Source organism: Roseateles sp. DB2, from assembly GCF_051857535.1.
Taxonomy (GTDB): domain Bacteria; phylum Pseudomonadota; class Gammaproteobacteria; order Burkholderiales; family Burkholderiaceae_C; genus Roseateles_B.
In genome coordinates this window covers 1-57,671 of the sequence record NZ_JBPZGY010000015.1, presented here as the reverse complement: position 1 = coordinate 57,671, position 57,671 = coordinate 1, and the positions used below count along the sequence as shown (strand labels likewise).

At 67.1% G+C, this 57,671-nt stretch carries 42 protein-coding genes and 1 pseudogene (1 of these 43 running past the window's edge); 18 read left to right on the top strand and 25 right to left on the bottom strand.

The window, feature by feature from the left end:
* Together ACS5PK_RS18980 and ACS5PK_RS18975 are read left to right on the top strand one after the other, a co-directional pair.
* On the top strand, positions 1 to 1,280 hold the 3' portion of the coding sequence (locus tag ACS5PK_RS18980) for a TldD/PmbA family protein (protein ID WP_439441834.1). It extends 157 nt beyond the left edge of the window; only the last 1,280 of its 1,437 coding nucleotides appear in the window; the start codon falls outside the window, past its left edge; it ends in the stop codon at positions 1,278 to 1,280.
* 77 nt (positions 1,281 to 1,357) lie between these two features.
* Positions 1,358 to 3,040 (top strand): hypothetical protein, encoded by a 1,683-nt coding sequence (locus tag ACS5PK_RS18975; RefSeq protein ID WP_439441833.1) that lies wholly within the window; start codon positions 1,358 to 1,360, stop codon positions 3,038 to 3,040.
* A gap of 77 nt (positions 3,041 to 3,117) precedes the next feature.
* Here the strand turns inward: ACS5PK_RS18975 and gap are convergent, their stop codons facing one another.
* Both gap and ACS5PK_RS18965 read right to left on the bottom strand, forming a co-directional pair.
* Positions 3,118 to 4,116, bottom strand: coding sequence for a type I glyceraldehyde-3-phosphate dehydrogenase (gene gap, locus ACS5PK_RS18970; RefSeq protein ID WP_439441832.1), 999 nt, complete (start codon positions 4,114 to 4,116; stop codon positions 3,118 to 3,120).
* 186 nt (positions 4,117 to 4,302) lie between these two features.
* Positions 4,303 to 5,328, bottom strand: coding sequence for a hypothetical protein (locus ACS5PK_RS18965; RefSeq protein WP_439441831.1), 1,026 nt, complete (start codon positions 5,326 to 5,328; stop codon positions 4,303 to 4,305).
* Between the two features lie 1,065 nt (positions 5,329 to 6,393).
* Between ACS5PK_RS18965 and ACS5PK_RS18960 the strand changes: the two genes are divergently transcribed.
* A complete protein-coding gene (locus ACS5PK_RS18960; protein ID WP_439441830.1) occupies positions 6,394 to 9,321 on the top strand; it encodes a COR domain-containing protein in 2,928 nt (975 codons plus the stop codon).
* A 128-nt stretch (positions 9,322 to 9,449) separates the two neighbouring features.
* On the opposite strand, the gene tkt is transcribed toward ACS5PK_RS18960, so the two are convergent.
* Complete coding sequence (gene tkt, locus ACS5PK_RS18955) at positions 9,450 to 11,492, bottom strand: transketolase (RefSeq protein WP_439441829.1); 2,043 nt, start codon at positions 11,490 to 11,492, stop codon at positions 9,450 to 9,452.
* A 209-nt stretch (positions 11,493 to 11,701) separates the two neighbouring features.
* Between tkt and ACS5PK_RS18950 the strand changes: the two genes are divergently transcribed.
* The 3 genes from ACS5PK_RS18950 (at position 11,702) to ACS5PK_RS18940 (ending at position 14,970) form a co-directional block, all read left to right on the top strand.
* Positions 11,702 to 12,322, top strand: coding sequence for a hemerythrin domain-containing protein (locus ACS5PK_RS18950; RefSeq protein WP_439441828.1), 621 nt, complete (start codon positions 11,702 to 11,704; stop codon positions 12,320 to 12,322).
* Between the two features lie 27 nt (positions 12,323 to 12,349).
* Complete coding sequence (gene murU, locus ACS5PK_RS18945) at positions 12,350 to 13,060, top strand: N-acetylmuramate alpha-1-phosphate uridylyltransferase MurU (protein WP_439441827.1); 711 nt, start codon at positions 12,350 to 12,352, stop codon at positions 13,058 to 13,060.
* Between the two features lie 290 nt (positions 13,061 to 13,350).
* Positions 13,351 to 14,970: a M20/M25/M40 family metallo-hydrolase gene (locus ACS5PK_RS18940; RefSeq protein WP_439441826.1), complete on the top strand. Its 1,620-nt coding sequence runs from the start codon at positions 13,351 to 13,353 to the stop codon at positions 14,968 to 14,970.
* Between the two features lie 55 nt (positions 14,971 to 15,025).
* Here the strand turns inward: ACS5PK_RS18940 and ACS5PK_RS18935 are convergent, their stop codons facing one another.
* Positions 15,026 to 18,220, bottom strand: a complete 3,195-nt coding sequence (locus ACS5PK_RS18935) for a two-component regulator propeller domain-containing protein (RefSeq protein ID WP_439441825.1) — start codon at positions 18,218 to 18,220, stop codon at positions 15,026 to 15,028.
* A gap of 89 nt (positions 18,221 to 18,309) precedes the next feature.
* A complete protein-coding gene (locus ACS5PK_RS18930; RefSeq protein WP_439441824.1) occupies positions 18,310 to 19,290 on the bottom strand; it encodes a potassium channel beta subunit family protein in 981 nt (326 codons plus the stop codon).
* Between the two features lie 188 nt (positions 19,291 to 19,478).
* On the opposite strand from ACS5PK_RS18930, the gene ACS5PK_RS18925 reads away from it, so the two are divergent.
* The gene (locus tag ACS5PK_RS18925; RefSeq protein ID WP_439441823.1) at positions 19,479 to 20,744 is read left to right on the top strand and encodes an FAD-dependent monooxygenase; all 1,266 of its coding nucleotides are present in this window, start codon (positions 19,479 to 19,481) and stop codon (positions 20,742 to 20,744) included.
* 81 nt (positions 20,745 to 20,825) lie between these two features.
* Here the strand turns inward: ACS5PK_RS18925 and ACS5PK_RS18920 are convergent, their stop codons facing one another.
* The 7 genes from ACS5PK_RS18920 to ACS5PK_RS18890 form a co-directional block, all read right to left on the bottom strand.
* Complete coding sequence (locus ACS5PK_RS18920; RefSeq protein ID WP_439441822.1) at positions 20,826 to 22,844, bottom strand: ABC transporter ATP-binding protein; 2,019 nt, start codon at positions 22,842 to 22,844, stop codon at positions 20,826 to 20,828.
* Complete coding sequence (locus tag ACS5PK_RS18915; protein WP_439441821.1) at positions 22,841 to 25,741, bottom strand: type 2 lanthipeptide synthetase LanM family protein; 2,901 nt, start codon at positions 25,739 to 25,741, stop codon at positions 22,841 to 22,843. Before ACS5PK_RS18915 ends, ACS5PK_RS18920 begins: the two co-directional genes overlap by 4 nt.
* A 121-nt stretch (positions 25,742 to 25,862) precedes the next feature.
* Entirely contained in the window at positions 25,863 to 26,051 is a 189-nt protein-coding gene (locus ACS5PK_RS18910; protein WP_439441820.1) for a DUF6229 family protein, read from the bottom strand.
* 397 nt (positions 26,052 to 26,448) lie between these two features.
* Positions 26,449 to 26,790, bottom strand: coding sequence for a divalent-cation tolerance protein CutA (gene cutA, locus ACS5PK_RS18905; protein ID WP_439441819.1), 342 nt, complete (start codon positions 26,788 to 26,790; stop codon positions 26,449 to 26,451).
* A gap of 53 nt (positions 26,791 to 26,843) precedes the next feature.
* A complete protein-coding gene (locus ACS5PK_RS18900) occupies positions 26,844 to 27,401 on the bottom strand; it encodes a hypothetical protein (RefSeq protein WP_439441818.1) in 558 nt (185 codons plus the stop codon).
* Between the two features lie 117 nt (positions 27,402 to 27,518).
* Entirely contained in the window at positions 27,519 to 28,373 is an 855-nt protein-coding gene (locus tag ACS5PK_RS18895) for a carbon-nitrogen hydrolase family protein (protein ID WP_439441817.1), read from the bottom strand.
* Between the two features lie 10 nt (positions 28,374 to 28,383).
* Positions 28,384 to 32,535: a YhdP family protein gene (locus ACS5PK_RS18890; protein WP_439441816.1), complete on the bottom strand. Its 4,152-nt coding sequence runs from the start codon at positions 32,533 to 32,535 to the stop codon at positions 28,384 to 28,386.
* A gap of 149 nt (positions 32,536 to 32,684) precedes the next feature.
* On the opposite strand from ACS5PK_RS18890, the gene glnE reads away from it, so the two are divergent.
* Both glnE and rrtA read left to right on the top strand, forming a co-directional pair.
* Positions 32,685 to 35,447, top strand: a complete 2,763-nt coding sequence (glnE, locus tag ACS5PK_RS18885) for a bifunctional [glutamate--ammonia ligase]-adenylyl-L-tyrosine phosphorylase/[glutamate--ammonia-ligase] adenylyltransferase (RefSeq protein WP_439441815.1) — start codon at positions 32,685 to 32,687, stop codon at positions 35,445 to 35,447.
* On the top strand, positions 35,447 to 36,019 hold the full coding sequence (gene rrtA / locus ACS5PK_RS18880; protein WP_439441814.1) for a rhombosortase: 573 nt from the start codon (positions 35,447 to 35,449) through the stop codon (positions 36,017 to 36,019). Before glnE ends, rrtA begins: the two co-directional genes overlap by 1 nt.
* Before the next feature lie 11 nt (positions 36,020 to 36,030).
* Here rrtA and ACS5PK_RS18875 read toward each other — a convergent pair whose 3' ends face one another.
* Positions 36,031 to 36,528, bottom strand: a complete 498-nt coding sequence (locus tag ACS5PK_RS18875) for a GNAT family N-acetyltransferase (RefSeq protein WP_439441813.1) — start codon at positions 36,526 to 36,528, stop codon at positions 36,031 to 36,033.
* 220 nt (positions 36,529 to 36,748) lie between these two features.
* Between ACS5PK_RS18875 and ACS5PK_RS18870 the strand changes: the two genes are divergently transcribed.
* From ACS5PK_RS18870 to ACS5PK_RS18850, 5 genes are all read left to right on the top strand, one after another.
* Positions 36,749 to 37,642: a DMT family transporter gene (locus ACS5PK_RS18870; protein WP_439441812.1), complete on the top strand. Its 894-nt coding sequence runs from the start codon at positions 36,749 to 36,751 to the stop codon at positions 37,640 to 37,642.
* A gap of 86 nt (positions 37,643 to 37,728) precedes the next feature.
* The gene (locus ACS5PK_RS18865; protein ID WP_439441811.1) at positions 37,729 to 38,394 is read left to right on the top strand and encodes a glutathione S-transferase; all 666 of its coding nucleotides are present in this window, start codon (positions 37,729 to 37,731) and stop codon (positions 38,392 to 38,394) included.
* A gap of 13 nt (positions 38,395 to 38,407) precedes the next feature.
* Positions 38,408 to 38,689, top strand: coding sequence for a cupin domain-containing protein (locus ACS5PK_RS18860; protein WP_439441810.1), 282 nt, complete (start codon positions 38,408 to 38,410; stop codon positions 38,687 to 38,689).
* Positions 38,690 to 38,842: 153 nt separating this feature from the next.
* Positions 38,843 to 39,205: a hypothetical protein gene (locus ACS5PK_RS18855; protein WP_439441809.1), complete on the top strand. Its 363-nt coding sequence runs from the start codon at positions 38,843 to 38,845 to the stop codon at positions 39,203 to 39,205.
* Complete coding sequence (locus tag ACS5PK_RS18850; protein WP_439441808.1) at positions 39,202 to 39,543, top strand: hypothetical protein; 342 nt, start codon at positions 39,202 to 39,204, stop codon at positions 39,541 to 39,543. Before ACS5PK_RS18855 ends, ACS5PK_RS18850 begins: the two co-directional genes overlap by 4 nt.
* Here ACS5PK_RS18850 and ACS5PK_RS18845 read toward each other — a convergent pair.
* The 3 genes from ACS5PK_RS18845 to ACS5PK_RS18835 are packed head-to-tail and all read right to left on the bottom strand — an operon-like array spanning position 39,524 to position 43,148.
* Positions 39,524 to 40,009, bottom strand: coding sequence for a hypothetical protein (locus tag ACS5PK_RS18845; RefSeq protein WP_439441807.1), 486 nt, complete (start codon positions 40,007 to 40,009; stop codon positions 39,524 to 39,526). The two genes, ACS5PK_RS18850 and ACS5PK_RS18845, sit on opposite strands and share 20 nt — an antisense overlap.
* Positions 40,006 to 41,046, bottom strand: coding sequence for an NAD-dependent epimerase/dehydratase family protein (locus tag ACS5PK_RS18840; RefSeq protein WP_439441806.1), 1,041 nt, complete (start codon positions 41,044 to 41,046; stop codon positions 40,006 to 40,008). Before ACS5PK_RS18840 ends, ACS5PK_RS18845 begins: the two co-directional genes overlap by 4 nt.
* Positions 41,043 to 43,148 (bottom strand): hypothetical protein, encoded by a 2,106-nt coding sequence (locus ACS5PK_RS18835; protein WP_439441805.1) that lies wholly within the window; start codon positions 43,146 to 43,148, stop codon positions 41,043 to 41,045. The genes ACS5PK_RS18840 and ACS5PK_RS18835 overlap by 4 nt, the downstream gene beginning before the upstream one ends.
* A 19-nt stretch (positions 43,149 to 43,167) precedes the next feature.
* On the opposite strand from ACS5PK_RS18835, the gene ACS5PK_RS18830 reads away from it, so the two are divergent.
* The gene (locus tag ACS5PK_RS18830; protein WP_439441804.1) at positions 43,168 to 44,376 is read left to right on the top strand and encodes a hypothetical protein; all 1,209 of its coding nucleotides are present in this window, start codon (positions 43,168 to 43,170) and stop codon (positions 44,374 to 44,376) included.
* A gap of 247 nt (positions 44,377 to 44,623) precedes the next feature.
* A complete protein-coding gene (locus ACS5PK_RS18825) occupies positions 44,624 to 45,748 on the top strand; it encodes a hypothetical protein (protein WP_439441803.1) in 1,125 nt (374 codons plus the stop codon).
* A 373-nt stretch (positions 45,749 to 46,121) separates the two neighbouring features.
* Here the strand turns inward: ACS5PK_RS18825 and ACS5PK_RS18820 are convergent, their stop codons facing one another.
* From ACS5PK_RS18820 to ACS5PK_RS18790, 7 genes are all read right to left on the bottom strand, one after another.
* Positions 46,122 to 47,021, bottom strand: coding sequence for an ATP-grasp domain-containing protein (locus tag ACS5PK_RS18820; protein ID WP_439441802.1), 900 nt, complete (start codon positions 47,019 to 47,021; stop codon positions 46,122 to 46,124).
* A 63-nt stretch (positions 47,022 to 47,084) separates the two neighbouring features.
* Complete coding sequence (locus ACS5PK_RS18815; RefSeq protein WP_439441801.1) at positions 47,085 to 47,804, bottom strand: SDR family oxidoreductase; 720 nt, start codon at positions 47,802 to 47,804, stop codon at positions 47,085 to 47,087.
* 39 nt (positions 47,805 to 47,843) lie between these two features.
* On the bottom strand, positions 47,844 to 49,004 hold the full coding sequence (metX, locus tag ACS5PK_RS18810) for a homoserine O-acetyltransferase MetX (RefSeq protein ID WP_439441800.1): 1,161 nt from the start codon (positions 49,002 to 49,004) through the stop codon (positions 47,844 to 47,846).
* 78 nt (positions 49,005 to 49,082) lie between these two features.
* Entirely contained in the window at positions 49,083 to 50,069 is a 987-nt protein-coding gene (gene cysK / locus ACS5PK_RS18805; RefSeq protein WP_439441799.1) for a cysteine synthase A, read from the bottom strand.
* Entirely contained in the window at positions 50,056 to 50,898 is an 843-nt protein-coding gene (gene dapF / locus ACS5PK_RS18800) for a diaminopimelate epimerase (protein WP_439441798.1), read from the bottom strand. The genes cysK and dapF overlap by 14 nt, the downstream gene beginning before the upstream one ends.
* Positions 50,895 to 51,746, bottom strand: coding sequence for an arginase family protein (locus ACS5PK_RS18795; protein ID WP_439441797.1), 852 nt, complete (start codon positions 51,744 to 51,746; stop codon positions 50,895 to 50,897). The genes dapF and ACS5PK_RS18795 overlap by 4 nt, the downstream gene beginning before the upstream one ends.
* A 93-nt stretch (positions 51,747 to 51,839) precedes the next feature.
* Complete coding sequence (locus ACS5PK_RS18790; protein ID WP_439441796.1) at positions 51,840 to 52,592, bottom strand: YqcI/YcgG family protein; 753 nt, start codon at positions 52,590 to 52,592, stop codon at positions 51,840 to 51,842.
* 721 nt (positions 52,593 to 53,313) lie between these two features.
* Here ACS5PK_RS18790 and ACS5PK_RS18785 point away from each other — a divergent pair.
* Positions 53,314 to 53,622 (top strand): annotated as a pseudogene (locus ACS5PK_RS18785) (DUF1153 domain-containing protein); the annotation flags it as partial.
* 524 nt (positions 53,623 to 54,146) lie between these two features.
* Here ACS5PK_RS18785 and ACS5PK_RS18780 read toward each other — a convergent pair.
* Together ACS5PK_RS18780 and ACS5PK_RS18775 are read right to left on the bottom strand one after the other, a co-directional pair.
* A complete protein-coding gene (locus ACS5PK_RS18780) occupies positions 54,147 to 54,764 on the bottom strand; it encodes a hypothetical protein (RefSeq protein ID WP_439441795.1) in 618 nt (205 codons plus the stop codon).
* Positions 54,765 to 54,788: 24 nt separating this feature from the next.
* Entirely contained in the window at positions 54,789 to 55,952 is a 1,164-nt protein-coding gene (locus tag ACS5PK_RS18775; protein WP_439441794.1) for an MFS transporter, read from the bottom strand.
* A 183-nt stretch (positions 55,953 to 56,135) separates the two neighbouring features.
* Here ACS5PK_RS18775 and ACS5PK_RS18770 point away from each other — a divergent pair, with 183 nt between their 5' ends.
* Entirely contained in the window at positions 56,136 to 57,527 is a 1,392-nt protein-coding gene (locus ACS5PK_RS18770; protein WP_439441793.1) for a PLP-dependent aminotransferase family protein, read from the top strand.
* Positions 57,528 to 57,671 lie beyond the last annotated feature (144 nt).

The window sequence follows — 57,671 nt, the reverse complement described above, 5'->3', positions numbered from 1 at the left end:
ACGACGGGCAGCTTCATCAGGAGCAGGGCATCGGCCTGCGCTGCGTCGGCAGCGCCTGCAGCGCGCTGGTCAGCACCGCTGACTTGTCACCTGCGGGCTGGGCTCAGGCCCTGAGCGGTGCACGCGATGCTCTGCGCAGCTTCCCGTCCCTGCACGGACACCACACCCGTCCGGTGGCTTGCCCACGGCCGCCGAGCCGGCAGGACATGCACCCCATGCCGCGGGAGCGCATGGGCCTGCCCGCCGAGCGCGCGCAAGTCTTCCTTGGGCAGATCGAAGACACGCTGCGCCGCCTGATCACCGGCGTGCTGGACGTGGAGCTGGCCTTGAAGCTGGAGGAGCGCCGCTCATTGCTGGTCAGCCCCCAGGGCCTGCCCGTGACGGAGCAAAGGACCTATGCCTGGCTGGAGCTGGAGCTGGTGGCACAGGGCCGCGCGGGAGCTTTCTCCGTGTTCAGGACCCTGTGTTGGAGGACGGCCACTGCCGAGCCCGACACCCGCATGCTCGCGACCTTCGTGGAGCGTCTTTGCGAAGCAGTCGCGCAGCGGCGCGAGGCCCGCCCGGCTCCGGCCGGCCCGATGCCGCTGGTCCTCGGGCCAGGAGGCCCGGGCCTCCTGATGCATGAGGTGATCGGCCATGCCCTGGAGGGTGATGCGATTCACAAGCGCATCTCGCCCTTCGCCGGGCAACTGGGACGTCGCATTGCCGCGCCCTGTGTCAACCTCGTCGACGACGGCACGCTGCCGCTGGGCTGGGGCAGCATGCGCTGCGACGACGAGGGCCAGCCCAGCCGGTCGACGCTCCTGATCGAAGACGGCCGGCTGCGCGCCTGCCTGCAGGACCAGTCCTGCGCCCTGCGGCTGGGCGCAGACCACAGTGCCAATGGGCGGCGCGCCTCCCATGCCAGCCTGCCGATGCCGCGCATGACCAACACCTGCCTGATGCCCGGCGATGCCGACCCCGCCGACATCCTGGCCTCGGTCAAGAAGGGCATCTATATCGCCGAGCTTTCGGGAGGGCAAGCCAACATCAGCACCGGCGCCTTCACCTTTGAATCGGACCAGGCCTTCCTCGTCGAGAACGGGCGCATCACCGCACCGCTGCTGGGCTGCACCTTCACCGGCTCCAGCCGCGCAGTTCTGAGGCAGGTGCGGATGGTGGGCCACGATTTCGCCATGGACCCCGGTTACGGTACCTGCGTCAAGAAGGGGCAACGCGTTCATGTCGGCTTCGGGCAGCCCACGGTGCGTGTCGACGGCCTCACCGTGGGCGGCCGCTAGACCTCTGCGGCCCCGTGACGCAGGGTCGCGCAGCAACCCCTCCAGACGCGAACAGCCACGACCAAAGAATGCTACTCATGCGCCAACACATGACCCGATCCTGGACCCTTCGCGCGGGCCTGGCCCTGTGCCTGCCGATGGCGGCGGCTGCCACCACGGACATCACCCTGAAGCGCCTCGACGAGTCAGCGCTGGAGGTGAGCTATGCCTTGCCCGTCGGCTGCGAGAGAGCCCAGTTCGAACGGCAGGACCCAGCCAGCCGGGACTTCAGGCAGCGCTGGGAACCCCTGGATGCTTGCGGGGCCAGCGACGGCGTCTCGCTGGCCGCCGTTCGCCCCAGCTGCCTGCATCGGCGCTTTCGCGTGCCCACGACCACGGCGCGTGCCGCCGCGTTCCCGCCTGCCTTCCCCATGCACGGCGCCACCTACGTCCACACGGGCGACTATGCCCTCGGGGGGACCTGCGGCGAATCCCGCTATTTCTTCGAGGCGGCACAGATCGGCGTGGCGGGGGGCTTTGTCAAAGGGCGGGCGAGTCCCGCGCTGTCCAGTGACGGCCAGGTGTCTGCACTGCTGCTGGATGCCTCGGCCCTTGTGCAGCATCACCCCATGCCCGCATACCTGGCGCCAAACCTCCCCGACTCTGAAGCGAAGCTCATCATGCAGCGGGCCATCGCGACGGCGCAGGCCCTGGAACGAGCGCTGCCGGACGCCCGCTTCAAGCCCGTCATCCTCGCAGCGACGCAGGTGCAGCTGGGCGGGGAGCGCAACGTTGGCGGCGATGCACACGATGTGATGCGCCTGACCTTGTTCGACTGGCCTGCCTCGCCCGATCGAAGCAGTGAGCAGTTGCTGACGCGCCTGGTCAGCCACGAGATCAGCCATCGATTCCAGCTGAGGGACATCACGGCCCGGTACAAGGACGCACGCCTCATCCACGAAGGCGGTGGTGAGTTCCTGCGATGGCTGGTGTCCCTGGAGCAAGGCTGGATTACCCCGGACGAAGCCGCGGCCGAGCTGGAAGGTGCGCTGCTGCGATGCATGTCCAAGTCCGAGGGCAGGTCATGGGCCGCACTGAGCCTGCAGGAGCGCAATGCCCTTCGACGCCCCTATGACTGCGGGCTGGCCTTGTACACCACGGCTCTGGCGGAGCACCCGGGTCAGGGCGATGCATTTGCCCGCATCAACGCCTTCTATCGAGAGCTTGCGGCTGGCCGGCCGCCCGAGCTGGCCTCAGCGCTGGCATGCGGCGAGGCCAAGCCCTGCGAGCCCCGCGAGCTGCGTGCGCTGCTCGAGGGGCCGGAGCCCATGAGCCAGGCCTGGCAACGCTGGCTGTCCCGCTTGCCATGGGTCCGCCCCCACCCGTCCAGCCCGGCGCAGCAGGCCGACAGCATCCTGCAGTGGCTGGTGCTCATGATGAAAGAGGACTGCCAGGGGGCCGTCAGCCTGACACCCGAAGCAACGCGCATCACGCTGGACGGGATGGCCCAGTGCGCCACACTGCGGGAGGACCTGCCGGTCACGACGATCGACGGACGCCCCCTGGCCGAGCCAGGCCTGCCGGGGCGGATCGCAGCGCGTTGCCACGAGGACGGCAGCATCCTGCTTGGCAGCGAGGCAGGGCGCAGCGTGCAACTGCGCTGCATCGGAACCGACATCCTGACGCAGCCGTCCTATCGGGTGGACATGCAGGCGCTGTATGCCGCCCTGCGCGGCAAGCCGCTGCCTCGGGCACGCCCCGAACGGCCTGAAGCGCCATAGAAAAAAGCCGTCCAGTCGGGCGACGGGACGGCTTTGCGCAGGGTCAGCCGGCGCGGCAGCTCCGCCGCGCCCAGGCCTTACTTGGCGACCACGCGGACCATTTCCAGGACCTTGTTGGAGTAGCCCCATTCGTTGTCGTACCAGGACACGATCTTGACGAAGGTGCTGTCCAGGGCGATGCCCGCCTCTGCATCGAACACCGAGGTGCAGGACTCGCCGCGGAAGTCGGTGGCGACCACCTTGTCCTCGGTGTAGCCCAGCACCCCCTTGAGCGCGCCTTCGCTCTGGGCCTTCATTTCGGCGCAGATGTCGGCGTAGCTGGCGGCGTTGTTCAGCTCGACGGTCAGGTCGACCACGGAGACGTCGGAGGTCGGCACGCGGAAGGACATGCCGGTCAGCTTCTTGTTCAGCTCGGGGATCACCACGCCCACAGCCTTGGCGGCGCCGGTGCTGCTGGGGATGATGTTTTCCAGGATGCCGCGGCCACCGCGCCAGTCCTTGTTGGACGGGCCGTCCACGGTCTTCTGGGTGGCCGTGGCAGCGTGCACCGTGGTCATCAGGCCGCGCTTGATGCCCCACTTGTCGTTCAGCACCTTGGCCACGGGGGCCAGGCAGTTGGTGGTGCAGGAGGCGTTGGAAATGATGGCCTGGCCGGCGTAGGTCTTGTCGTTGACGCCGTAGACGAACATCGGGGTGTCGTCCTTGGACGGGGCCGACATGATCACCTTCTTGGCGCCGGCCTTCAGGTGGGCCTCGGCGGTTTCCTTGGTCAGGAACAGGCCGGTGGACTCGACGACGATGTCGGCGCCGACTTCATCCCACTTCAGCTCGGCCGGGTTCTTCACGGCGGTCAGGCGGATCTTCTTGCCGTTGACGATCAGGGTGTTGCCGTCCACGGCCACGTCGCCCTTGAAGCGGCCGTGCACGCTGTCGTACTTCAGCATGTAGGCCAGGTAGTCCGGCTCCAGCAGGTCGTTGATGCCCACGACCTCGATGTCATTGAAGTTCTGGACAGCGGCGCGGAACACCATGCGGCCGATACGGCCGAAGCCATTGATACCGATCTTGATCGTCATGCGGAAGTCTCCGGAGTGAAATGAAAAAGCTGTGAAAACCTGACTGCGCGGGATTTTCGCCGATTCCGGGGCCCCGTTCGCGGCCGCCCCGGAACAAAGGGGGTACGCAAACCCAAGTTTTCGATCCAGCGCAAGCCGCGGCCCCTGCCAGGCACCAGCAGCAGGAGCCGCCGGGCGGTGACCAGCTCAGGAACCGGCCGCTGCCGTGTCCGGCTGGAGATCGAGCCGCCCGCAGGGCACCTGGATCTGCACCTTCTGGCCAAAGAGCTCATTGGCCTGCCTCTCGGAGCTGAAGGCCAGCTGACGCTCGCGCAGCCACCGGAGGAAGGGAATGCGGTTGGGGTCCCGTTTCCCACCCACAGCGACTTCATTGGGCAATGCAGGGCTGTACATCGTGTAGTTGACCTTGAACGGGCAGTTCATGGTGTCAAAGTCGAAGAAGGCCTTCAGCTGCTGCGCACCCTGCGTCATGCTGAGAAAGTCCACGAGCGAGAAGGCATCCTGCTTCAGCACGAACCTCCGGTGACCGGCAGGCACGAAGGTGAACTGCTGCCGCATGACCTGGGGCTCCTGCTGCCCCGTGCGGCAGGGCAGGCGATAGCTCTGGACCCGCTCGATGACGGCCTCCTCAATGCGCCTGTCCCCGGTCGAGTGCAGGATCTTGACCTCGGGGGGCTGATCGCCTGTCCCGCTGAACAGGGCGGAAGCCACCACGTGCTGCACCTGCTGCGACAGCGACATCGGAGCACGCATGTCCTCCCGCGGCATCACCAGGCAGAAGGGCAGGCGCCGCTGCGGTGTCTCAGGCACGGGCAACTCCTCCATGGCCGAGTTGCTGAAGTTGAACTCCTGCACGGCACTGACCGTACCGTCCTCGGGCCGCAGGCAGGGCAGGCGGTAGTCGTCCACGTAGCGGTAGACGCGGTCCTGCATGTCCTCGCGGGCCGTGTTGGCGAGCACTTCCACGCGTGGCGCGGCATCCGGCTTCTCGAAGTGCAGGCGCAGGCGCATGAGGCCATGGCTGCGGTCGAAGCGGTGCTTGGCCGGGTAGCTGAGGGCTGCCGAGGGCAGCCTGAGGCAGCTCAGCGACTGTGCCGCCGAGGGCGGCGTGCTGTCCGTCTGGGCCTGGGCGGCCCCGCCCAGGGCGGCGGAAATGACAAAGGCTGCCAGCAGGCGCCCCGTCTTGGCTTTGATGCGCGATTGCGTCTTCATGCGCTCCTCTCCTGTCGAATGAGTGCGCACTCTATCGCTACTGGCGGTGGCGGGATCCATGCCTGACATCCATCGAAGGCCCGGCAGCTGCCGCCAGGATCCCCTGAATTCCTCGGCACAATCTCACCGAGCAAGGCCCATAACGACACAGAGACAGGGAAGCAAATGCCGAGGCACGAACTGGCACATGCCATCGCGGAAGAGCGAATTCGACAGGCACTGGATACCGGTGCCTCGCGCTTGTCACTGGCGTGCCTGCGCATCGACAGCCTGCCGGAGCGCTTCCTGCAACTGGCGCCACAGTTGGTGGAACTGGATCTGAGCAATTGCCAGTACTTGTCGGCGCTGCCCCCTCTTGCGGGTTTTGGCGCCCTGCGGCAGCTGAAGATGAGAGGCTGCTGGCGCCTCGGAGGACTGGGTGACCTGGCCTGCGCGCCCCACCTGGAGGCACTCGACTTGAGTGGCTGCCCGATGTTGAGCGACTTCTCTGCCCTGCCCCGGCTGCGGACCTTGCGGACGCTTGACCTGGCCCGCTGCAATTCGCTGGGGACCCTGCCCCCATTGTCTGGCCTGCTGCATCTTCAGGAGCTGGACCTGAGCTGGTGCCACGCGCTCAGGGACATCTCCGCGCTGGCAGGCCTTCCTCAGCTGCAAGCGCTCGACTTGAGCGGCTGCATGGCCAATGATCTGTCCGCGCTTGCACAAGTGCCTGCACTGCGGTCGCTCCGCCTGTCAGATGGTCCGGCCGACGTGGATCTAGCCCTCTTCACCAGCGCCGCCCAACTGCAACACCTCGACTTGGGAGCGTGCCTCAATCTCAGGAATCTCGACGCGCTCGGCGCTTTGACACAACTCACATCGCTGTTGCTGCCTGATGGCGACCTCTCGGACCTGACACCGATTGCCGGGTTGAGCCAACTGGTCAGACTGGACATCTCCGGACAAGAGGCGCTGAGGGACCTGTCGCCGATCAGTCGGCTCCAGCAGCTTCAGTCATTGTCTTTGCCGGCGCATGCATGTGCACTGGGCCTCTCGGCAATTGAGCGGCTCCCACAGCTGCGCAACTTGCAGCTGCACGCCCGGGAGAAAGCGCTCAGTCTCAAGGCAGTTGCCGGACTCAGCCAGCTTCAGTCGCTGGACCTGTACGGCCTCAGCGGTCTGACCGAACTGTCAGCCCTCAGCGACTTGCACCTGCTCGAATCGCTCACGGTGACCTCCTGTACGGCGTTTGAAGACCTGTCGGCACTGGCCGGCATGGAACACCTCAGGACGCTGCGCATCACGGGCGCCCATAGGCTTGAAAGGCTGGCCCCACTGGCCAATCTGAAACAGCTCGAACAATTGGAGCTGATGGATTGCACAGCTTTGCATGAGCTGGCGCCCATCGGCGCGCTTCCCCAACTGGAGTCGCTGGACGTGTCGGGAGGCACTGCAATCCGGGACCTCTCTGCGCTCGCCAGCCTGAAGCACCTGAAGCACCTGGCCCTGAGTGACTGCAGAGGCATTCAGGACGTCACTCCAATCGGCGAACTGACGCAGCTCAGCAGGCTGACGCTGAGCGGGAACCAAGACCTCGCGGACTTGAGGCCCTTGGCGAACTTGGAGCAACTCCGAACGCTCGACCTCTTCGCTTGCAAGGCTCTCAAGGACCTGTCCCCGCTGGCGCTGCTGAAGCAGCTGGCCTCCCTGGACTTGAGCGGCTGCCCCATGCTGCAGGATCTGTCCCCCCTTCTTGCGCTGGCCGAGCTGCGTATTCTGCGCGTTCACAGGTCTCCCACACCTGGCCTGACGGCCCTCTCGTGCTGGGCAAGCTGGCCGCAGCTCACAACTCTGACGGCCAGCACCCTGGCCTGCCTGCCAGCCGACCTGCGCTCGCGAATGCACCACGACAACCTGCTCGATCGCATGACGGGCTGGATGAACGATCTGGCAGAGCACGGCAGCATCCCCGCTGACGAGGTCAAGCTTTTCGTGCTGGGCAACGGCCGCATCGGCAAGACACAGATCTCGCGCCGCCTCTGCGGTCTGCCCTTCGATGAAAGCGTGCCCAGCACCCACGGCGTGATCCTGCAGCGCTTCGAGCTGCCGGGCAGAGTGCAGCAGGCGCCCCAGACCGTGCAGCTCTGGGATTTTGGCGGTCAGGATCTGTTTCTTGGCACGCACAGCCTTTTCCTGGACGAGCGCGCCATGTACCTCCTGCTGTGGCACCACGAACAGGAAGGTGTGCATGAAGTCTGGGACGGCGGCCTGTGTCTGCCCTCGCACCGCCTGTCCTACTGGCTCGAATATGTGCGTTCCATGGCCGGGCCCGAGGCGCCCCTGATCGTCGCCCAGGCACAGTGTGATGGGGAGTCGTCCTTGCTTGAGGCGCCCATCCCCGCCGAGCACGGGTTTCGATGGCTGCGTCGCAGCAGCTGCAGTGCCAAGAGCGACGATGGCCTGGAACGCCTGATGCTGGACTTGCGCTCGGGGGCCAAGCTTCTGGCCGAGCGCTACGGGGAGGAGCTCATTCCCAAGAACTGGGCCGAGTTGGGCAAGGTCGTGCGCCAGCACGCCCAAACCCAGAAGGTGATGCCCCTGGCCGACTATCAGCAACTCTGCAACACGCACGGCGTGCGTGCCCCGACGACCTTGCTCACCTATCTGCACCAGTCGGGCCAGGTGTTCTGGCGCGAGGGCGTCTTTGACAGCGCGCTGATCCTGGATCAGGCCTGGGCGCTGGAGGGGGTCTATGCCTTGCTGCATAGGGACAAGGTGCTGCCTGCCCTGAGACGGCAAGGCGGGCGCTTCACGGCAGAGCTCCTGGAAAGCCTGCTCTGGGAAGGCCGCTTCAGCGCGAAAGAGCAGGCCCACTTCCTGAGTCTCATGGTGTCTTGCCGGGTCTGCTTCGAACTCGCGGAGGGCGAGTACTTGGCGCCGGACTGCCTGCAGGAGCGCGCTGCCATGAAATCAGCCGAAGACAGCGTGTGGCGCGATGCCCAACCCGATGCGGAGCTGCACCTGGTCTACCCCTTTCTCCACGCCGGCCTTCAACGGACACTGCTGGCGGAAATGGGTTCCATGGCCGGAAGGAATGCCGTGTATTGGCGTCACGGCTGCTGCCTGTTTGACGCTCACGCCAAGACACTGCTGCGCATGGATTGCCAGCTGGACGCGACAGGGCAAGGGCCGGGGCGCGTGGTGCTGGAAGCCTCGGGCGCAAATCCTGGCACGTACCTGGAGCAGGTCGTCGCTCACCTGCTGCAGGGCGTGCAGATCGGCAGGCCACCAGAGAAGCACTGGATCCGCGGAGAGCCCAGCCGAACGGCCTCAGCCACTGATGAACCCAGGGCGCGGGAGTCGATGGATGCCGATCCTGCGCGCCCACCTATCGTCGTCCCGGCCCCACTTCCGTCCGGGGCCACGTCAACGCGTGACAAGCCCGTGGTCTACGTGTCCTACGCCTGGGGAGGCGACAGCGACGCCACCGTGGACGGCCTGCAAAAGGCACTGACCCCCTGGGTCGAGGTCCACCGCGACAAGGAGGTGATGCGCACAGGCGACAGCATCCGGCGCTTCGAGGAGGAGATCGGCCGCGGTCTGTGCGTGCTCGTCGTGCTCAGCGCCCGCTACATGCAGAGCGTCGACTGCATGCGCGAGCTCGGCTTCATCTGGGAACGGGCCCAGCGTGACCCTGAGCAGTTCGCCCGGCGCGTCATCCCTGTTGTTCTCGAAGACGCTGGCATCGGCAGGCTGACGGAGCGCCTGCGCCATGTGCAGCACTGGAAAGCAAACCTGGCCGAACTCAAGGCATTGGTGGCAGACATCGGTCCCGTCGAATGCGGTCAATCCACGACCCAGCAGCTGCAGGACATCGGCACCTTCACGGTCCACCTGGCCGACGCCTTGAACTCCCTGGCGGACAAGGTCATGCCACAAGGCAAGGCCAAGCTGGAAGCCAGCAACTACCTGCCCGTGGTGGACCTGGTGAAGCGAAGACTCCAGCTGGGCTGACGTGAAGGCCGGCCGGGGGCTGCGGTAGGCAAACAAAGAGGACTGCGGCTCCGCCCATGCAAAGAGGCCGCCCTCAGGCGGCCTCTCTTCGACAGCATGCCGGCCATCCAGGCGCCGGCGCTGCCATCTCAACGCTTCAAGCGAGCGGCGCCCACCGCCACCTTGACGGTGTCCACGACGTTCTCGGCGGTGAAGCCGAAATGCTTGAACAGCACCGGAGCGGGGGCGGACTCGCCATAGCTGTCGATGCCCACGACGGCGCTGACGCCATACTTCCACCAGAAGTCCGTCACGCCGGCCTCCACGGCCACGCGGGGCAGGCCGGCGGGCAGCACGCTGGCCTTGTAGGCGGCGTCCTGGCGGTCAAACACGTTCGTGCTCGGCACCGAAACCACGCGGGCGGCGATGCCGTCCTTGGCCAGCAGAGCCTGGGCGTTCAGGGCCAGCTGCACTTCCGAGCCGGAGGCCATGATCACCACCTGGGCCTTCTTCTTGAGACCCACCTCGCTGGGCTCGGCCAGCACATAGGCGCCCTTGGCGATTTCATCGACCGCCGTCTTGGGCGCGTAAGGCAGGTTCTGGCGCGACAGGGCCAGCACGCTGGGGCGCTGGGCATTGCCGATGGCCATGGTCCAGGCGACCACGGTCTCCACGGTGTCCGCCGGACGCCAGACATCCAGACCCGGGATCAGGCGCAGGCTGGAGACATGCTCGATGGATTGGTGCGTCGGGCCGTCCTCGCCCAGGCCGATGGAATCGTGGGTGAAGACGTGGATGACGCGCTGCTTCATCAGCGCAGCCATGCGGATGGCATTGCGGCTGTAGTCGCTGAAGGTCAGGAAGGTACCGCCGTAGGGGATGTAGCCGCCATGCAGGGCGATGCCGTTCATGATGGCGGCCATGCCGAACTCGCGCACGCCGTAGTTGATGTGGCGGCCCCCGTTGGCGCTGCCGTCGGCTTCCAGGCGGAAGGCGGGCGTGCTCTTGGTGTTGGTCAGGTTGGAGCCGGTCAGGTCGGCCGAACCGCCCAGCAGCTCGGGCAGGGCGGCGGTGAAGGCTTCCAGGGCCAGCTGGCTGGCCTTGCGGCTGGCCACGGTCTCGGCCTTCTCGTGGGCGGCAACGACAGCGTCCACCGCGATCTGCGCGAAGTTGGCGGGCAGCACGCCGGCCATGCGGCGCTGGAACTCGGCAGCCAGCTCGGGGTGGGCGGCGGCATAGGCATCGAAGCGCTCGTCCCAGGCCTTTTCGGCGTCAGCGCCGGCGGTCTTGGCATCCCAGGCAGCGTAGACGTCCGCCGGGATCTGGAAGGGCTCGTGCGACCAGCCCAGGGCCTCGCGGGTCAGCTTGATTTCCTCTGCGCCCAGGGGCTCGCCGTGGGCCTTGGCGGTGTTGGCGCGGTTGGGCGAGCCCTTGCCGATGTGCGTCTTGGAGATGATCAGCGTGGGCTTGTCGCTGCTCTTCTTGGCGGCGGCAATGGCGGCATCCACGGCGTCCACATCATGGCCGTCCACCGGGCCGATGACGTTCCAGCCATAGGCCTCGAAACGCTGAGCGGTGTTGTCGATGAACCAGGGAGCAACCTGGCCGTCGATGGAGATGCCGTTGTCGTCGTACAGAGCGATCAGCTTGTTCAGCTTCCAGGCGCCTGCCAGGGCGCAGGCCTCGTGCGAGATGCCTTCCATCAGGCAGCCGTCGCCCAGGAAGACATAGGTGTGGTGGTCAACGATGGCGTGACCCTCACGGTTGAATTCCTTGGCCAGCATCTTCTCCGCCAGGGCCAGGCCCACGGCATTGGTGATGCCCTGGCCCAGGGGGCCGGTGGTTGTCTCGACGCCCGGGGTGATGCCCACCTCAGGGTGGCCCGGGGTCTTGCTGTGCAGCTGGCGGAAGTTCTTCAACTCCTCGATCGAAAGCGCATAGCCGCTCAGGTGCAGCAGGGCATAGATCAGCATGGAGCCGTGGCCGTTGGACAGCACGAAGCGGTCGCGATCCGCCCAGTGCGGATTGGCCGGGTTGTGACGCAGGTGGCGACCCCACAGGGCGACGGCCATCTCGGCCATGCCCATGGGCGCGCCCGGGTGCCCGGAGTTGGCCTGCTGCACGGCGTCCATGGCCAGTGCGCGGATGGCGTGGGCCATCAGGGTGGGGGTGCTTGCAGCGGTGTCAACCATGGTGGGTGCGGGCGGTAAGTTGGGGGTAAACCCGGCATTTTAAGGGGCGATGGCCTCACTTCGCCCCGCCGGCAAACCCTCGCTGCGCGCAAACGATTACGTCCCTGGATATCCGCCAAGGGCTTCACGCTTCTTGATCCATGGCAAGGCTGCTGGGGCGTCCTGCGGCGAGTCTTGGCAAAGCCCGAAAAGACGCACGGAGACACCCCATGACCGGCCCCAAGCCCCTGACCCTGCGCATCATCCGCGACGAGCATGCCGCCCTGGCCGCCATGCTGCGCACCCTGCCGCTGCTGCTGGCCGAGCACCGCCGTGCCGGCACCCTGCCGGACTTCGCCGCCCTGCGGGCCATGCTCTTCTACGTGGACGAGTTCCCGGAGCGGCTGCACCACCCCAAGGAATCCGAGCTGCTCTTCCCCAAGCTGCGCGCCCGTGCCCCGGCCATGCGCGAGCTGCTGGACAAGCTGGACGAGGACCATGCCCGCGGCGAGCGCGCCATCCGCGACCTGGAGCACAGCCTGCTGGGCTTCGAGATGCTGGGCGAGGCCCGCCGCGCCGCCTTCGAGCAGTTGGCCGAGCGCTATGTGCACCACTACCTGCAGCACATGGACATCGAGGAGCGCGAGATCCTGCCCGCGGCCCTCAAGCTCTTCAGCGAGGAAGACTGGCAGGATCTGGACCAGGCCTTCGCCGAGAACAAGGACCCCCTCACCGGCCGCCACCTGGGCCAGTTGCAGGCCGAGCTGGACGGTCCCTACCATGCCGTGTTCCAGCGCGTGCTCAACGCCCTGCCCGAACCTCTGGGCCTGGCTCCACGACTGCAGCCCTGAGCCCGGCAGCCCCGTAGACTGAGGGGCATGAGAGCCATCATCCTGGCGGCCGGCCGCGGCGAGCGCATGCGGCCCCTGACCGACCACACCCCCAAGCCCCTGCTGAGCGTGCGCGGCCAGCCCCTGATCACCTGGCACATCCAGGCCCTGGCCGCGGCCGGCGTGCGCGACATCGTCATCAACTGCGCCTGGCTGGCCGAGCAGTTCCCGGCCCAACTGGGGGACGGCAGCCGCTTCGGCCTGCGCCTGCACTACAGCGACGAGCAGAAGGACCACGGCCGCGCTCTGGAGACCGCCGGGGGCATCGCCAAGGCCCTGCCCCTGCTGTGCGCGCAGGGCGACGAGGCCTTCTGGGTGCTGTCGGGCGACGTCTTCCTGCCAGGCCTGGTCCTGGACGTGCAGGCGGCGAAGGACTTCGCCGCCAGCGAGCGCCTGGCCCACCTCTGGCTGGTACCCAACCAGCCTCATCATCCGCGCGGCGATTTCGGCATCAGCCCCGGAGGCCTGGCCCTCAGCGGCGAGGCGGTGAGCCCGCGCTTCACCTGGTCCTGCGTGGGTCTCTTCAAGCGAAGCCTGTTCGAGGGCGTCCCCCCCGACCAGCCCCTGCCCCTGCGCCCCTGCCTGGAGCGCGGCATCGCCCAGGGGCGTATCAGCGCCACGCTCTACGGCGGCGAGTGGACCGACGTCGGCACGCCCGAGCGCCTGGCTGCGGCCCAGGCCGGGGGCCTTGCCTCGTGAGCGCTTGAGCGGCCCTACGTCCTGATACAAGGCGTGTGCCTGCCACAACAGGCAAGGGGGTCGAAACGCCCGCCCCCCTGTCAAGTCTTACAGCTTCCCCCCGGCCATGAGCCGATCGGACGACAAATCCAGCACAAACCCTGAGCACGGCGGGCGATTGCCGCCCGAACAATCGGCGACGCCGACGCTGGCAGTCCCGCAGCGCGCAAGCAACAGGGGCCTGCTGACATTGCTCGCTGCCACGAGCAGGGCGGTGTGAGGTCCCAGTCCCTAACCTTCAGGAGACCTCCATGCAACGCAAGAATGCCTTGTCCGCCCTGGCCCTCGCCGCCAGCCTCTTCTGCCTCAGCGTCCCGGCCCAGGCCGGCGACAAGGTCTGGATCAGCCTGGGCGATGGCGCCTTCAGCGAGCTGCAGAAGCTGCAGCCGAGCACCCGCGCCACGGCCTCGGTGGCCGTGTCCGAGGCCCAGCTGCGCCGCGGCGACATCGCCGGCCTGGCCACGCCCAGCGCCGCCCTCAAGGCCGAGAAGCTGCACCTGGTGCAGATTGACGAAGACCTGCTGCCCGCACTGTCCACCGCCCTGCACGAGAACCAGCACCGCTGCGGCGGCTACATGCACCACGCCAGCGAGCGCGACGGCCGCCGCGCCCTGGATCTGCACGCCGGCAGCCGTACCAACGCCCGCATCCTGACCGACCGCAGCACCCTGGCCACCCGTCCCAGCTACGTGATCGACCAGCAGACCGTGGTCAACCCCATGCTGTCGCAGATGCAGGCCAGCAACATCGTGCAGACCATCTCGGACCTGTCCAACAACTACACCAACCGCTACTACACGACCACGGCCGGCTCCAACGCCTCTGACTGGCTGAAGAACAAGTGGCTCACCATGGCCAATGGCCGCACCGACATCACGGTGGAGCAGTTCACCCACAGCGGCTGGAAGCAGAAGTCGGTGATCGCCACCATCAAGGGCACGGACAACGGCAACGAGATCGTGGTCCTGGGCGGCCACCTGGACTCGATCAACCAGTCCGGTACCAGCGAGACCACCCGCGCACCCGGTGCCGACGACGACGCCTCCGGCGTTGCCAGCCTCACCGAGATCTACCGCACCATGCTGGCCAGCAACTACAAGCCGCGCCGCACCATCAAGTTCATGGCCTACGCGGCCGAGGAAGTGGGCCTGCGCGGCTCGGCCGAGATCGCCAACAGCTTTGCCGCCGCCGGCGCCAACGTCGTGGGCGTGATGCAGCTGGACATGACCAACTACAAGGGCTCTGCCAGCGACATCTACATCTTCACCGACTACACGGACAGCGCGCAGAACACCTTCGTCACCAACCTGATCAAGACCTATCTGCCGACCCTGACGGTGGGAACCGACCGCTGCGGCTATGCCTGCTCCGACCATGCCTCCTGGAACGCCAAGGGCTATGCGACCACCATGCCCTTCGAGTCCTCGATGTCCGGTGACAACAAGAACATCCACACCGCCTATGACACCCTGGCCAACAGTGACAGCACCGGCGCCCACTCGCTGAAGTTCGCGCGCATGGGCCTGGCCTATGCCGTGGAACTGGGCAGCGACGGCCCCACCACCACGCCCGCCAACAGGACCGAGACCTTCACCGGCAGCCTCAGCACCGGACAGACCAAGAGCTACGGCCCCTTCAAGGTCGCGGCGGGCGGCAGCCTCAAGCTGTCCACCACCGGCACGGGCGACATCGACATCTACGGCAAGCTCGGCTCGGTGCCCACGACCAGCAGCTACGGCTGCAAGTCCGACGGCAGCACCGCCACCGAGACCTGCACCATCAACGTCACGACAAACAGCGATGGCTATGTGCTGGTCAAGGGCTACACGGCCGGCAGCTACACGCTGACCGTGACCTACCGCCCGCAGTAATGGGTCTGGCCCGGCAGACCTGGGCCCAGGGGGTCAGGTCTTGCCAGGGCCTTGATCAGGCCTGGGCCGCCGGCACCGCGTCGCGCTGCTGGCCCGAGCCGACCACCTTGAGCCGGCCGGTGGCCGCCCATTCGGCCAGCGGCCGGCGGCTCCATTCACGCAGCTCCTCCAGCGTATCGGCCTCGGCGCTGACCAGGCCCAGCCAGCCATCGCGTCCGCCGCGCTTGACGGCATACAGCGCAGCGTCGGCAAGGTCCACCACCGTGCTCCAGTCCAGCCCACGCGGGAATTTCACCGACAGCGGGAAAGCGGCAAAGCCCAGGGAGCAGGTCCGGCGCAGGGTGCGGCCGTCATCCAGCTGGAAGTCGTAGCGCGAGAGCGTGCGCCGGGCGCGCTCGGCCAGCTCAGCCGCATGGTGGCGATCGGTGTTGCGAGCCACGACCAGGAACTCCTCGCCGCCCCAGCGGATGAGGTAGTCGGCATCGCGAAAGACCTGGCGCAGCAAGGCCTGCATCTGGGCGAGCACGGCATCGCCGGCGGCATGGCCGTAGTCGTCATTGACCTGCTTGAAATGGTCCAGGTCCACCATGAAGAAGACCATGTCCTGCCCTGGCTCGCGGGCCAGGCGCAGCACCTCGCCCTCATAGCCGCGCACCACGCTGTTGATGTCGGACTCGATGTGCTGGGCCAGGAAACGGCGGTTGCGCAGGCCGGTCAGCGGGTCGGTCAGGCTGGCTTCCTTCAGCGCCTGGCTCAGCGTGAGCAGCTCGTGGGTGCGCTCGCGCACCCGTGCCTCCAGCACGGCCTGCGCACGGCGCAGATAGCCGGTGCGGATCTGCACGATGCCGTAGATGCCCAGCAGGCCCAGCAGCACGCCGCCCAGGCGTGCCCACCAGGTCTGCCACCAGGCCGGCTGCACATGCAGGGGGATCAGCAGTTCATGCGGACTCCACTGCCCGACGCGGTTGCTGCCTTGCACCTGCAGCAGGTAGCGGCCGGGATCAAGGTTGGTGTAGCTGGCCGAGCGCTGGCTGGCCTCGCCGAGGACCCAGTCCTTGTCATAGCCCTGGAGCCTGTAGCGGTAGTTCAGCACCGCCGGATTGCTGAAGTCCAGCGCGGCGAACTCCACGCTGACGTCGCGCTGCCCTGGCTGCAGGACCACGGTCTGCCCCCGCGGCCCCGGCGAGGTGCGCTCGCCGGCAATGCGCAGCTCGGACACCACCAGCGGCGGCTGGTAGGTCCAGGGCTTGAAGCGGCTGGCGTCGATGACCAGCACGCCCTTGCTCCCGCCCACCAGCATGCGCCCGTCGTCCAGGCGCGCGTAGGCGCGGAACCAGCCGGTACCGAAAGCCGCGCCATCGGCGGCACTGAGTTCGTGGTGCCGGCCGGTCTTGGGATCGAAGACGGCGCGGTGGGTCCAGATGCGGCCCTGCTCGTCGTCCATCAGATTGGCACCGAAAGCCTTGCCGCCCAGGCCATGGCGTTCGCTGATTCGCTCGAACCTGGCCTCCTGGCCCTGCCAGCCCTTCAGCAGGTGCAGGCCGCCGGCGGTGTCCACCCAGACACGCTGCTGGCGATCGATCAGCAGGCCCAGCACCGAATGGTTGGACAGCCCCGCCCCGGTCGGCGAGCGAAGTTCCTCGAGCTCGTCGCTTCCCTTGGGCAACTGGTAGAGGCCGCCTTCGCCGCCCACCCACAGTCGACCGTCCGGGTCCTCGGCCAGCGCGTTGACATCGCCGCTGAGCTTGCGGCCGCCGCTGAGTGCCACGCGCTGCAGGCGGTCCTGGCCAGCGTCGTAGCGGAAGAGCCCGTCCTGCGTGGCCACCCACAGCCGGCCGCTGCTGTCTGCCATCAGGCGCCGGATACGGCCCTTGCCGGCCGCGTACTGGCCCAGCAGCTGGCGGGCCTCGTTGAAGCGGTAGAGGGCGGTGTCGGTACCCACCCAGACCTGGCCGTCGGGCGTCTGTGCCAGGCCGCCCACACGTCCGCCCCGGAAGCCGCTGCCCTCCTGCGGTGCGATATGCCCTTGCACGTGCAACTCGCGGTCCAGGATGGCCACGCCGCGCTCATTGGTGCCCATCCAGATGGCACCGCTGCGCAGTTGCACGATGCTGCGGACGTCGGCCTGCGCCAGCGGGCTGCGCTCGTCGAGATCGGCGTGCCGCACCCACAAGCCGGCATTGGCCGGGTTGTGCAGCTGCAGGCCACCGCCATAGCTGCCCACCCAGACCCAGCCAGCGGCGTCCTTGAGCAGGGCGCGTACATCGTTGCCGGCCAGGCCCCAGGGGCGGCGGATGTCATGCTGCAGGCGTCGCAGCAGGCGACCGCTGGCGGGCTCGCGCTCCTCGATGCCGCTGGCCCGCGCCACCCACAGACGCTGCGGATCCGGAGCCACCATGGCGTAGAGCGTGTCTCGGCGGCCGGACTGCTCGCCCTGCTCGATCCACTGCAGCTGGGGTGACGCCTTGCCCAGGCGCAGCAGGTCGCCCTGCTGCGTGCCCACCCACAGATGGCCATCCGGCGACTCGGCCAGCAGGGTGATGATGCGCTCGCCCAGTGGGCGGCCCTCCACCTGCAGGGTCTCGAAGCGATCCGCGCCCTTGCGCAGGCGGGCCACACCGTTCCAGGTGCCCACCCACAGGTCACCGTGCGAATCGATGAACAGCGCCTGGATGCGGTCGTCGGGCAGACCGCTGGCAGCGCCCTGGCGGAAATGCGTGAACTGGCCACTGGCCGGATCGAAGCGGTCCAGGCCGCCGCCTATGGTGCCCACCCACAGCGTGCCGTCCAGGGCCTGCGCCAGGGCGCGGACGGTCCCGGGGGCCAGGGCTTGCGGGTCGTCGGGCTTGCTGCGGAAGAAGGTCCAGCGGTCCGTCTGGGGGTCAAAGCGTGCCAGGCCGTCGCTCTCGGTGCCTATCCACAGCACGCCATCCTGGGAGGCCAGCAGGGAGCGCACAAAGCTGGTCCCGGCCTGCGCCTTGCGGTTGTCGTTGCCCAGTTGATAGGTGCGCAGCTGGTAGCCATCGAAGCGCACCAGGCCCGCCGTGGTGCCGACCCAGATGAAGCCCCGACCATCCTGGGCCAGGGCGGACACCACGCCGTCGGTGATGGAGGCCACGTCACCCACGGCCTCGAAGCGGGGTTCGACCAGGGCCGGGATCAGGCGTGGGGCCTGGTCCTGGGCCGCGGCACCCAGCACCTTCATGACGAGCGCCAGCAGGAGGAAGCGGGGAAGGAGGCGGACGAGCATCCGGCAGATGTTAGCGGCCCCGCTTGACACACCCTTACAAAAAAACGAGCACCCCCTCCCTCAAGAATGGGGGCGCCGCCTTCGGAGGATCAGTTGGCCAGTCCTGCCGTCAGGGCGTCGATGCGCTCCAGCACCTCGGGGCTCAGCTTGGGCGTCATGGCCAGTGCGGCCAGGTTGTCCTGAAGTTGGCCCATCTTGCTGGCCCCAAGGATCACCGTGGAGACGCGCGGATTGCGGTTGACCCAGGCAATGGCCAGTTGGGCCACGCTGCCGCCCAGCTCGGCGGCGATGCCCTCCAGCTCGGCCACGGCGGCATTGCGCTGCGGATGCTGCAGCTGCTCGCGCAGCCAGCTCATGCTCTCCAGCGAACCGCGGCTGCCCTCGGGGATGCCCTGGCGGTACTTGCCCGTCAGCAGACCGGAGGCCAGCGGACTCCAGGTGGTCAGGCCCAGGCCCAGGTCCTCGTAGAGGCTGGCGTACTCCTGCTCCACGCGCTTGCGATGGAAAAGGTGGTACTGCGGCTGCTCCATCACCGGCTTGTGCAGGTGGTGGCGCTCGGCGATCTCCCAGGCGGCGCGGATGTCGGCTGCGCTCCACTCGCTGGTGCCCCAGTAGAGGGCCTTGCCCTGAGTGATGATGTCACTCATCGCCCGGACGGTCTCCTCGATGGGCGTCAGCGGATCGGGGCGATGGCAGTAGATGAGGTCCACGAAATCCAGCTGCAGGCGCTTGAGCGAGCCGTCTATGGCCTGCATCAGGTACTTGCGGTTGAGCGTGTTCTGCAGGTTGACGGTGCTGCCCTCGCGCTGCAGGCCCCAGAAGAACTTGGTCGAGACCACATAGCTCTCGCGGGCCCACTTCAGCTGCCTGAAGGCCTCACCCATCACGCGCTCGCTGGCGCCCTGGGCATAGACCTCGGCGTTGTCGAAGAAGTTGACCCCGGCATCGCGCGCGGCGGCCAGCATCTCGGCGGCGGACTTGCTGTCCACCTGGTTGTGATAGGTCACCCAGGACCCCAGCGACAGCTCGGACACCTGCAGGCCGCTGCGGCCCAGTCGACGGTATTGCATGCCTGACTCCTTCTTGGTTCTTGGCGTGGTGGGCGGCGCGCCCTGCCGGCCCGCCATCGGACCAAGCCTGACCCGCCGTCATGGCAATGGGCGCGAGCGTAGCCCAGCCAGCTCGCTATAGTGCAGAACCCTTGCAATACCGTGGCGCCGCCTGCGGGCATCTGTCCCTTCGGCGACGCCTCCATGCCATGCGCACCGACGCCCCTGCAGCCCCATCCGCCCCCGATGCTCCCCTGCGCATCGCCATCGTCGGCGCAGGCCCTGCCGGCCTGGGTCTGGCCCTGCTGACCGCCCGGCGCCTGCCCGAGGCCCAGGTCCACCTCTTCGACGCCCGGCCCCTGGACAAGGACATCAGCGGCGACCCGCGCACCCTGGCCCTCGCACTGGGCAGCGTGCAGTTGCTGCAGCGCCTGCAAGCCTGGAATGAGGCGGCGGCGCAGTCCATCCTGCAGGTACACGTCAGCCAGGCGCCGCCCACGCTGCGGCATCCGGTCTTCGGCGAGTCCGGACAGCCGGTGGTCAGCATCCACGCCAGCGAGCAGGGCGAAGAGCGCCTGGGCGCGGTGCTGGCTTATGGGCAGTTGGTGGCGCCCATGCAGACAGCCTGGCTGCGCCAGTGCGAGGCCCGGCCAGCGCAAGCCGTGGCGCGCTTCGGCCAGCCGGTGGCAGGCATACGCGCCATCGGCGATGAAGTGGAGGTGGACGCCGGCATCGCCGAACGCTTCGACCTGGTGGTGATCGCCGAGGGCGGTGTCTTCGCCGAGCAGTCCCGCAAGAGCCTCAGCCACGACTACCAGCAGAACGCCTGGGTGGGCACGGTGGCCCTGGATCCGGCCTCGCCGCCCGGCGTGGCCTATGAACGCTTCACCCGCAACGGGCCGCTGGCCCTGCTGCCCCTGCCGCCCACGCCCCAACAGCCGCACCGCGCGGCCCTGGTCTGGTGCCTGCCGCAGGCCGAGGACGAGGTGGCCGGCCTGACGGACGCCCAGCGCCTCACCGTGATCAACCAGCAGCTGCCGCCGGGCCTGCCCCCTCTGCGCGGCATCAGCCCGCTGAAGTGCTTCCCCCTGGGGCTCAATGCCGAGCGAAGCCTGGTCGAGGGAAGGCTGGTGCGTATCGGCAATGCGGCCCAGACCCTGCACCCCGTGGCGGGCCAAGGGCTCAACCTGGGCCTGCGCGATGCCTACGCTCTGGTCGAAGCCCTGGTCCAGGCCCGCGCACGCCAGCCCATGGCGCCCCTGGCTGCTGCCGTGCCCCAGGCCCTGCAGCGCGTGCAGTGGCAGCGCGGCCCGGATCGCTGGACCACCATCCTCAGCACCGACTTCCTTGCGCGCAGCTTCAGCTGGCGCTGGCCCGCCCTGCCCGCCCTGCGCGGCCTGGGTCTGGCCGCACTGCAGGCCCTGCCGCCGGTCAGGAAGGCGCTGGCGCGGCAGATGATGTTTGGGCGGCGTTAGGGCGACGTTGGGGCGACGTTGGGGCGACGTTGGGGCGGCGTTGGGGCGGCGTTGGGGCGGGGTGACCTCGGCGCCGTGCGATCAGGCAGCCGCGGCTTCGCGCGGCGCCTGGCGTGCAGGATCGACGGCCGATTCAGCAGGGGCGTCCTCCACGCGCTCTGCCAGCCTCGCCTGCATCGCATGCAACTGCGCATACCCCCCGCCCAAGGCCATCAGTTCCTCATGCGTGCCGGACTCGGCAATGCGACCGGCCTTGAGGAAGTAGATGCAGTCGGCCGACTGCGCGCTGGCCAGGCGGTGTGTGATCAGCACCACCATGCGATCGCGGCGCAGCTTCGCCAGGCTGGTGAAGACGGCCGCCTCGGCCTTGGCGTCCAGCGGTGCGGTGGGCTCGTCCCAGATGGTCAAGGCGGCCTGGCGGTAGAGGCCGCGCGCCACGGCCAGGCGCTGCCACTGGCCGGAGGACAGCTCGATGCCGCCCTTGAACAGGCGGTTGAGCAGGGTCTGCCAGCCCTGCGGCAACTGGGCGGCCACCTCGTCGGCCTCAGCCTCACGCACGGCCTGTGCGAAGCGGGCGTCGTGGTCCGCCGTCTGCGCCAGCTCCACACGCCCCAGCCGCACGTTCTGCGCCGCGCTGTAGGGCCAACGCAGCGGGTGCTGGGGCACGATCAGGGTGTGGGCCAGACGCTGGCGCGCGTCCAGCGTCCTGCAGTCGACCCCGTCCCAGTACATGGCCCCGCTGGAGGGCTCGTAAAGCCCGGCCAGCAGCTTGGCCAGCGTGGACTTGCCAGAGCCGTTCTCGCCGACCAGAGCGATGGTCGTGCCACGACGCAGGTCCAGGTGGATGTCATGCAGCACCGGCCGGTCCGGGGCCCCGGCATAGGCGAAGCCGACGCCCTGCAGCGCGATGCGCTGCGGCGCTGCCACGGCCGCCCCGAGGGGCAGCGGAGGCGCCGCGCGGGACTGGCCGACGAAACCGAAATAGTCGTCCAGATACAGCGCCTTCTCCATCATCTGGTCCAGGGCATGGACCAACTGCCGCACGGCTTCCAGGCTGGTGCGCAGGCCCAGGGCGGCCGCACCAGCCAGCGCGGGCGCCAGGCTGCCGCGGTCCACCAGCACGACCAGCCAGAGGTAGGCCAGGCCCTGCGCCAGGCCGCTCACCACGGCCCCCCAGGCCCGCGTGCGTGCGATGCCGGCCTTGAGCCGCTCCAGGCTGATGCGCAGGGCCTCGGCAACGCGCCGGTGCCGCTCGCTGAGCAGGGTTTCCATTTGCAGCGCACGCAGCTCGGCCGCGGGCTCGGGCTGGCTGGCCAGCTCCTGCAGCATCCAGCCCTGGCGGGACAGCGCGATGCTCTGGTCCCAGTGGCTCTGCACGCTCAGCAGCGCGCGGATGGCCGTCCAGGCCTGTGGCACGAGGCACAGCAGCAGCACGGGCAACAGGGCCGGATGCAGCACCAGCAAGGCCAGCGCGCCGGACACCAGGCCTATGGCCGCACTGCTCAGGGCCACGGTCTGGTCGACGATGCTCTCGACGTAATGCAGGCCGCGGTCGCGGGCGCGGTGCATGCGGTCCACGAAGTCCGGATCATCGAAACGCTGCAGCGGCGCGCGCAGGCAGGCGTCAACGAAGTCCTGCTCGGCCATGGCCACCAGGGCCGGGCTGAGCCGGGCCCGCAGCACTTCTGCCAGCGCGTCCAGCCCCAGCTTGCCGAGGTAGGCCAGGCCCAGACCCAGGACCGCCCCCAGATGCGGGACCAGCTGCTGGCTCAGGGTCTGAGCCAGGGCATGTGCATCGAGCAGGGCCTGCAGGAGCCGGCCCCCCAGCACCAGGCTGTAGGCCCACAGCAGCCCGGCCAGCAGCTGGCAGGCCAACACGCCGAAGACGGCGGCCAGGCCCACCCGACGCATCAGGGCCATGACAGGCGGGGCGGCACCGGCCACCCGCCGGAAGAAGGCGGGAAAGCTGCTCAGCAGGGCTTCGGACTGCCCCAGCTCCCAGTAAGGGTTGTCGGTGGCGATGAAGACATCGCCCTCGCCCGGCTGCTGCGGTGCCGCCGAGCCGGGCGCCGCCCCTGCCCCGTCCGGCCTCGGGTTCATGGCCGCACGAAGGACGGCAGCCGCGCTTCGGGATGCGCGCGCAGCAGTTGGTAGGCAATGCCGCCAGGCCCCGTCATCAATGACGGCGAGAAGACGTCGTTGGTGATGCCGCAGCGGCTGCCATGCCGTTCAAGGCTGGCCAGCAGGCGCGCCAGTTCGGCGTCCCGGCTCACGCCTGGCGGCGCGAGGCCACGGTCGGCGGCTTCCTGAAGCAACTCCAGAGCGCTGGCGTCGCCATGGCAGGCGCAGTGGTTCCAGCCCATGCCCTGCCGGAAGGTCGCGCCCGCGGCCTGATGCACCCGCTCGCGCACCCGGTCCTCTCCGATCAGAGTCGTGAAGTCCAGGTAGCCCAGGCCATTGCCCACGGCGCCGTGGCACCAGGCCGTGGAGCAGTTGACGCCATCCAGGTGGCGCAGGTCGCGCCAGTTCTGGTCCGCCTCGTCGAACAGGGATTCCTCAAAGGCCAGCGCTTCCTGTGCGCCCTCCAGGAACCGCGGCTCGCCGCAGGCCTGGTACAGCTTCAGCAAGGCCCAGCCGATGCCGCAGCTTCCATGCCCGAAGCCGCCCATGCCCTCTGGCGCTGCCTGCGTCGGCCAGCAGGCCAGACCGCCTTCGCGCTTGGCTGCGTTCAGCAGATGGTCGCCCGCCGCGACGGCCAGCGCCAGGTGCGCCGCCTGCTGGGTGCGCCGGTGCAGCAGGAGTAGACCGGGGATGGCGCCCGCTGCGCCGGCCAGCAGGTCATAGGTCTGGTCGGCTTCCAGCGATCCCTGCATGTACTCGGCCGTCAGCGCGGCGCATTCCACGGCCTCGGCGCCGACGGCCCCCAGCGACTCCAGCTGCAGCCAGCCCCAGATCTGCGAGCCTATGCCCAGATAGCCGCCCGGCTGGTGCGGCCGCACCTTGCCGGCCGAGCGCTGCAGCTCGACCTGGCGGTACAGGCCCTTGCGCATGGTCTCGATCACAGCGGACAGCATCTCCGCAGCGCCTGGCAAAGGCAGGGCACGGCCCTGGGCCACCTCGCGCTGATAGGCCGCCAGCAACAGGGCGACGCCGGCATTGCCGCCATACAGGTTCTGGTCAATGGCCTGGATGCCCCAGCCCGTGGGCCCCAGGGTGGGCGAAATCCAGGTCACCGTGCCGTCCTCGCCACGGATGCAGTGCTGCAGGAAGGGCACCAGCAGGCGACGGGCCCAGGTCTGGCGCCTCGCCTCCAGGTCCTCCTGGCTGGCCTCGAGGACGCGGAAGGACTTCTCGGTGGGCATCCAGCCATCGTTGAGATAGGCGCTCAGCAGGGAGGCCTTGATGATGTCGCGGTCCAGGCGCTGATCCGAGGCGCTCCAGGCCCGCAGGCATTGCTCGACCAGATCGCTTTCGGGCAGCCAGTGCGTACCGCCGGGCCCGGACATGCGCCCATGGCCGGCCGTGCTGTGAAAGTAGGGCACGTCGCCGCGCAGCATGTCGTCGATCTCGGCCTGGATGACCACAGGGTCGGACGGCGTGGTCGAGATCAGCGCCGCCGCGCGCGCCAGCAGGCCGGCGGCGCGTTGGCGGGCTTGGGCCTCGTCGGCCAGCGAAATCGGATGCCAGAGCATGCGGATGAGCTCGGCATAGACCTCTGTCGCCCGCGGCACCAGGCGGATGTGGCAGGGCTTGAAGGCCTGCAGCAGCGGCGCCAGGCGGCCTTGCGAATGCAGCTGGATCAGGTGGGCGGTGAGCCTGTCATAGCCTTCGAGCACCTGGCCCCAGTAGCGCTCAAGCGAGGGCGTCTCGCAGGGGTGGTTCTTGGCGATCTCCACCTCGACCAGGGCCTGGCCGATGCGCACGGTGTCGAGGCCGCCGTCCACCAGGGCGGGAATGCTGATCTTGGGCTGCTGCTGGCGGATGCTGCCCATGCCGGAGTTGTCCACTCCACGCCAGCCCAGCGAGGCACCACGGCCGGGCAGCAGGCCGGTCTTCATCAGAGAGGCGAACATGGCTTCGTCTGCGCGGTCGATGGCATCGCCAAAGCCCGAGGGCTTGATCTCGATGCGCGGGCAGAACAGGGTTTCGCAGTCCACGATGATGGGCAGGCAGCCCTGCGCGATGACGTTCTCGCCGTGGAAATCAGTGCCGCCCAGCAGGCGCATGATGGCCAGCCAGTGGCCCATGTTCCGGTAGAACAGCTGCAGCTCCTGCTCGTTGGCGGCATGGCGGTGGACGATGAACTCGCTCCAGCCGTGGTCCCCGCGGTCCAGCACCGCGGGCACACGCACGCGCTGCGCGACCGGCTCATCGGCCAGGATCTGCTGCAGGAAGTCGGCCAGGGCCTGGTCGGTGTTCAGAGGCCGCGGCTTGTAGACCACGGTGCCACCCTCCAGACGCAGCAGGGCCACGCCGGCGCCGCCGTTGTGGCTGTCGCCCTTGGCCAGCTCCAGGGCCTGCAGCGGGCCGGGCACTGCGCCGAGCAGCCCTGCGAGCAGAGGCCGGTCCTGCGCAAAATGTCGGCCCAGGCGCGCGACAAAACTCACCTTGTGATCGACGATCCAGCGGACGCGCGCCAGCAGGCTCGGGTACTGCTCGCCCAGCTGAGTCCAGTGCTGCTCGGTGGCAGCCAGCGCGAGGTATTCCTCCCAGCGCCCCTGCGGGCTCGATGCCTGCAGACGGCCCTGGACACGGGCCGCGTTGATGTCCATGACCAGCACGCGGGCCAGCTTGGCATGCAGCTGCTGCTGCAGGTGCTGGCGCAAGGCCTCGGCAATGACGCCGCGTTCGCTGTCGGACAGGCCGGCAACGGCGCGCAGCTCTTCATGCAGCCTGTCCAGGGCCGGCACGATCCATGGCCTCAGGCAAGGAACGAAATCGGGGGCGGGCGCTTCGGGCGCGGCAACAGGGGTCGGGGACGGATTCTGAGACTGCATGGACAGGGGCTGGCGATGAGGAAGGAGGAGCCCGCCACCGCAAGAGGACGGGGACGCCCCGCCCGGAAGCGGGGCGCCCGGACCTGACGCCATAAGCGCCCGGCCCGGGTACTTCAAGACATCAGCAGCACATGATGGTGCGCGAGCCCGAGCAGCTGGAGCAGCCCTGGCGGGTTTCGATGGACACGTCGCCAGCGATTTCGGACTCGCTGTAGACGCCGCTGGAGAACAGCGGGCCTGCCGGGCTGGCGGCGGACTCATCCTGCATCCATTGCTGGACTTGCTGCAGTGCGCTGGTGATTTCGTTCATGGGAGTCTCCTTGCTAGGTTGAGTTTGAAAACCTTGCGCTGGCCCACCGCCTGCGAACGCCCCTGGGCAACGCTGACAGCTGCGCCATGCCCCGGCGGCCTTCGCCAACGGATGTCGCGCAAAGCGGATCGAAGGCTATGCGGCGCGTCAGTCGCCGCCCCATGGGGCAAGCACCTAGGGCGAAGGCTTGTTACACCAAAAACGGAACCAACCTGTAAAGCTTTACAGCTAGGGTCAGTGCCCATGGACGAGCACCAGGAACCCACCAGCCAATCCGTTGGGCACACTGACCATGGGCTTCGCGTCCACGCCTTCAGATCGAGGCCTGGGCGCAGCCCTGCGGCCGGTAGAGGAGGCCCTCAGGATGGCACGCACCAACTCAGGCGCTGCGCAACGCTCAGGCCTGCGGGTCCGCCACGGCCTCGGTGATCCAGGCGGCGAAGGCGGGCTCGGACCACTGCACCGGCACGCTCAGCAAGGCCGGCAGCTCGTAGGGATGCAGGTCCGCCACCAGGGCGGCCAGAGCGGCCTGGCGGCCCTGCGTGGTCTTGAGCAACAGGCGCCATTCGGCGTCTTCGCAGACCTTGCCCTGCCAGTGGTAGATGCTCTCGACGGCCTGGATCTGCGCGCAGGCGGCCAGATGCCGCTGCACCGCCTCGCGCGCCAGGGCCTGGGCGGCCTCGCGGCTGGGCAGGGTCGTGAGCATCAGCAGGGGACGGTCAGAATCGAAGGAGGGCATGGCAGGCTCCGGCAGTTGCCACGGAGATGGCGCCGCCATTGTCCTGCGGCGACTCAGCTCAGGCGCAGCTCGATCAGCTCGCGCACCAGGGTTTGCAGGGACTGGTGCAGCGCCGCCTCATTGGCCAGGCGCAGGCGCTCGTTCATGTCCAACCAGGCGGCGTCCAGCGGCGTGGTGTGGACCAGTCGCATCTGGCGTTCGTACACCAGCCGTCCGCTGGCGCGCTCCACGAGGCGATAGCTCACGGACAGGGCCACGGTCACGTCGGCCGCAACCTTGGGCTGTTCCAGCTTCAGCAGCCTGGCCTGCAGTTCGAAGCGGCCGCCCTCCGGCATCACCGCCGCCAGGCCCACGCCGCGCAGGGACTCGTCGATCGCGATGCGCAGGCTGTCATCGCTGATCCTGGAGCCCCAGTACTTCCAGGTCTCCGCCCCGCCGCTGACGGCGCCCAGTCGGATCTGGCCCTTGAGCGTGTCCGGAATCCAGCTGCGCAACTGCAGGCGCTCGGCAGAGCGCAGGCTCATGTGCGCAGGCTCGGCCGGCGTGCCGCAGCCAACCAGCATGACGGGCAGGGCCAGGGCGAGAAGAAGGGGCAGGACGGGGCGCATCATGGGCAGTCTCCAGGCCTCCATGGTGCCGATCTGCCCCTGGGTCCAAGCCGGGAAAAGACGGGCAAAGCCTGCCTGTCTCGGCGCGCCGGCCGCCGGGCATTCGCGCCGCGCCTCAGCTCACAGCAGGCGGTGCTGCAGGGCCGGCAGCTGGCTGCGCACGGCGGCCAGGCGGTCGGCGTCCAGCTCGGCCATCACCACGCCCTCGCCTTCCGGCAGGCAGGCCAGCACCTGGCCCCAGGGGTCGATGACCATGCTGTGGCCCCAGGTCCGGCGGCCGTTCTCGTGCCGGCCGCCTTGCGCGGGGGCGATCACATAGGCCTGGTTCTCGACAGCCCGGGCGCGCAGCAGCAGCTCCCAATGCGCCTCACCCGTGGTGTAGGTAAAGGCCGCGGGCACGGCGATGAGGTCGCAGGGCGGCTGGCCCGGCGTGAAGCTCATCGCGCGAAAGAGCTCGGGGAAGCGCAGGTCATAGCAGACCGACAAGCCCGTGCGCCAGGCCCGGCCGTCGCGGGCCATCAGCTCAACGGTGACGGGCTGCTCGCCCCGCTCCAGCACCTGGCCTTCGTCGTAGGCCTCGCGGCCATTGTTGAAGCGGAAGAGGTGGATCTTGTCGTAGCGGGCCGCACGCCGGCCGTCGGGCGCGTAGACGCAGACGCTGTTGCGCACGCGCTGGCCCGCTGCCGCGCCCTCGCCATCGATGGGCAGCGTGCCACCCAGCACCCAGACACCCAGCTCGCGCGCCGCCTGCGCCAGCGCGCGCTGCAGCGGCGCGGCGGCCTCGGGGTCCAGGGCCAGGTCCCGCTCGGCGACGGCCAGCTTGTCGCGGTCCTGCAGGCCCATCAGGCAGAAGTACTCGGGCAGGGCCACGGCCTCGGCGCCCTCGGCGGCGGCCTGGGCCATCAGCTCGCAGGCACGGGCCAGATTGCGGGCCACATCGGGGGTGGACACCATCTGGATGGCGGCTATCTTCATGGGATTCTCCTCAGGATGCAAACGATGGGGGCGCGGACGCACTCGAGGCCGGCGCCGAGCCAGCGCCGGCCGGCCGGCTGGCGGCATCCTCGGGTACGCCGCCCTTGTGCGGCACCTCCTCGACCTTGGGCGACTCCCAAGTGCCGGTGACGTGGAACTCGCTGGTGCTCGCCGCCGCCATGGGCTTGCGCAGCAGCAGCTGGGCCAGGAAGGTGCCCAGGCCGATGGCCGGATTGATGGCGGCATAGGCCAGCGAAGCCCCGCCTGCGTTGACCTGCGGGACGACCAGCACGCGCAGGTCCTGGGTCTCGCGGGCCAGGTCGGCCGTGCCATCCATCAGCACCAGGGCCTGCACGCCACGCATGCGCAGGTTCTCGCTGCGGGCCAGGCCGCGTTCGATGCGCACGTCGCCCTCGAAACTGTCGAAGGCGAAGCCTTCGGCGAACACATCACGGAAGTCCAGCAGCAGGCGCCGCGGCAGGCTCTGCAGGCTCAGCACCCCCAACAGACGGCCGACGCCGGGCTCGGCCTTGAGGAACTGGCCGGCGTCCAGCGCCACGTTGAGCTGTCCCGCCATGCTGGCGTAATCGGGCGACAGCGGCGAGCCCTGCCATCCCAGTTGCCCGCGCAGCTTGCCTCGTCCGCTGCGCAAGACCTGACCCTGACCGATACGCTCCAGCAGCTTGCCTGCATCGGCCACGTCCAGCTGCCAGTCCAGCTGTGTGCGTCGCTGGGTCTGGCCGGCCTCGGCCTTCCATTGGCCGGTGGCGCTGAGCATGGCGTCCGGGTTCTTGAGCTGCAGACGGTTGAGCTTCCACTCGCGCCCACCGGGCAGGCGCGGTCCCTGCAGCTGCGCCTCGACCTCCAGGCGCCCCAGCCGCTTGCCGCGAAGCTCGAAATCCTCCACCACCACGTCCAGGGCCGGCACCTGGGTGTCGGACTTGTCCAGCAGCTGGCTGACCGAATCGGCCTCGCTCTTGGGCAGTGAGAGGCGGCTCAGGCGCGCGAAGAGGCGGCCGCCCTGCGGCGCAGCGTTGTCCCGCCAGTCGATCTGGCCGGCCAGTTGCTCGGCATCCAGGGTGCCGCGCCAGGACCAGGCGTCCGTGCGGCTGAGCGTGGCGTTGAGCTTGTTGATCGCGCGGCCGCCCGCCAGCAGCTGCTGGGCCTGCAACTGGATGCGGCTGGGGCCGTAGCCGCCCTCGGCATTGCCGGCGGCCGCACTTCCCGATGCCGGCAAGGAACCCAGCAGCTGGGACTCTGCGGCCAGCCAGGGATCGGCCTGCACGCGGCCCAGTCGGGCCTGGAAAAGCACGCCGCTGTCGGGCAGGGCGGGCAGTTTGTCCTCGACGGCGATGGCACCACGCAGCACCTTGGGCGACTCCGGGTCGCTGGTGTCACGCTGGTACTGGGCATGCAGCAGATTGCCGAGATCCAGGCGGAGCTCGTCGCGCTGCGGTCCCAGGCCCTGGGTCTGGTAGAGCAAGGGCAGGCTGGCGTCGGCGTCCTTGCGCAGCGGCGCAGGCAGCTCCACACCCAGGCCCTGCAGCGAGGACTGCACCGAGACCTCGGTGGCGCCGCCGCGGATGCCCAGCAGCAGCCGGTAGGCGGCCTGCCCGCTCATGAAGCTGCCCAGGCGGCTCAACAGGCCCAGCTCGCTCGCGCGGCGCAGGCCCTCGGCGGTGGCCGTGCCCTGGCAGGTGAACCGCAGGCTGCCATCCTTCTGGCTCCCGCCCTCGAGGCTGGCGTCCCCACCCAGCACTTGGGCTTGTCCACCGACGACCTGCATGCCCTTGTGGTCGAAGTCCACCCGCCCGCGCGCCGATCCCAGCAGGGGCACGTCAGGCCGAAGGCGCAAGTCATTGCCCTGCAACTGCACGCTGCCCTTGAGCTGGGTGGCCTCCACGCGGTCCAGCGGCATCTGAAGGCTCAGCTTGAGGCCGACGTTGCCATTGCCGGAGGCTGTGGCCAGGGCATTGCCGGTCCAGGGGCCTACCGGCGAGACGTTGACGAAGCGGATCAGCTCCGAAGCCGGCCCGCGCCCGCTGCCCTCCAGCGCGAGCACCTGGTGATGGATCAGGTCCTTGATGCCGCCATTCACATTGCTGAGCTCGTAGCCCAGCACCTGGGCGCGGCCATTGCGGATGCTCATGCTGCCACGTTCAAAGAGCAGCTCGGCCTGCACTCGCTCCATCACAGGCCAGGGCGATTCGTAGGCCGGCGCGCCGTCGCGTGCGGCATGGCTGGGCACATAGGCCAGCAGCACGTCGCGGGCCTGGGCACTGATGCGGAACTGGCCATCCCTGCTGCGGTCATAGGGGAAGTCCCAGAGATCGCCGCGGCTGCGGAACTGCACATTGCTGGCCGTGCCGTCCAGCACGGCATCGCGCACATAGTGGCGGGCCTGCTCGCCCACGCCCAGGGGCAGGTAGCGCCAGACCGCCGCCGCCTTGGCCTCGGACAGGCGCCCGTTGATGTCCAGCAGTCCGGGCAAGCGCCCGCCGCGGCCCACACCCTCGCCAGGGCCGGTACGCCAGGTGGCCTCCAGCTCCCCCAGCAGGTCGTCGTTGGCCACGCTGACCTCGCTGGCCTTCAGCTCGACCAGGGGCAGGCCCTGGTCGCGCGGCTCGATGCGCCAGTCCAGCTGAGCCGACAGCCGCTGAATGGGGATGCGCGGGGCCTCGAACACGCCCGGGAACTCCACCGAGCCCCCGGTGATGTGCAACTGGGCCTGGCCACCGCGGTCCGTGGCCTCGAAGCGCAGGCTGGCGCCATCCAGGCCGGGGCGGCCCATATGGAGGGCATCGGCACCCGCCTGCGCCTGCATGCTGAACTGCTGCAGCTGGCCACGAGCCCGGTAGCGCCTGGGAGCGTCCAGGCTGCCCTCCCAGCTGGCACTGAGCTCGCTGAGCACGCCCTGCGGGGCGATGTCATCGACCAGGCGGCGCAGCTGCTCGCCCAGGGGCAGCTTGGTGGCGATGCGTGCCAGCAGGTCCAGGTCCAGATGCTGGGCCCTGAGCTCGCCGCCCACGATGCGGCCGGGCGCCGGCCCCTGGGTCACGTCCTGGCTCACGCCGCGCGAATCGGCCTGTTCCTCCACCACGCTCAGCGACCAGTCGCTGCGCGGCCAGACCAGGCGATCGTCCAGCTCAAAGCCCAGCTGCTTGGCAGCCAGGGTCAGCTGCGAGCCAGTGCGGCGCAGTTCCAAGCGGCCGGCAATACCGCCCAGGTCCAGCACGTCGACCCGCGGTGAGAGACGCATGCGCACCGAGCGCAGGGCCATGTCCAGGGTCAGGGCCTGGGGCTGGCCCTCGCGGATCTCGGCCCAGCCGCGCAGGGCCCCGTCGCCTTCGGACAGCTCAAAGGGCAGGTCCAGGTAGCGGCGAAGTTCACGCACATCGGCCCGGGGCAGGTCGGCAAAGAGCTCGCCGCTCCAGCGCTGGAACTCGCTGGGGCGGCTCAGCAGGGCCTGCTTGAAGCGCCCGCGCAGGCTCAGGGCCTGGCCCCAGGCCGCCGGCGGCGTGGCGTCCAGGCGCACATCGTGGCGCAGCAAACCGTTGCGCATGACCAGGTCCAGGCCGCTGAGCTCCAGGGGCGGGGCCTGGCGCCTTTCGTCCACCCAGCGGATGCGGCCTTGCCGAATCACGAATTCGGGCTGGGAGAAGAACCAGTCAGCCAGCTCGGCGCCATCACTGGCCTGCTCACCCTCGGCGATGTCCAGGCCGGCGACGAAGATGCGGCCGGTCTTGTCCCGCCGCAGTTCCAGCTCGGGCTTGCTGATCAGCAGTTGGGCGAAGCGGATCTCCAGGGCGTACAGCGAGCGCAGGGACAGCACGGCCTTCACCTCGGGCAGGCGCAGGGCGGTGCGCCCCTGGGCATCGCTCAGACGCAGGTCGTGCAGAGTGAGCGCCGGCAGCCAGGCACCGGGCTCGGCCTCCAGGCGGCCGATCTCGGCCTTCAAGCCCAACGCCTTGGAGGCCTGTTGCTCCAAGGGCGCACGCCATCGATCCAGCTGCGGCAGAATCGCCCAGTGAAGCGTGAGCCAGGCCGCCAGCAGCAAGGTGCACAGCAGCAGCAGGCTTACGACGGCCCAACGCATGCAGCGGCGCGTCCAGCGAAGCGGACGCCGGACGGCGGCAAGCGTGTGGGCAATCAGCGAAGACATGACAGAGGCACGAGAGGCCGGGAATCGGCAGTGGACACCATGAGTTTTGATTCGAAGCCTCGGCCGGCGTGCGTGCTGATGCGCACGGCAGCCCTTCGCTCGTGGAATGCACCGGCATCTTACCCAGGGGCATCCCAGGCATGAGCACCATGGAGCAAAGTTTTACGAAGCCTGGCGGCGCCAGCGCCGCCCACAGTCGCTTCGTGCAGCGCATCCGGCGCCGCTACGAAGCCGAGCTGCCCTTGCTGCCCCCGGGCCTGCCCGGCCGCGAGACCATGCAGGCCCTGATCGACCAGCTGCAGTCCGGGGGACGCAGCCTCGCCAGCAGCCTGCGGGTCTGCCGCCACCTGGTGCTGGAACGCCTGGCCGTGGCCGACATCGAGCAGGCCGCCCCCATGCCCGCCATCACCGAGGCCATGACCACCCTGGCCGAGGTGACCCTGTGCGCCGCCTTGCGGCAAGCCCGGCTGGAGCAGGACGAAGTCAACGGCGAGCCCCGCAACGAAGCCGGCGAGCCCATCGAGTTCTGGGTCATCGGCATGGGCAAGCTGGGCGGTCGCGAGCTCAATGTCTCCTCCGACATCGACCTGATCTACGTCTACGAGGACGACGGCCAGACCCTGGGCCCCCGGATCGTCACCGCCCACGAGTACTTCACCCTGGTGGCCAAGCGGCTCTACGCCCTGATCGGCGACGTCACCGAGGACGGCCAGGTCTTTCGCGTGGACCTGGCCCTGCGGCCCAACGGCAACTCCGGGCCGCCGGTGGTGAGCCTGTCGATGCTGGAGGAGTACTTCCTCGTCCAGGGCCGCGAATGGGAGCGCTTTGCCTGGCTCAAGAGCCGGGTGGTGGCGCCCCGCCAGCCCGAGCCGGGCGAGCCGCCCTCGCGCGCCGTGGCGCTGCGCTCCCTGGTCACGCCCTTTGTCTACCGCCGCTACCTGGACTACGGCGTCTTCGAGGGCCTGCGCCAACTGCACCGCAAGATCCGCGACGAAGCCCAGCGCCGCGCCGCCGGCCGACCCGAGCGCGCCAATGACGTCAAGCTCTCGCGCGGCGGTATCCGCGAGATCGAGTTCATCGTGCAACTGCTCCAGGTGGTGCGCGGCGGCCAGTTCCCCGAGATCCGCACCCGCTCCACCGTCAAGGCCCTGGGCCGCCTGGCCGCGCGCGGCCTGATGAAGCCCGCCACCGCCGAGAAGCTGGCCGAGGCCTACGACTTCCTGCGCCGCGTGGAGCACCGCATCCAGTTCCTGGACGACCAGCAGACCCACTGCCTGCCCGGCTGCGACGAGGACCTGGGCTGGATCGCCCGCTCCATGGACCTCCCCTGCAGCGCCGAGGCCTGCCAGCTGCTGGACCGGCTGTGCGAGGTGCGCGAGCTGGTGGCCACCGAGTTCGACGCCCTGCTGCACGACGGCCAGGCCCCCGGCGGCTGCAAGAAGGGCCAGTGCGGCGGCCCACCCCTGCCGGTGGACGCCGACGAATTCCTGGAGAAGCTGCCGCCCGAGCTGGCCGAGGCCGTGCGCCGATGGGCGCAGCAGCCGAGGGTGCAGAACCTGCGCGAGGAGTCCCGACTGCGCCTGGCCAAGCTGGTCGGCCGCGCGGCCCTGGGCGTGCGCGACGGCGAATGCAGCCTGGACGCCGCGCTGCGCTTCATCGACTGGATGGAGCCCCTGCTGCGCCGCGAGAGCTACCTGGCCCTGCTGGTCGAGCGCCCCTCGGTGCAGACACGGCTGCTGCGCCTGCTGGGCCTGGCCCGCTGGCCCATGCGCTACCTGATGCAGCACCCCGGCGTGATCGACGAGCTGGCCGATACCCGGCTGCTGCACGAGCGTTTCGACGGCGCCACCTTCATCGCCGACCTGCAGGCCCGCCACGACGCCTGGGCCCAGCACGGCGAGGCCGACGAGGAGGCGCTGCTGGACAGCGTGCGCCGCGCCCACCATGCCGAGGTCTTCCGCACCCTGGTGCGCGACGTCGAGGGCGAGATCACCGTCGAGCAGGTGGCCGACGACCTCTCCGCCCTGGCCGATGCCACGCTGCAGTGCGTCATCGACTGGGCCTGGTCGCGCCTCAAGCAGAAGCACCGCGAGCAGCCGCGCTTCGCCGTCATCGCCTACGGCAAGCTGGGCGGCAAGGAGCTGGGCTATGGCGGAGACCTGGACGTGGTCTTCCTGTACGACAACGAGCAGGACACCGATGAAAACGCCCCCGAGGTCTACGCCGCCTTCGTGCGCAAGCTCATCACCTGGCTGACCCTGCGCACGGCCGCGGGCGAGCTCTTCGACATCGACACCGCCCTGCGCCCCAACGGCAATTCCGGCCTGCTGGTGACCTCCATGAGCTCCTTCGGCAACTACCAGATCGGCCGCGGCAGCAACACCGCCTGGACCTGGGAGCACCAGGCCATCACCCGGGCCCGCTTCTGCGCTGGGGACGCCGGCCTGGCCGAGCGCTTCGAGGCCGTGCGCCGCCAGGTGCTGACCGCCCCGCGCGACCCGCAGGCCCTGCGCCAGGAAGTGCAGGCCATGCGCGAGAAGGTGCGCGCGGCGCGACCGGTGAAGCCGGGGCTCTTCGACGTCAAGCACAGCCCTGGCGGCATGATGGACGCAGAGTTCGCGCTGCAGTACCTGATCCTGGCGCATTCCGGCCAGCATCCCGAGCTGCTGGCCAATGCGGGCAACATCGCACTGCTGCAGCGCGCCGAGGACGCCGGCCTGCTGCCCGCAGGCGTGGGCCGTGACGCGGCCAATGCCTACCGCGAGCTGCGCCGCCTGCAGCACCGGGCCCGCCTGGACGAGCAGAGCACCGCGCTGGACGAAGCCGCCCAGGCCGCCCAGGGCACCGCCCCGCTGCAGGCCGCCGTGCTGGCCCTGTGGCAGGCAGTCTTTCCCACTGAGCCTTCAAACTGATGCGCGCCTGGACCACCCTCTGCGCCGCCGCCGCGGCGCTGGCCCTGCTGGCCGCCCTGCTCGCCACCTCCCTGCTGCCCAGCGGCCGCCTGGATTGGCAGGCCGATCTCATCTGGCATCAGCCCTGGCGGCTCTGGACGGGCGCCCTGGTGCACTGGAGCTGGCATCACCTGCTGGCCAACCTGGCCGGCTGCCTGGTGCTGGCCCTGCTGGGTTGGGCCAGCGAGCCCGGCGGCCGCGCGGCCCTGGCCTGGTTCCTCGCCTGGCCGCTGACGCAGCTGGGCCTGCTGCTGCAGCCGGGCCTGCACCGCTATGGCGGGCTGTCCGGCGTGCTGCATGCCGGCGTGGCCGTGCTGGTGGTGATGCTGTGGCAGCGCAAGGGGCGCGAGCGTGCGCTGGGCGCGGCCATCGGCCTGGGCCTGCTGCTGAAGCTGCTGTCGGAGCAGCCCTTGGGCGCACCGCTGCGCACGGTGATCGGCTGGGACGTGCCCATCGCGCCCTTCGCGCACCTGGCGGGCGCGGCGGCAGGCCTGCTGTGCAGCCTGCTCCTGCTGCGAGGCGGCAAGCGCTGAAGAGCTTCTGATCAGAGCTCGCGCGTCATGAACACGCTGTGCGGGTCTTCGACATAGCCTTCGAACGGTCCGCACGGCTCGAAGCCGGCCGATCGATACAGCGCATGGGCCGGCTTGAAGAAGGCGTGGCTGCCCGTCTCCAGGCTCAGGCGCTTCACGCCTTGCGCGCGCGCATCGTCCATCAGCCGCGCCAGCACGGCGCGGCCCACACCCCGCCCTCGCGCAGCCGGCGCGGTGCGCATGGACTTCAGCTCGGCATGCGCGCCCGCGAGATGCTTGATGGCGCCGCAGCCCAGCAGCTCGCCTTGCTTGTCCCAGGCCGTCCAGAAGCGGATCTCGGGACGGCGGAGTTTGTCGAGGTTCAGCGCATGGACGCTCTCGGGGGGCGAAGTGGCGCGCATGTCGGCGAGATGCTCCTCCAGCAGCTGCGCAATGCGCGGGTCGCTGAGATCATCCAGGCGCAGGCGCAGGCCGGTGGCCGCCACGGGCGGCAGGGTGGATGTGGTCATGGGGAGGCCTCCTTCGTACAAGTTCATCAGGACAGGCAGGACTGCGCAAGCCCCATGCCAGCAGCCGCCACGCTGGCCAACCCTGCATGCACCAGTACCGCGCCGGGAACCATGCTGCTCGCCCATCCTGCGCCACCCTTGTGCGCGCTTGCCAGCACAATGCACCCGCCCGGTGCGCTCATGCGCCGGCCGTCGCCCCACCTCTCCTGCAGTACCCCTCATGACTGAACGCCGCACCCACCTGGACCTCTTCGCCATCAGCTCCCTGCTGGCCTGCTGCCTGCTGTGGGGCCTGGGCCAGGTGGCCATCAAGGCGGCGCTGACCGAGATCACGCCCCTGTGGCAGGCCGGGCTGCGCTCGGCGGTGGCGGCGCTGCTGGTCTGGCTCTGGGCGCAGTGGCGGGGCATTCCGCTTTTCAACCGTGACGGCAGCCTGCCCGGCGGCCTGCTGGTGGGCAGCCTCTTTGCCGCCGAGTTCGCCTGCATCTATGCCGGCATGCAATACACGACGGCGGCGCGCATGGTGGTGTGGATCTATCTCTCCCCCTTCGTCGTGGCCCTGGGCATGCCCTTCATCGCCCATGCCGAGCGCCTGAGCCTGCGCCAGAGCGCCGGCCTGCTGCTGGCCTTTGGCGCCGTGGCCTATGCCTTCGCGGAGGGCTTTGCCGCGCCCGCGCCGGACGCGCCGCGCCAGTGGCTGGGCGACGCCCTGGGCCTGCTGGCCGCGCTGCTGTGGGGCGGCACCACGCTGGCCATCCGGGCCACGCGTCTGTCCACCGCCAGCGCCGAGAAGACGCTGTTCTACCAGCTGGCCGTCTCCGCCCTGCTGCTGTGCGCCGGGGCCGTCGGGGCCGGCGAGGCCTGGCCCCTGCAGTGGAGCTGGCGACTGGCAGGCCTGTTCGGCTTCCAGGCGGTGATCGTGTCCTTCATCAGCTACCTCGTCTGGTTCTGGCTGATCCGTCACTACCCCGCCACGCGTCTGGCCAGCTTCACGCTCAGCACGCCGCTCTTCGGTCTGCTGGCCGGCAGCGCCCTGCTGGGTGAGGCCATCTCCGGCCGGCTGATGGGCGCCATGGCCGGGCTGGCGCTGGGCATCGTGCTGGTGAATCGCTGAGGGCTGCGCCTGTCGCACGGGCGCCAGCATGCCGGGCGCCATGCCCCTAGACTTCGCGGATTCCAACTTCGATACGGGAGTCCCTGATGATCACGCTGTGCGGACTGACGCTGTCCAACTACTACAACAAGGTCAAGCTGGCCTTGCTGGAGAAGCAGATCCCCTTCCAGGAAGAGCTGGTGATGACCAAGTCGGCCGACGAGGCCGTGCTGAGCTGCTCGCCCCTGGGCAAGGTGCCCTTCATCAAGACACCTCAGGGGCCGCTGTGCGAGAGCCAGGTCATCATGGACTACCTGGAGGCAGCCTACCCCGAGCATCCGCTGCTGCCGGCCGACCCCTTCGCCGCGGCCAAGTTGCGCGAGCTGACCGCCTTCATCGAGTTGCACCTGGAACTGGTGGCGCGCGAGCTCTATGCCCAAGCCTTCTTCGGTGGCACCGTGAGCGAATCCAAGCAGGAGTGGGTGCGCAAGACGCTCAACAAGAACATTCCGGCCTTCAAGCGCCTGGCCCGCTTCGCGCCCTATGTGGGAGGCGAGACCTTCAGCCAGGCCGACTGCGCCGCCTGGGTCAGCCTGCCCCTGGTCGGCATGGCTACCAAGGCCGTGCTGGGTGAAGACCTCCTGGCAGCCCACAGCGTGGACTGGAAGAGCCATGCCAAGCTGGTCGGCGAGCGGCCCGCCGCACAGAAGGTGGCCGCCGACCGCAAGGCCGACACCGATCGCCAGATGGCGGCCATGAAGGCCAAGGGCTGAGGCCGGGCACACCTTGGGAGCGACCCTGAGCTTTGACAGCTTCCGCTCGCAGGCCATGGCCCGGGGTTTCACGGAGGTGTTGGAACGCAGCTGGGCGCCCAACACCGCAGTCAGCCCGCACAGCCACCCCTTCCGCGCGCAGGCCCTGCTGGTCCAGGGCGAGATGTGGCTCACGGTGGAGGGCAAGACCCGGCACCTGCAGCCCGGCGACGGCTTCGATCTCCCGGCAGGCCTGGTGCACGAAGAACGATACGGCCCGCAAGGGGCGACGTACTGGGTAGCGCGGCTTGCCTGAGCTGCGGCAGGACGCGCAGCGCCGCACGGCCCAAGGCAGGGCCGCCGAGGTTCCGATGCAAGCAGGTGCAGGATCCTGGGACGCTCATGGGGTAATTGCCGCGTGCCGGCGGCACCCCTATAGTCGCAGCATCTATCCGCCTAGGAGCGCAGCATGGCCACGCGTACCCAGTCGATCGATCTTCAGAAAGTGCTCAGCGGCGCCGCTCGGCTGGAGGTCAAGCTGCTGAACGCAGGGGTCGAGGCCATGCAGGTCTACATCAACCAGGCCTCCCGCTTCTCTTCGCTGGCCGCCGAGACCCTGCAGGCAGTGCAGGACGACAAGGCAACGCTGGCCGAGACCGCGCGCAAGCTCAGCGACTTCGGCCGCCAGAGCGTGCATGCCTATGCTGACCTGGCCCTGCGCCTGGGCACCAGCTACTACGACGAGTTCGACCGCCTGGCCAGCCAGGCACGAACGACATCAAACGCGGTCAGCCCCCCCCGCGCTGAAGCCAAGCGCCCACCGAAGACGTGAGCTACCGCGCCAGCGAGCGCCGCGTGCTCGCACACGACCCGCACAGCAACGGCGAGCGGCCGGTTTCCCGGCGTGAGGCCGCCGCATTGAAGGCCGGCGGCCTCTACCGCGCCAGTTCGGGTGCGCCGGCCAGCGCCGAGCACTGGCGCCGCCGGCTGCCCGATGGCAGCTGCCTGCATCTGGTGCTGGAGGAGCGGCGCTGCCGCCTGCACCACGATGCCTTCGACCCCGACGCCAGCCTGCTGTCCATGGGCCTGCACATGACGCACGAGGCTCGCGCCGAAGCCGCCTCGCTGGCAGCACTGGCCTGGTCCGTCGTCAAGCTGCTGGCGCGCTGATCCTCGAGGCCGCCAGGTCAAAGAAGGTCCGCCAATGGCGCGACACCAGCTCGCTGAAGATCATGCGCAAGCCCTCGCCCGTGCGCGGGAACTCGGCCTCCAGTTCGATGCGCGTGCCACGGCCACCGGCCGCCGGGAGGAAGCGCAGTGTCCCTTCACAGCACCCCGGCACCTGAACCGCCCTTGACGCCGCGTGAAAACGGACCAGCGCCACGCCGGTCGGCTGTCGCAAGGTCAATGTCCAATCGAGCAGCCCAGGGTCCAGATGCGGCTGCAGCAGCACCGGTACCTCGACGTGGGCGCGCCACTGCTGCACAAGCTGGCGCTCGCCCGTAGGCAGCACCTTGTCCTCCAGCACCTGCGCGGCCTCCACGTGGGGCAGCAAGGGCGCCAGCTCGCAGGCACGCTCCATCAGCACCTGCATCAGCGGCTCCAAGGGCTGCATCACCACCATCATCAGCTTCATGAGGCAGCCCGCACTTCGGGTGACAGCTGCAGGCGGGCGGCCACGGCATCCGACACATTCCCACGCGCCAGCACCCAGGCCAAGGCCTCGGCCAGCGCCTGGCGTGCGGGGCGAGGCCGCCAGCCCAGGGCCGCCAGGCGGTCGTGTCGGTACCAGTAGAAGCGGCAGGCCATGCGCGCCTCGTCGCGCGTGACCTGCGGCGCACGCCCGGCCAGACGGGCTGCGGCCTCCATGCCAGCGGCGGCCAGGTAGGCCGCTGTGTGGTTCAGCGTCAGCGAAGGGCCGAAGGTGCCCGCCAGCGCTGAAACGGTGGCATGCAGCGATTCCCAGCGCAGGTTCTCGCTGCCTGCCAGGTAGCGCCTGCCCGCCTTGCCGCGCCGGGCAACGATCAGGTGCGCCTGCCCGATGTCGGGCGCGGCCACCACATTGCAGCCCCCCAGGAAGGTGCAGCGCAACGGGTCATTGAGGTAGTTGACGAGATTGGCGTTGCTCGGCCCCAGGCGGTAGTCATGGCCGCCGATGACCAGGGTCGGGTTGACCGTGAGCACATCCAGCCCCAGACGGCGGCCGCTGTCGAAGGCGGCCTCTTCCTGTCGCAGCTTGGACAGCACGTACGCCGAGGGTTGCGGTTCGTCGAACACCGCGTCCTCGTCCAGCACCAGGGGCGTGGTGCTGGACCCCAGCGTCACTGAGGAGGACGTCACGACCACCCTCCCCACGCCCGCGCGCTGCGCCGCCAGCACCATGTGCCGCGTGCCGCGCACGGCGAGGTCGGCCTGAGCCTCGCTCGCCATGCCGGCGTAGGCAAACACGGCGGCCGCATGGAAAACGAGGTCGCAGCCTGCCGCGGCCCGCTGCAGGGAATCGACGTCCAGCACATCGCCTTCGCAGACCTCGACGTCCAGCCCTGCCAGGGTTCGCCGGTCGCTGGCGGCTCGCACCAGCACACGCACGCAGCACCCTTGGTCCAGCAGCGCCCGCACGATGTGATTGCCGACGATGCCGGTCGCACCGGTGACCAGCGCGGGCCTCATCATCCGCGCGCCAGTTGGTCCAGGTCGCGGTGCACCGCGTCCGCCAGGCCCTGAAGAAAGTCCGGGGCATCCCGGGCCAGCGCAGCCATTCCGGCGGCAAAGGCGGCGTCGCGCCCCGATGCGTCATTGGCAGCCGGCTGACCGCTGAAATGGACGAAGCCCTGCGCATCGGTGGTCCGGGAGGGCGGCCCGGCCGGCTCCTTTACCACGCTGGCCCCGGTCCCCATCAACCAGGCCAGGGCATCACCCAGCTCTCCCGCGCCGCGGCGGCTCCGCAGCAACTCGCCCAGCGCAGCCGCCGCTGTGGCCAGCAGGCGTGGCAGCGCACGCTTGGGGTTCTCTGCCTCAGGGTCGTGACCGATACGGAAGTCCCGCCCTTCGTAGGCGGCCTGCAGATTGGCCAGAGTGCCTTCGAAGAAGGTCGTGTAGGCCCCTTCGATGATGGGATCGCGCAGGGCGGGCGCGAGGTTGATGTCCAACATCTGGAACGGTAGCGGCAGCCTGAAATGCTGGCGCCCGGCGACCCGCACCCGCACCTGGCCCTCTGGTGTGCGCGTGAACTCGACGCAGCCGTCGTCAGCCAGCGCGCTGTCATTGGGACTGGCCACGGTGCGCCAGTAGATACTCTGCCGCCCCGGCGCGCGCCGGATGCACTGCAGCTTCTCGACATCGATCACCTCCCCGCCGAACAGCACCATCCAGTTGGGCTGCTGCAGGTACAGGTTGCGTTCGGCCTGGTGTCTGACACGGCCACGGCCGTCGCGCCTGACCGCCACTGTGGCCCCGCCGATGTAGTCGTTCATGTACTGGATGCCCCGCGAGATGTCGACCCGGCGCACCCATTTGTCATAGGCCACGGGCACCACATGTTCGTTGCCGAACACGATGGCGCCGTCCACGTGGCGCCATCGCAGCCCATTGCGTCCGGGCGGGAGATGCGCCAGCAGCGCCTCGTAAGGTGCCATCGCGTCGGGCACGGCGTCGTAGTCGGTGTCCGGGTAGGCGAGAGGGTCCATCAGCAGTGGCGCCTCGCGCCGGCGCAGCCTGTCCTTGGCGAAGAGGGTGTGCTGCGCCTTCACCAGCCCACCCAGGCGCGCCAGCAACAGGTTCAGCGTCACCACGATCCAGAAAGCGCGCGGGTTGTCGTCCACCCGCGCCATGAGCGGCGTGATCAGGGCATTGAGGCGGTCGCTGTAGAAGTCGCGCGGCGCAAAGCGTTCGCGGTCGACCGTCTGGAACCAGGCGGGGGCCAGTGCACCCACGCCCTCTGCCGCCTGACGCTGGCGTGCAGAGCGGGCCATCAGGGGATGCACATTGCGCCACAAGGGGTAGGGTGCCAACGGGCCCTGCACGCGATGGGGAGGTAGCCCGAATGCATGCAAGGCAGCCGCATTGACCGCCGAGGCGTAAGGGTCCAGCCCCATGCGCGCGGCACCGGCCCAGTCGGCCAGCAATGCCAGTGGGCTTGCGATCAGCGTATGCGTCGCCAGCGGACGCGGCGCACGCTGGCCGGCGCCGCCGTGGGCGCTGGTCATGGCATCGATCAGGCACCAGTGCGGCGGCGCCTCGCGCAGGACCTGCAATGCGTCTTCCACGGTGCCGCGGCGCGTGCCGGCCAGGCTGGCCAGGTTGTGGACCGTGAGCGCGAAATGCTGCTCCTCGTGCGTACGGTTCTTGGCGAAGACGATGCGCAGGGCGGCCTCCCGCCACCGCGCGCCGCCCGCCGCGTCGAACACCTCGTAGGACCGCCCTTGCGGTGTGCGGAAGCGCCAGCCCGTCAGCTCTGGCACAAGCTGCGGATCGCGGTTGTGCAGCCAGGCATCCTCTTCGTTGCGCACGTCCGCCACGGCAACATCGGTGAAGCCATGTTCGTACAGACGATCGATCAGGTGCTCCACCAGGGCTGCTTCGGTGCCGGCATGCGGCGCCTGCTCGCAGCAGTCCAGATCGGGCTTGATGACCACCGGGCCGCGCCGATCAGCCACACTCGACCAGAATCCGCAGGCAGCCAGCAGTTCATCCAGCAACACCGGGCCGCTTGCGCCGGCGCGCTGATGGACCCACACGGTGTGGTCATGGTCAATCTTGCCAGGACGGCGTGCCATGGACTGATAATAACGCGGCATGCGAGCCTACCCCTACCGCTTTCACATTGCGCTGGACGGCAATGGCCTCAATGGGCTCGAGGGATTGGCCGGCGTCTGCCAGTTCCTCTTTGATCCTGCCGACAACGCCTATGCGTGGAAGATCTCGTACTTCGACGGCATCGCCGGTGGCCACGCGGTGAGCCTGAGTCCGGGCGGTTCACTGGGCTTCCTGGGCAACACCGGCCAGCACCTGCTGATCTACGACGGCTCCGACTCCAGAGAACTGGCGCGCCAGAGCACGCTGAGCTTCGAGACCAACGACACCTCGCTGCGTGGAAGTACCCATGCGGCGTGGCTGGATGAGCGTGAGTTCATCACGGCGATCGGCGACCACTTCTATCGCTTCGACGCGCACCGCCTCGACGAGGGCACGAAGCTGGGGCCACATCGCGTGAAACTGCCGCATGCCTTGAAACGCAGTGCATCGGGCCGCTACCTGGTGTACGGCTCCATGGACCACCCCATGCACGGCGAGGCGCGAGAGGTCGGCATCTATGACCTGCAGACGGGAGAGGCACGCCGCGTGGAGCTGCCCGCCACCTGCTGGCATGTGGCTGCGGATCCGGCCCGGGACATTTTCTATGCGCTGAGCTTCCGCGTCCTGCCGCAGGACGGGCGCGACTGGCATGAATGGGCGATGGCCTACCTCAAGGAGTACGCCTTCGAGATTGACGCCGCCAGTGGCCGCGTGCTGCGGCATTGGGCTGCGGGTCGCGAGGTGCCGGCGCATATCAACAGCGACGTGGTGCTGTCCGATGGGGAGCTGATCTTCTGCAATGGCGCGAGTCAGAGCATCATCATGATCGAGCGCGAGGGCTTCGCGCGATGGCGCATGATCGACGAACGCCCTGACGTGGCAACCCTGCTCGGCCAGCGCAAGGCCGTTGGCGCGCAGATCGCCGACGCGCTCACCCGCGGCAATGTGCTGCACGAGACGCGGCACTTCCTGGCTGCTTTGCGCATCTCTCGTTGGTCGGTGCTGGATTCGGTCTACGCCTGCCAGCTCTCGGCGGACCAGCGTCTGCTGTTCACCGCCAATCGCGGGCTCAACCACATCACGGTGTACGACTACCCCGCCAACACCGTGCGTCTGCGGGTGGCCATGCCAGGCCTGCAGGACTTCGTGCCCTTGTCTCCCGGCGGCGACCCGCGGCTGGGGTTTCACCACGGTGCGCTGGTAGGCTGAGCAGGACGCAAGAACACGTGCCTCCCCATCCCCCCGCGGGAAGCGGCCGGGGTGTTGAATGCCACGGCGGATGCGCAGCGCGACTGTGCGTCACCTGGCATGAGTCAGGACAGTGAAACAGACGGGGCGCATCCTCGGCCTTGCTGGCTCACGCCATGAGCCAGCGGCCGCTGACACTGGCTTGAGCGGATGCCAGAGGCATGCACCAAAGGCGCCGCCCTTCAGCTCATTTACCCAAGGAATCCTCATGACCATGAAGAATGTTGCCAGCCTGTTCGCGGCCGGCCTGGCATCCTGGCTGTTCGCTGCCCCGGCCATGTCGGCCGGCTGGACTTTGACCGATCTCGGCACACTGGGGGGGGCCAGCAGCGCGGCCAACGGACTCAACAATGCCGGCCAGGTGGTGGGCTATGCAGAGGCTGCCGACGGCACACCCTACCCGGTCATGTGGAATGGCGGCGTGATCGTGGCACTCAGCACGCGCCCTGGACGGGCGCTGGCCCTGAGTGGCAGTGGCCTTGCGGCGGGCAACGTGATGAGCGCCAGCGGCCTGAGCCTCGACGCCACCTTGCTGAGCGGTGGGGGCGCCTATGACCTGGGGACCTTCGGCGGCAGCTTCAGCAGCGCTGTGGCTGTCAATGACAGCGGGCAGGTGGCGGGCTATGCGCGAACGGTCGATGAGAAGGATCATGCCTTCCTCGCCACGGCGTCAGGCATGGTGGACCTGGGCACCTTCGGCGGCCAGTACAGCTATGCCTATGGTCTCAACCAGGCCGGACTCGTCGTGGGCAGTGCCTACGATGTCTCGGGGGCGCCACGCTGCTTCCTTTCCACAGGCGGCGGGTTGATCGACCCAGGCACGCTGGGAGGACGTGCCTGCAGTGCCCTGGCCGTCAACGATGCAGGACAGGTCACCGGCAGCAGCAGCACGAGCACCGGCGTGGGCCACGCCTTCGTGTTCGACAAGCGCGGCATGGTGGACCTCGGCACACTGGGTGGATCCAGCAGCATCGGCTATGCAATCAATCGGTTGGGGCAGGTGGTGGGGGCAGCGCGCACGGCGGCGAACCAGATGCACGCCTTTCTTCATGACGGCACCCGCATGCTAGACCTGGGCACCCTGGGCGGCACCACCAGCACGGCCACTGGCGTCAATGCGTCGGGCCAGGTGATCGGCAATGCCACGCTGGCCAACGGCAGCAAGCAGCCCTTCTTCTATGCCAAGGGCGTGATGCTCAATGTGAACAACTTGGCGCCCGGCTTGTCGAATGTCGACCCCGCTCGCCTGTACCTCAACGATGCGGGCCAGATCGCGGGGACGGGCACCATAAACGGCAAGCAGCGGGCCTTTGTGCTCACACCGACGCCCTGAGGCACCGCAGGACCGTGCCCGGCTGCGGCCGGGCGGTCTGGACCTCCGGGGCCTCCGGCTCCGCCAGCGGAGGAACGAGGGATCGCCATGTCGGTTTGCACTGAACGTTGAATCGTGAGGCACGGGCCACCAGGGGCTTGGCCCGACTTGCCTCATCGCCGTCTACGTCCGTGTTTCACTGGGGTTTGAAATCACGGCATTTGCATTGCCATGGATTGAATCTTCGCTCGGCGCGGCCAGTCATTGCGAATGGCCTCAGCGATGCAGTCCGATCTCTGCATTCCGGAAGGCAACAGCTTTTCAGGGGCCTCCTTCGCTGCCAGCGCGCGTGCGAGTGCCTGGGGCGGGAGTGCGGCGAAAGGCGCCCTCAGCATCACCCCCCTAGCCGGCGTGCGAGCACCTGGGCAAAACGCAGCGCACTTCCTGGCGCAAAGGGCAGGTTGAGCGAGGGTTCGCAGATGTCGAGCTCGAGTACAACGGGGCGTCCTTGTTTGTCCCGAATGAGGTCGACTCGCCCATAGAGCAAGGGGCGAGCCAAGCCCATGTACTGCGCAGCGGCGCGCAGCGCAGCCTCTGCGACGGCGCGCTCGGCCTCGTCAGCCTCACGAGCGGCCCTCAGGTCCAGCGTGGGGACGTTGACGGTGCCATCCGCCAACAGCATGGCACTTTTGCGAATCGCATGGCTGTATGCGTTGTCGAAGTAAGTAAGGTTGGTTTCCCCCACCTCGTCCACCAAGGGGAGGTAGGGTTGCACGATAACGAGACTGCCATTGGCAAGCAGCGATGCGGCATAGTCGCCCGCCTCGTGTGCCTGCTCCCGAGCGAATCGCTGAACGTTCTTTGAGTAAGCACCAATGGTCGGCTTGACCACGACGTCGCCAGACTCGGGGTGCGCAGCGAGCAGCGCACGGATGGCTTCATGCGGATCCATGCCGGACTCAATGAACTGAGTTGGCACGGTTGGGACGCCCAAGGAAGACAAGGCCGCAAGGTAGTGCTTGTCCAGAGCGAAGCGCGCAACAACTGCAGGATTCAGCAGCGTTGTCATGCTCTCGACACGCTCGCACCAACGCAGGAACGTGGGCAACTGATCAATGTAGTTCCAGGGCGAACGCAGGAGTACAGCGTCGAAGCCAGCCCAATCAATCGAAGGGTCCTCCCAGTCGCAAACCTGGGTCTGCATTCCCAGGGTTGCAAGGGCATCGAGCAAGGGGGGCATGTCGTAGTCGATCGGCAGACTAGCCGCGCAGGTAACCAAGGCAATTGACTTCATATGCAAACGGAGAAAGTCTTGTGTTGATGTGTATGGATGGACGGGGAGCTGGACTCCTGCCGATCACCAGGGAATCTGTCTGCCCATATGGACGTACTGCCCAGTGGGGCCATCAGCATCGAGCAAAGCCATGCTGACACTTGTTTTAGCGCCTTCGCTAACCTCCAGATCGCCCGCACCTTCGTTCATGTCCGTCTTGGTGTAGCCCGGATGAACGGCGTTCACCTTGATGGGCGTATTCCGCAGTTCATAGGCCAGGTGCACAGTCCAGGAATTGATCGCACTCTTTGATGCGCTGTAAGCCGGCAATGACTTGAAAAAGTCACTGTAGGCGTATGACGATCGGTCGCAGTGCGTCTCAATGGACGCGAGAAGACTCGACACATTCACGATACGAGCGGCCGCTGACTTTCGAAGCAATGGCAGAAAGGCCTGAGTCACTTCGACCACGCCAAAAAGATTGGTATCGAAGGTCTGGCGCCATTGCTCCAGCGGTTGTTCCGAGGGGCAGTTGCCGTACTTCTCAATGCGGATGGCGGCGTTGTTGACGAGGATGTCGAGTTGACCAAACTGGCGCTCAACACTTTCCGCCGCGGCCCTGATGCTGCTGGAGTCTGTGACATCCAGGTGCAAGCCTGCTGCGTCGGCGCCGGTCGATGACAGTCGCCGGGCGGCCTCATCAACCGCTTCCTTGCGCCTTCCGCTGAGAATCACATGGATCCCCTGTGCGGCCAACTGGCTCGCGATTTCCAGCCCTATGCCCCGGTTCGACCCGGTAATCAAGGCAACTCTTCTGGGAGACGTGGACACGCTGGGAGCCTTTCAGATGGTTAGCAAATTCACCGCAGCCAAATTACCCTGACAGCCGGGTGATAGTGAGGCCAGGTAAGCGGCAACGGGCGGGCCGAAGCGCTCGAAGTCGACCAGGAAAGCGTCGTGGCCGGCCGGTGAATCCAGTGGCACATAGCTCACCTGAGCACCTCCCGCGGCAAGGCCATCGGCAATCTGCCGCTGCTGCGAAATCGGGAACAGGAAGTCCGTCTCGACACCGATCACCAGCGCAGACTCAACCGACAAGCGGGCCAGCGCATCGGCCACGTCGCACCTGCTGGCTTCTGCCAGATCAAACCTGTCAATGCAGCGGCTCAGATACAGATAGGCGTTGGGATCAAAGCCGCTCGTGAATCGGTGGGCATGGCACTCCAGATACCCTTCCACAGAGAACTCGATGCCAAACGGCGCCGCACTGTCGGACTCCAAGCCGAGCTTGTCCCTGCCGAAGCGCTGGTTCCATTCCTGCGCAGAGCGGTAGGTCAGGAAGGCAAGCTTTCGCGCCATGACCATGCCGCTCTTCGGAAAACTCTCCGCGCTGTAGGCACCCTGGTTCCACTGCGGGTCAGACTTGATGGCTTCGCGTTGCAGGGCCCGTATCGCGATGGCAAAGGGCTGGGCGCTGGCGGCGCCCGAGATGTTGATCAGATGCGGTGTCAAATCAGGATGACGTGCCGCAAGCGCAAGTGAGGTCATGGCCCCCATTGACGCGCCAACAACGCAGGCCAGTTGCTTGACGCCAAGTGAGCGAACCACAAATGCAGCCGCGTCAGCAATGTCTTCCATGGACAGCTCGGGAAAGCTCAGGCCATAGGGCTCGCCGTTGGAGGGGTTGGGCGACGCCGGACCGGTTGATCCCTTGCAGCTGCCCAGGGAGTTCACGCAGATCACATGCCAACGCCGGGTATCAATCGGCTTCCCAGCTCCCACCATCGACTCCCACCACCCGGCCGAGGGGTCTTCGGCATGAGAACAGACGTGCGCATCCGGCGACAGCCCCGGCAAGATGAGAATCGTGTTGTCTTTCGCAGCATTTGGCTGGCCTACCGACTCGTAGGCAATCCGTGCACCATGCAAACGCCCGCCACGATGCAGCGTGAAGCCGGGCGGGAGCGTGACGAAGCGCGTAGCGGGCGGGATGTACTCCCTCATGTGCAGCTCCTTCGATAGGGCGATCGGAATGAAGAGCGGTGGCAAGACCGCTCTGCAAAGCAGCCCGCGCAAGTGGCCTTATGCGGGAGAAAGCAGCGCTTCAGACGCAGAGAGTCCGGCCAGCCATTCGTCGTCAGAGCCTTCATTCATGCCCTCAAGCAGGAAGGTGGACAGGTACCGTTCCCCGGTGTCTGGCAGCATGGCCAATATCACGGACCCTTCCGCGGCGTTCTGCGCCACATCCAGGGCGGTGGCCACGGTGGCCCCGGCGGATATGCCGGCGAAGATGCCTTCCTCAGCGGCAAGCCGGCGTGCCGTGTTTCGGCCCACGACCTCGTCGATAGGACGCAGTTCGTCGATGACGGTGGCGTCGAGCACACTGGGCACAAAGTCAGGTGCCCAGCCTTGGATCTGGTGGACACTCCACGCCTTGCCCGCGAGCACTGCCGCATTTGCAGGCTCGGCGGCAACAACACGCACGGAGGGCCTGGCCAGCTTCAGCATCTGTCCCACGCCGGTGAGCGTGCCCGTCGTCCCAAAGCCGGTGACGAAATAGTCCAGGCGCTTGCCGGCGAAGTCGCTGAGGATCTCAGCGGCCGTAGTCTCCCGGTGATACGCAGGGTTCGCCGGGTTGTCGAATTGCCGAGCGCGGAACCAACCGTGCTTTGCCGCCAGTTCATCGGCGATCTTGTTGCCGCCACTGCTGCCGAGTTCGGCCGGAAACAGGATCACCTTGCCGCCGTAGGCGCGGATCAGCTTGCGTCGTTCGATGGAATAGGAGTCGGACATGACCGCGACAAACTTGTAGCCGCGGGCGGCCGCCACCATGGCCAGGGCGATGCCGACATTGCCGGACGTGCATTCGGCGATCGTGTCGCCAGGTTTGAGAAGGCCCTTTGCTTCGGCGTCCAGGACGACGGCAAGCGCCAGGCGGTCTTTGACCGAGCCGCCGGGGTTGAAGGACTCGACTTTCACATAGAGGCTCACGTGCTTAGGCGCGAGGCGATGAAGCTTGACGATGGGAGTCCGTCCAACGGTATCGAGAATGCTGTCAAAGAGAGGCATGGTGAAACTGTCCTTCGTAAACAAATGCAGCGGGTCCTGCCATGGTGATCGGGGAGGTATCGTCCGGCCAGCAGATGCCAAGGTCACCGCCAGGGAGCGAGACTCGAACTTGACGATCAATCAGCCCATCGCGAATGAAAGTCGCTGCGGCTGCGCAGGCACCGCTGCCACATGCCAGCGTCTCGCCAGCGCCGTACTCGTGGACGCGCAGTCTGATGTGCTGCCGGGAGACGATCTCAGCGAAGCCGACGTTGATCGCGAGTGGCAACCAGGGCCCTGCCCGCAGCGCCAGGCCCACTTCTTGAACCGGTGCCTGCGCGACATCCTTGACTTCAATGACAGCATGAGGGTTGCCCATGGACACGGCGGCAAATCGAACCGAACGCTGGTCCGCCAGTTCAACGGTGTAGCGGCCATCATCCGCGCAGCTGAGGGCAACAGGGATTCGATCAGCTGCGAACTGCGGAACGCCCATGGACACCCTGAAGTTCGCTTTGTCGATAGCTTCGACAGTCAGCGTCCCCGAGGGACTGTCAATGCAAAACTCAGGACCAGTGGCGACACCCTCCCGCACCAACCAGGCCGCCACGCATCGGGCGCCATTGCCGCACTGAGGTGAAGAGGCACCCGTGGCTGTCCAGATTGCAAATGACGCGATGGAAGCTGCTGATCGGGGCGCCTTGATGCCCAGAATCAGGTCGCAACCGGCCCCCGTGTGGCGGTCACTGATTGCTTGACACCATTCAGCTGAGGGGTCCGGTGCGTCACCGCGCAGGTCAAGCACGACGAAGTCGTTGCCGGCGCCATGCATCTTGGTGAAGCGATTCATGCGGCACACTCATCATTCATGCCCGCAACATCGCGCGCGGTGGCAGGTTCGAAAACGGGCGCCACGATATCAAGGATGATGGACAGCGACTTCTCATTGCTGACCGGATCCGTCGAGGCATTGAACTCGGCCAGTTCGATGCCGCGGAGCTGATCAGCCGGGATGGCCTGGAACAGGGCGCGGATCTGGTCAGGCCGCAGGCCATCGGGCACTGAGTAGTCCGCCGGAAGAAAGCCCGGCTCCAGCACGTCCCAGTCAATGTGAACCCAGACAGGTGCATCACCGATGGCTTCGAGAATCCGGGCTGGCGTCGTCTGTGCCGGAGGGATGATGCGCACGCCCGCTGTTTCGAGCAGCTGGCGCTCGGCCGCATCGATGTCGCGCGCACCGACCAGCACGACTTGCTCGGGCCGCAGCCCAGCGCCATGACCGCTTTCCCACAAGCCGCAGGCACCAGCGAGCACCATCCCGCCAAGATAGCCCGAGTCGGTGGTTGCCGGCGTGTTGAAGTCGCCATGGGCGTCAATCCACAGGACGACGGCGTCGGGGTGCTCGCGAGCAACGACCGGAAGGGACGCGAGGCTGGCCGAACAGGTGTTCGAAAGCATCACTGTCAGTTGCCCAGTCTTGACGCTGTCCTCGATGGCTGCTCGCAAGCCGAGCAGCGTTTCCTGTGCTTGCGGCAGGCTGACGCGCCAATCGTCATTGGCATGCGGTTGCGGCCGACCGATCACCCGCGAACGCAGTTCGTAGCGATCTTGCAAGGCCTTTGCAGTCAGGGCGGCCCCTTCGATCATTCGCGCGGCGCGATCAGCGACACGTCCCTGGGAGACGATGAGTTCAAGCATGAGTGGGATCGGTGTGAGAAAAGTTGATAAACCCGCCGGGGTGCCGGGCGAAGGCATGGGAAGGCCGAACGGACATGCGGACTGCCGACCGCCTTATCCGCGACGTGAACGCATCAGAAAGGGGCACTTCTCGCCGCGTTCCGTGTTCTGATCGCCCAAGCCGTACTGCTTCCATTCGCTGCTGCTGGAACCGAAGAAGCCCAGTTGTGGCGAGTGGGGGATGTCGTCATAGCGATTGATGCGAGCACGAATATTGAGCCGCATCTTTCGCCCCTCAGGTGTGTTGCCAGCGAACACGTCAAACCGCTCTCGCGGGTTGATGACCAGCACGAAGTGCTCGCCGAGATTGCGACTTTTTCGCAGCTGATGGACTGGCGTGCTCATGTTGCAGAACAACGGCATGCCGTTGAAGCACATGGACCATGTCGCTGACTCTGGATCCTCGCCAACATCGTCAGGCCAGGGCGCGGTGTCCACCTCATGCAGCCTCTGCAACACGTCCCAGCCGTAGGCGTGATAGTCCTCAACCGTCTTCGCGTGGATGCTGGCATGCGAGAACGCGACTATCAATGGATAGGCGGTGTCCAGGCTGTGGTCCCACTTCCTGGAGACATCGACGTACTCCGCGAGGCCAGACGCTAGATGCTGGATACCACTCGAGTCATTGCGCTCAACAAAGATGAACTTCAGCAACTGCTTCCGAAAGGCGTTCTTTGAGAACACACAGGGAAACTCGGAACTCCCACCGAGCCGCTGCTCCAGATCGCGAAGAACGGTGTAATGCCAGCTCCCCGAGTCGCGGGAAACCTGTGACTGGGAAATCAATGGTGTCTGGTTCGGCGTCATGTCTGGCTGTTCCAAGCTGGTTTGGATCGTCAAAAGGGCACTGACTACGGACGCAATGGAGCAGCGGGCGGAGCTTCTGGCTACCACCGCTTCCGGCAATGTTTGTCTTGAGCAGACCCAGCCTATGGCGCTTACCAACGGCGTTAGCATGCGCAAAGACGTCTTGCAAGAACGCGTCAGATCCAGCAGGACTTGGGCCCGTCAGGCAACAGGGCGCCGCCCCATGAGGGCAGGCGATAGCGCTCGCGCGAGCGCTGGAACGATCCGTTGGCTACGGTTCGTTCACGCGGCGAAGAGGTCTCTTTCGCTGACGCAGCTGATCCAGCTGCCGATTCTTGGTGACCATATCTCCCCCCTGTTTGTATTTGCTTGCATGGGCCACTGCAGGCATCCATGCCTTGCGTGTCTCACCGGCAGGCTAGCTTCAAAAGTCCGCTGCCGACGCAATTAGCACACTCAAGAGAATAGCCACTTGGAGTAGCCAGTTGAAGACACGGTTCTGCAGGTTTTTCATGAGCTGTTCCTGAGAGCTTCAGAGACAGTTGACGATCAATGTCACTCACGACACACGAGCACAACACGACACTGAACGCTCCACCCGTCCTGGGGCACAGGCTCGGGCCTGGAGCGCCAACACCTCCATGCAAGAGGTCGCGTTTGGTAGTGATGCATTGACCCGTTGAAAGCCTGCACGGGAGCTGCCTTCGAGAGGCAAGACACCATGAGTACGCAGATGGACGAAGAGATCAAGCACTGGACCGCAAAGCGCAAGACAGCGTTGGTGCTGGAGATCATCCAGGGTAAGCGCAGCGTCTCGGAGGCCAGCAGGACCTATGACCTGCCGCCCTCGGAGATCGAGGGCTGAGTTGAAGATGGCCGTCGAGGCATGGAGAACATCCTGAAGGCCAAACCACTGAAGCTGCGCGAGCAGTGCGAGCGCCAGTTGAAGGCGCTCCAGGACGCCTACGGCGAAGCGATGCTGGAGCTGCGCGCAGGAAAAATGCAGTCCCTGCTGGGCGAGGACGAGAAGTGGTCGAGCCTATCCGCCAGGAACTGCAAGCCAACGCATCACCGTCTCGACAGCCGCGCTGTGCCGGTGGTTTGAGGTGCCGCGGTGCAGCGTGTACTACCGGCCGGTGAAGGCAGCACCCACACGGCAAGGCCACTTTGCGGCGCCGATCAAGGCCATGATTGAGGAGAACCCCTCCTTCGAATACCGGGCCGTGGCGCATCTGCTGGGCTTCAACAAGAACACGGTGCAGCGCACCTTCCATCTCTAGGGCTGGCCTAGGGCTGGAAGGTGCGCAAGCGCCCGGTGGGCTTCAGACCGTGGATCCAGTCGCGGCCCTCGGTGGCCAAGGCGCCCAATGAACGCTGGGCTACCGGCATGTGCCGGGCCTGAGCAGGGCGTGATGGCTGGACGCCGATGACCTTGGTGACCGACTTCCACTGCCTTGAGCGGCTGGACTGGCATCTGTCGCGCAGCGGGCGATCGAAGAAGGCGGAGTCGGCGCTGGAGCAGACCCTGACCGCGCGCTTCAACACTCACCTGTGTTATCCAGCCTGGAGCGCCTCAAGTGCGAACAGCTTGGGAATCGAGCGGTAGGTGTTCAGGCGAGCCGCATAGAACGGCACCAGCTGATCATCGACAGCAAAATCTTTGGTGAGGTCGTGATGGCCCCCCTCGCGCGAGTCGAACAGGATGTGCTGCTCAAGATAGAAGCGGAAGGCGTCCAGTCCGGGCGCCGACCAGTCAGGAGCCTCGATGATCACCTTGAAGATGTCCGAAAGCTCTTCTTCTCTGCTGAAAACAGACATCGCCCGCACCCGGGGACTCAGCTGCCTGCAGGCGTCCAGATAGGTTTTCGCGTGCGTTCGCAGCAACTCGTCGCCTTGAATGCCATGGCGCTGCAGGAAATGCGCCAGGAATTCAGCATGATCGCCAGCCTGCAGATAGTCGCCATAGCGCAGGTTCGTGGTCTTGAGTTCTCCACGCGCCATCGACAGCAGGTTCTTGTTGTCGGGATACTCCTGCAGCGCAATCCGCAGCGCCTCGGCAAATTCGATGGCGTAGACATGCGAGATGTACATCAGTCTTTGCAGTTCACGGCGATCGAGCAGCTGCCATGGAAGATCACGAATCTGTCGAACAGTGCTCTTGAATTTCATCATTCCCCAACCTTCCACGAAAAGTAATTAGCAATTGCCACATTCATTCCCTGCCATCCGCTGATCCAGCGACGGCGCCACATGCAAGCGCTTGCGCCTCACCAGAAGGAACGCAGTGCTGAGCGTCAACAGAACTCCAAAGGCCAGCAGCGCCACTGACGTGCCAAATCGATCCGCCACCAGTCCAGTGAACACCACCGGCACGCTGAAGCCGACATAGGCCATCAGGAAGTACGCGGCCGTCGCGCGCGCCTTCTCGTTGCCAGCGGCCTCGGCCGAGCCAACCAAGCCGCCCAGGTAGACCAGGCCGTAGCAGGCGCTGCTCACGAAGACGGAGCCGATCAGAACCGCCAGCAGGACTCCTGACGTTGCCCCCCACGCGAGCAGGACATACCCAGGCACCAGGATCAGCAGCCCCAAACGGGTGGCGCGCTGAGGCGCCATGCGGCGCGCCAAAGGCTGAAAAATCAGCCCACAGCTGAGAGTCAGCATGGTCGAAAGGCCGGCGTACCCGGACAGGCCGTGTGCGCCAAGGACAGAGGGAAGCACAGAGATGGCCAGGCCCGAAGTTGCCCAGCACAGCAAAATGGCCCAGCCGTACCAGCGCCCCTGCGACGTGAAGAGCGGGAGTCGCAGCATCGGTGCCGCCTTTGCCTGACGAGGCGCTGTTTCCGGCAAGCGCCACAACAGCATGGCGGTCACGGCCACAGCCGCGAGATGCAAGACGAAGCTGAATGGCCTCACGGTGTCCGAGAACATCAGACAAAAACCTGTAAGCGCTGGGCCCAGCCCGAACCCAATCGAGTTGCTGGCGGTAACCCAGTTGGCAGCGACAGCGGCATTCCCCTCGCCCATGAGATCGACCATGTACGCGGTGGCCGTCGCGGACATGAGCGCAGTACCAGCGCCCAAGACAAACCGAGCCAGAGCCAAGGTGCTGATGTGCGGATAGGCAAGCATCAATGCCGTTCCTGCGGCGGACAGCAACAAGGCGAGGAACATGACCCGGCGACGTCCGATGCTGTCTGACACGCCCCCCAAGGCCAGCAATACGGGCAGCACCCCGGCAACGTAGAAGGAGAATGCGATCGCGGTGGCCATGACCCCCACGCCATCTCGCATCGCATAAGTGGCGTACAGCGGCACCTGCAGATTGACGCCGAGCGTGATGGTCGTGAGTGAAAACGCCAACCGCGCTGCATCCTTCCGTCCACTAGAAGAAGTCATTCGCACCTCAATGAAGACGTGCCACGAGGGCGCAACACGATGAGGGCCACCATAGCGTGGTTGCAGGTGCGCTGACAGACACAGTTATGATGAACTTTGCCCCCACAGTTACTACACACCTGCCAGAACAGTTCAAGAGGGAGAACGATGAAAATAGATATCCTGCGGCACTCAGATGTTTCATTGGCCGATCAAGTAGAGCGACAAATTCGATCAGCAATCGGCGCAGGCCGATGGACAGCGGGCACCCGCCTGCCATCGATCAGATTGCTTGCCGGTGACTTGGGTGTGAGCCGCAACACGGTTATTGAGGCGTATGAGCGCCTCATCGCCCAGGGTGTTGCCCGATCGCGCCCAGGCTCGGGCTACTTTGTAGAAGACTCGAGGGCGCGAGGGCACACACCCGGGCTCGCCAATCCAACAGACGCCGGGGACGTTACGGACGAGCTCTGGCATCTATTCAGCGACAAGTCCGATAGCGTCAAGCTTGGCTGCGGTTGGCTCGATGAATCCTGGCGCGAAGACGAGGGCATGGCCTACGCCATCCGACAGATCGTCCGGTGTGACCGCGCGAGTCTCTTTGACTACGGTTCCCCGCTAGGCGCGAGCGGTCTTCGAGCCGCGCTGAGTCGTCGACTCGGTACGCTGAACATCGCGGCTCCCGCCCAGCAGATTCTTTTGACCAGTAGCGCAAGTCATGCGCTGGACCTGATCATCCGCCTGACGCTGCGCCCCGGCGACACAGTTCTGGTCGAGAACCCGGGCTACTACAACCTTTTCGGGCTGCTGAAGCTTCAAGGTATCCACATGATCGGCGTACCTCGCACCGTGAATGGTCCTGATATTGAAGTTCTCGAGCGACTGCTGAGTCTGCACAAGCCCAAGCTGTTTTTCGTGAACAGCGTTTTTCAGAACCCGACAGGAACGAGCATTTCCACAGCGACAGCCCACCGTGTTTTGCAGTTAGCCGAAAAGCATGACTTCCGGGTCATCGAGGACGATATCTACGCTGACTTCGAAAGCGCGTCAGCCGTGCGAATGTCGGCACTCGACCAATTGCGCCGAGTGATCTACGTCGGTAGCTTTTCAAAAAGCCTCTCGTGCTCATTGCGCGTCGGATTCATTGCCGCAGCGCCGCAGCACATCAAAGCTCTGGTCGATGTCAAGATGCTCACCAGCATCACGTCATCCCGCTTTGGCGAGCAGGTTCTTACAGCAATGATAGAAAGCGGCAGCTACCGCAAGCTTGTCGATCGTTTGCGCCGACGGCTAGAAGCCCGCTTGGCGCAAACCTGCCAGATGATGAGCGGAGTCGGTTGGCAGTTATTCGACCGCCCGCCCGGTGGCATGTTTGTCTGGGCCCGCTGGCCTGGCATCTGCGATGGCACCGAACTGGTCAAGAACGCAGCTGCGCGCGGCGTAAAGCTGTCAAATGGTTCGGCATTCACGCCGGACGCTTTGGTCAGCCCTTGGCTTCGGATCAATGTGACCTACGCAGAGGACCCTCGCGCAAAGGCCTTTCTGGAGGCCCCGGTCTGATCGTGGGACTTGCCATGCAGACTGATCTGCATTGAAGAAATCGAGACACGCTGAGCGTTAGTCTTTCGGCGATTCGGCCTCGAGAATGGGGCGCAGGAGAAGTCGTGAGACGGAGTCGTTTTTCGGTGGAGCAGATCGTGGCGG

Coding starts and splice junctions, on each gene's coding strand:
- ACS5PK_RS18920 (WP_439441822.1), bottom strand. CDS start 22,844: ATGAACCCGAGGCCGGACGGGGCAGGGGCGGCGCCCGGCTCGGCGGCA.
- ACS5PK_RS18910 (WP_439441820.1), bottom strand. CDS start 26,051: ATGAACGAAATCACCAGCGCACTGCAGCAAGTCCAGCAATGGATGCAG.
- ACS5PK_RS18820 (WP_439441802.1), bottom strand. CDS start 47,021: ATGAAGTCAATTGCCTTGGTTACCTGCGCGGCTAGTCTGCCGATCGAC.
- ACS5PK_RS18865 (WP_439441811.1), top strand. CDS start 37,729: ATGATCACGCTGTGCGGACTGACGCTGTCCAACTACTACAACAAGGTC.
- ACS5PK_RS18835 (WP_439441805.1), bottom strand. CDS start 43,148: ATGGCACGCCGTCCTGGCAAGATTGACCATGACCACACCGTGTGGGTC.
- ACS5PK_RS18795 (WP_439441797.1), bottom strand. CDS start 51,746: ATGCTTGAACTCATCGTCTCCCAGGGACGTGTCGCTGATCGCGCCGCG.
- ACS5PK_RS18840 (WP_439441806.1), bottom strand. CDS start 41,046: ATGATGAGGCCCGCGCTGGTCACCGGTGCGACCGGCATCGTCGGCAAT.
- ACS5PK_RS18900 (WP_439441818.1), bottom strand. CDS start 27,401: ATGATGCGCCCCGTCCTGCCCCTTCTTCTCGCCCTGGCCCTGCCCGTC.
- ACS5PK_RS18930 (WP_439441824.1), bottom strand. CDS start 19,290: ATGCAATACCGTCGACTGGGCCGCAGCGGCCTGCAGGTGTCCGAGCTG.
- cysK (WP_439441799.1), bottom strand. CDS start 50,069: ATGCCTCTCTTTGACAGCATTCTCGATACCGTTGGACGGACTCCCATC.
- ACS5PK_RS18940 (WP_439441826.1), top strand. CDS start 13,351: ATGCAACGCAAGAATGCCTTGTCCGCCCTGGCCCTCGCCGCCAGCCTC.
- murU (WP_439441827.1), top strand. CDS start 12,350: ATGAGAGCCATCATCCTGGCGGCCGGCCGCGGCGAGCGCATGCGGCCC.
- cutA (WP_439441819.1), bottom strand. CDS start 26,790: ATGCCCTCCTTCGATTCTGACCGTCCCCTGCTGATGCTCACGACCCTG.
- ACS5PK_RS18825 (WP_439441803.1), top strand. CDS start 44,624: ATGACCATGAAGAATGTTGCCAGCCTGTTCGCGGCCGGCCTGGCATCC.
- ACS5PK_RS18790 (WP_439441796.1), bottom strand. CDS start 52,592: ATGACGCCGAACCAGACACCATTGATTTCCCAGTCACAGGTTTCCCGC.
- ACS5PK_RS18965 (WP_439441831.1), bottom strand. CDS start 5,328: ATGAAGACGCAATCGCGCATCAAAGCCAAGACGGGGCGCCTGCTGGCA.
- ACS5PK_RS18870 (WP_439441812.1), top strand. CDS start 36,749: ATGACTGAACGCCGCACCCACCTGGACCTCTTCGCCATCAGCTCCCTG.
- ACS5PK_RS18925 (WP_439441823.1), top strand. CDS start 19,479: ATGCGCACCGACGCCCCTGCAGCCCCATCCGCCCCCGATGCTCCCCTG.
- metX (WP_439441800.1), bottom strand. CDS start 49,004: ATGAGGGAGTACATCCCGCCCGCTACGCGCTTCGTCACGCTCCCGCCC.
- ACS5PK_RS18975 (WP_439441833.1), top strand. CDS start 1,358: ATGCGCCAACACATGACCCGATCCTGGACCCTTCGCGCGGGCCTGGCC.
- ACS5PK_RS18875 (WP_439441813.1), bottom strand. CDS start 36,528: ATGACCACATCCACCCTGCCGCCCGTGGCGGCCACCGGCCTGCGCCTG.
- ACS5PK_RS18935 (WP_439441825.1), bottom strand. CDS start 18,220: ATGCTCGTCCGCCTCCTTCCCCGCTTCCTCCTGCTGGCGCTCGTCATG.
- ACS5PK_RS18895 (WP_439441817.1), bottom strand. CDS start 28,373: ATGAAGATAGCCGCCATCCAGATGGTGTCCACCCCCGATGTGGCCCGC.
- tkt (WP_439441829.1), bottom strand. CDS start 11,492: ATGGTTGACACCGCTGCAAGCACCCCCACCCTGATGGCCCACGCCATC.
- ACS5PK_RS18855 (WP_439441809.1), top strand. CDS start 38,843: ATGGCCACGCGTACCCAGTCGATCGATCTTCAGAAAGTGCTCAGCGGC.
- ACS5PK_RS18780 (WP_439441795.1), bottom strand. CDS start 54,764: ATGATGAAATTCAAGAGCACTGTTCGACAGATTCGTGATCTTCCATGG.
- dapF (WP_439441798.1), bottom strand. CDS start 50,898: ATGAATCGCTTCACCAAGATGCATGGCGCCGGCAACGACTTCGTCGTG.
- glnE (WP_439441815.1), top strand. CDS start 32,685: ATGGAGCAAAGTTTTACGAAGCCTGGCGGCGCCAGCGCCGCCCACAGT.
- rrtA (WP_439441814.1), top strand. CDS start 35,447: ATGCGCGCCTGGACCACCCTCTGCGCCGCCGCCGCGGCGCTGGCCCTG.
- ACS5PK_RS18770 (WP_439441793.1), top strand. CDS start 56,136: ATGAAAATAGATATCCTGCGGCACTCAGATGTTTCATTGGCCGATCAA.
- ACS5PK_RS18950 (WP_439441828.1), top strand. CDS start 11,702: ATGACCGGCCCCAAGCCCCTGACCCTGCGCATCATCCGCGACGAGCAT.
- ACS5PK_RS18845 (WP_439441807.1), bottom strand. CDS start 40,009: ATGAAGCTGATGATGGTGGTGATGCAGCCCTTGGAGCCGCTGATGCAG.
- ACS5PK_RS18915 (WP_439441821.1), bottom strand. CDS start 25,741: ATGCAGTCTCAGAATCCGTCCCCGACCCCTGTTGCCGCGCCCGAAGCG.
- ACS5PK_RS18830 (WP_439441804.1), top strand. CDS start 43,168: ATGCGAGCCTACCCCTACCGCTTTCACATTGCGCTGGACGGCAATGGC.
- ACS5PK_RS18890 (WP_439441816.1), bottom strand. CDS start 32,535: ATGTCTTCGCTGATTGCCCACACGCTTGCCGCCGTCCGGCGTCCGCTT.
- gap (WP_439441832.1), bottom strand. CDS start 4,116: ATGACGATCAAGATCGGTATCAATGGCTTCGGCCGTATCGGCCGCATG.